Source organism: Streptomyces sp. x-19, from assembly GCF_046549115.1.
Classification (GTDB): Bacteria; Actinomycetota; Actinomycetes; order Streptomycetales; family Streptomycetaceae; genus Streptomyces; species Streptomyces albulus_C.
This window is the reverse complement of the sequence record NZ_JAJPWK010000001.1, coordinates 1-57,671: the sequence shown is the minus strand read 5'-3', so window position 1 is coordinate 57,671 and position 57,671 is coordinate 1. Positions and strand designations below refer to the sequence as shown.

The 57,671-nt window shown below is 71.1% G+C and carries 49 protein-coding genes, 1 tRNA gene and 1 pseudogene (1 of these 51 running past the window's edge); 37 read left to right on the top strand and 14 right to left on the bottom strand.

Annotation, left to right across the window (positions count from 1 at the left end; translation table 11 throughout):
- Positions 1-56: the beginning of a hypothetical protein gene (locus ACLJT4_RS00255; RefSeq protein ID WP_411120443.1), read on the bottom strand. The gene continues 790 nt to the left of window position 1, outside the view; 56 of the gene's 846 nt are visible here — the first part of the coding sequence; its start codon is at positions 54-56; the stop codon falls past the left edge of the window.
- A gap of 624 nt (positions 57-680) precedes the next feature.
- Here ACLJT4_RS00255 and ACLJT4_RS00250 point away from each other — a divergent pair.
- The 5 genes from ACLJT4_RS00250 to ACLJT4_RS00230 all read left to right on the top strand — a co-directional run bounded on the left by ACLJT4_RS00250 (position 681) and on the right by ACLJT4_RS00230 (position 6,587).
- Positions 681-3,737 (top strand): nitrate- and nitrite sensing domain-containing protein, encoded by a 3,057-nt coding sequence (locus tag ACLJT4_RS00250; RefSeq protein ID WP_411120442.1) that lies wholly within the window; start codon positions 681-683, stop codon positions 3,735-3,737.
- Positions 3,734-4,228 carry a roadblock/LC7 domain-containing protein gene (locus tag ACLJT4_RS00245; protein ID WP_016575703.1) on the top strand — a complete coding sequence of 165 codons (495 nt, stop codon included), beginning with the start codon at positions 3,734-3,736 and terminating at the stop codon, positions 4,226-4,228. Before ACLJT4_RS00250 ends, ACLJT4_RS00245 begins: the two co-directional genes overlap by 4 nt.
- Positions 4,225-4,626 carry a DUF742 domain-containing protein gene (locus ACLJT4_RS00240; RefSeq protein ID WP_016575702.1) on the top strand — a complete coding sequence of 134 codons (402 nt, stop codon included), beginning with the start codon at positions 4,225-4,227 and terminating at the stop codon, positions 4,624-4,626. The genes ACLJT4_RS00245 and ACLJT4_RS00240 overlap by 4 nt, the downstream gene beginning before the upstream one ends.
- A gap of 88 nt (positions 4,627-4,714) precedes the next feature.
- Positions 4,715-5,275: a GTP-binding protein gene (locus ACLJT4_RS00235; protein WP_411121048.1), complete on the top strand. Its 561-nt coding sequence runs from the start codon at positions 4,715-4,717 to the stop codon at positions 5,273-5,275.
- Positions 5,276-5,330: 55 nt separating this feature from the next.
- Positions 5,331-6,587, top strand: a complete 1,257-nt coding sequence (locus ACLJT4_RS00230) for a styrene monooxygenase/indole monooxygenase family protein (protein WP_411120441.1) — start codon at positions 5,331-5,333, stop codon at positions 6,585-6,587.
- A gap of 52 nt (positions 6,588-6,639) precedes the next feature.
- Here ACLJT4_RS00230 and tpx read toward each other — a convergent pair whose 3' ends face one another.
- From tpx to ACLJT4_RS00210, 4 genes are all read right to left on the bottom strand, one after another.
- Positions 6,640-7,140, bottom strand: a complete 501-nt coding sequence (tpx, locus tag ACLJT4_RS00225) for a thiol peroxidase (RefSeq protein WP_411120440.1) — start codon at positions 7,138-7,140, stop codon at positions 6,640-6,642.
- A gap of 86 nt (positions 7,141-7,226) precedes the next feature.
- A complete protein-coding gene (locus ACLJT4_RS00220) occupies positions 7,227-7,493 on the bottom strand; it encodes a hypothetical protein (RefSeq protein ID WP_016575698.1) in 267 nt (88 codons plus the stop codon).
- 10 nt (positions 7,494-7,503) lie between these two features.
- Entirely contained in the window at positions 7,504-8,244 is a 741-nt protein-coding gene (locus ACLJT4_RS00215) for a TetR/AcrR family transcriptional regulator (protein WP_411120439.1), read from the bottom strand.
- 73 nt (positions 8,245-8,317) lie between these two features.
- Positions 8,318-9,265, bottom strand: a complete 948-nt coding sequence (locus ACLJT4_RS00210) for an AurF N-oxygenase family protein (protein WP_411120438.1) — start codon at positions 9,263-9,265, stop codon at positions 8,318-8,320.
- 334 nt (positions 9,266-9,599) lie between these two features.
- On the opposite strand from ACLJT4_RS00210, the pseudogene ACLJT4_RS00205 reads away from it, so the two are divergent.
- Positions 9,600-10,022 (top strand): annotated as a pseudogene (locus ACLJT4_RS00205) (aminobenzoate oxygenase); the annotation flags it as partial.
- A 62-nt stretch (positions 10,023-10,084) separates the two neighbouring features.
- Positions 10,085-10,993 carry an ADP-ribosylglycohydrolase family protein gene (locus ACLJT4_RS00200; protein WP_411120437.1) on the top strand — a complete coding sequence of 303 codons (909 nt, stop codon included), beginning with the start codon at positions 10,085-10,087 and terminating at the stop codon, positions 10,991-10,993.
- 30 nt (positions 10,994-11,023) lie between these two features.
- Here the strand turns inward: ACLJT4_RS00200 and ACLJT4_RS00195 are convergent, their stop codons facing one another.
- Positions 11,024-11,887, bottom strand: a complete 864-nt coding sequence (locus ACLJT4_RS00195) for an alpha/beta fold hydrolase (protein ID WP_411120436.1) — start codon at positions 11,885-11,887, stop codon at positions 11,024-11,026.
- 217 nt (positions 11,888-12,104) lie between these two features.
- On the opposite strand from ACLJT4_RS00195, the gene ACLJT4_RS00190 reads away from it, so the two are divergent.
- On the top strand, positions 12,105-12,530 hold the full coding sequence (locus tag ACLJT4_RS00190; protein WP_411121047.1) for a MarR family winged helix-turn-helix transcriptional regulator: 426 nt from the start codon (positions 12,105-12,107) through the stop codon (positions 12,528-12,530).
- 25 nt (positions 12,531-12,555) lie between these two features.
- Here ACLJT4_RS00190 and ACLJT4_RS00185 read toward each other — a convergent pair whose 3' ends face one another.
- From ACLJT4_RS00185 to ACLJT4_RS00170, 4 genes are all read right to left on the bottom strand, one after another.
- Complete coding sequence (locus tag ACLJT4_RS00185; protein WP_411120435.1) at positions 12,556-13,425, bottom strand: ABC transporter ATP-binding protein; 870 nt, start codon at positions 13,423-13,425, stop codon at positions 12,556-12,558.
- 129 nt (positions 13,426-13,554) lie between these two features.
- Positions 13,555-14,037 carry an HD domain-containing protein gene (locus ACLJT4_RS00180; protein WP_411120434.1) on the bottom strand — a complete coding sequence of 161 codons (483 nt, stop codon included), beginning with the start codon at positions 14,035-14,037 and terminating at the stop codon, positions 13,555-13,557.
- Positions 14,038-14,107: 70 nt separating this feature from the next.
- On the bottom strand, positions 14,108-15,562 hold the full coding sequence (locus tag ACLJT4_RS00175; RefSeq protein WP_411120433.1) for a penicillin-binding transpeptidase domain-containing protein: 1,455 nt from the start codon (positions 15,560-15,562) through the stop codon (positions 14,108-14,110).
- A complete protein-coding gene (locus ACLJT4_RS00170) occupies positions 15,559-16,956 on the bottom strand; it encodes an FtsW/RodA/SpoVE family cell cycle protein (protein WP_411121046.1) in 1,398 nt (465 codons plus the stop codon). The genes ACLJT4_RS00175 and ACLJT4_RS00170 overlap by 4 nt, the downstream gene beginning before the upstream one ends.
- 447 nt (positions 16,957-17,403) lie before the next feature.
- Between ACLJT4_RS00170 and ACLJT4_RS00165 the strand changes: the two genes are divergently transcribed.
- The 3 genes from ACLJT4_RS00165 to ACLJT4_RS00155 all read left to right on the top strand — a co-directional run bounded on the left by ACLJT4_RS00165 (position 17,404) and on the right by ACLJT4_RS00155 (position 22,015).
- Positions 17,404-18,702: a cytochrome P450 gene (locus ACLJT4_RS00165; RefSeq protein WP_411120432.1), complete on the top strand. Its 1,299-nt coding sequence runs from the start codon at positions 17,404-17,406 to the stop codon at positions 18,700-18,702.
- A 163-nt stretch (positions 18,703-18,865) separates the two neighbouring features.
- Positions 18,866-19,987: a hypothetical protein gene (locus ACLJT4_RS00160; RefSeq protein WP_411120431.1), complete on the top strand. Its 1,122-nt coding sequence runs from the start codon at positions 18,866-18,868 to the stop codon at positions 19,985-19,987.
- Between the two features lie 138 nt (positions 19,988-20,125).
- A complete protein-coding gene (locus ACLJT4_RS00155; protein ID WP_411120430.1) occupies positions 20,126-22,015 on the top strand; it encodes a DNA/RNA helicase domain-containing protein in 1,890 nt (629 codons plus the stop codon).
- Between the two features lie 77 nt (positions 22,016-22,092).
- On the opposite strand, the gene ACLJT4_RS00150 is transcribed toward ACLJT4_RS00155, so the two are convergent.
- The 3 genes from ACLJT4_RS00150 to ACLJT4_RS00140 all read right to left on the bottom strand — a co-directional run bounded on the left by ACLJT4_RS00150 (position 22,093) and on the right by ACLJT4_RS00140 (position 26,236).
- The gene (locus tag ACLJT4_RS00150; protein ID WP_411120429.1) at positions 22,093-23,979 is read right to left on the bottom strand and encodes a DNA/RNA helicase domain-containing protein; all 1,887 of its coding nucleotides are present in this window, start codon (positions 23,977-23,979) and stop codon (positions 22,093-22,095) included.
- A gap of 770 nt (positions 23,980-24,749) precedes the next feature.
- Complete coding sequence (locus ACLJT4_RS00145) at positions 24,750-25,688, bottom strand: DUF3800 domain-containing protein (RefSeq protein ID WP_411120428.1); 939 nt, start codon at positions 25,686-25,688, stop codon at positions 24,750-24,752.
- Between the two features lie 476 nt (positions 25,689-26,164).
- Positions 26,165-26,236 (bottom strand) — tRNA-Arg (locus tag ACLJT4_RS00140).
- 236 nt (positions 26,237-26,472) lie between these two features.
- Between ACLJT4_RS00140 and ACLJT4_RS00135 the strand changes: the two genes are divergently transcribed.
- The 25 genes from ACLJT4_RS00135 (at position 26,473) to ACLJT4_RS00015 (ending at position 53,311) form a co-directional block, all read left to right on the top strand.
- A complete protein-coding gene (locus ACLJT4_RS00135) occupies positions 26,473-27,054 on the top strand; it encodes a response regulator (protein ID WP_411120427.1) in 582 nt (193 codons plus the stop codon).
- Positions 27,055-27,211: 157 nt separating this feature from the next.
- Complete coding sequence (nrtL, locus tag ACLJT4_RS00130; protein WP_411120426.1) at positions 27,212-28,234, top strand: ArgS-related anticodon-binding protein NrtL; 1,023 nt, start codon at positions 27,212-27,214, stop codon at positions 28,232-28,234.
- A 115-nt stretch (positions 28,235-28,349) separates the two neighbouring features.
- Positions 28,350-29,741, top strand: coding sequence for a diaminopimelate decarboxylase (lysA, locus tag ACLJT4_RS00125; protein WP_411120425.1), 1,392 nt, complete (start codon positions 28,350-28,352; stop codon positions 29,739-29,741).
- Between the two features lie 157 nt (positions 29,742-29,898).
- A complete protein-coding gene (locus ACLJT4_RS00120) occupies positions 29,899-31,191 on the top strand; it encodes a homoserine dehydrogenase (RefSeq protein WP_275462947.1) in 1,293 nt (430 codons plus the stop codon).
- Between the two features lie 8 nt (positions 31,192-31,199).
- On the top strand, positions 31,200-32,285 hold the full coding sequence (thrC, locus tag ACLJT4_RS00115) for a threonine synthase (protein ID WP_411120424.1): 1,086 nt from the start codon (positions 31,200-31,202) through the stop codon (positions 32,283-32,285).
- Between the two features lie 346 nt (positions 32,286-32,631).
- Positions 32,632-33,549, top strand: coding sequence for a homoserine kinase (gene thrB / locus ACLJT4_RS00110; protein ID WP_411120423.1), 918 nt, complete (start codon positions 32,632-32,634; stop codon positions 33,547-33,549).
- Between the two features lie 373 nt (positions 33,550-33,922).
- On the top strand, positions 33,923-35,941 hold the full coding sequence (gene rho, locus ACLJT4_RS00105; protein WP_411120422.1) for a transcription termination factor Rho: 2,019 nt from the start codon (positions 33,923-33,925) through the stop codon (positions 35,939-35,941).
- A 368-nt stretch (positions 35,942-36,309) separates the two neighbouring features.
- Positions 36,310-37,434 (top strand): LCP family protein, encoded by a 1,125-nt coding sequence (locus ACLJT4_RS00100; protein WP_411120421.1) that lies wholly within the window; start codon positions 36,310-36,312, stop codon positions 37,432-37,434.
- A gap of 152 nt (positions 37,435-37,586) precedes the next feature.
- Positions 37,587-37,811, top strand: coding sequence for a 50S ribosomal protein L31 (rpmE, locus tag ACLJT4_RS00095; protein ID WP_275462943.1), 225 nt, complete (start codon positions 37,587-37,589; stop codon positions 37,809-37,811).
- 169 nt (positions 37,812-37,980) lie between these two features.
- Positions 37,981-39,060 (top strand): peptide chain release factor 1, encoded by a 1,080-nt coding sequence (gene prfA, locus ACLJT4_RS00090; protein WP_411120420.1) that lies wholly within the window; start codon positions 37,981-37,983, stop codon positions 39,058-39,060.
- Positions 39,061-39,096: 36 nt separating this feature from the next.
- Positions 39,097-39,942, top strand: coding sequence for a peptide chain release factor N(5)-glutamine methyltransferase (gene prmC, locus ACLJT4_RS00085; protein WP_016570917.1), 846 nt, complete (start codon positions 39,097-39,099; stop codon positions 39,940-39,942).
- 82 nt (positions 39,943-40,024) lie between these two features.
- Positions 40,025-40,672, top strand: coding sequence for an L-threonylcarbamoyladenylate synthase (locus ACLJT4_RS00080; protein WP_016570918.1), 648 nt, complete (start codon positions 40,025-40,027; stop codon positions 40,670-40,672).
- Complete coding sequence (locus tag ACLJT4_RS00075) at positions 40,672-41,355, top strand: protein-tyrosine-phosphatase (protein WP_411120419.1); 684 nt, start codon at positions 40,672-40,674, stop codon at positions 41,353-41,355. The genes ACLJT4_RS00080 and ACLJT4_RS00075 overlap by 1 nt, the downstream gene beginning before the upstream one ends.
- Positions 41,356-41,589: 234 nt before the next feature.
- Positions 41,590-42,978 (top strand): serine hydroxymethyltransferase, encoded by a 1,389-nt coding sequence (gene glyA, locus ACLJT4_RS00070; protein ID WP_411120418.1) that lies wholly within the window; start codon positions 41,590-41,592, stop codon positions 42,976-42,978.
- A 144-nt stretch (positions 42,979-43,122) separates the two neighbouring features.
- On the top strand, positions 43,123-44,475 hold the full coding sequence (locus tag ACLJT4_RS00065) for an MraY family glycosyltransferase (protein ID WP_411120417.1): 1,353 nt from the start codon (positions 43,123-43,125) through the stop codon (positions 44,473-44,475).
- A 288-nt stretch (positions 44,476-44,763) separates the two neighbouring features.
- Entirely contained in the window at positions 44,764-45,201 is a 438-nt protein-coding gene (locus tag ACLJT4_RS00060; RefSeq protein WP_016570922.1) for a hypothetical protein, read from the top strand.
- A gap of 273 nt (positions 45,202-45,474) precedes the next feature.
- Entirely contained in the window at positions 45,475-46,269 is a 795-nt protein-coding gene (gene atpB, locus ACLJT4_RS00055) for a F0F1 ATP synthase subunit A (protein ID WP_411121045.1), read from the top strand.
- 76 nt (positions 46,270-46,345) lie between these two features.
- Complete coding sequence (gene atpE / locus ACLJT4_RS00050) at positions 46,346-46,615, top strand: ATP synthase F0 subunit C (RefSeq protein WP_016570924.1); 270 nt, start codon at positions 46,346-46,348, stop codon at positions 46,613-46,615.
- Positions 46,616-46,658: 43 nt separating this feature from the next.
- Entirely contained in the window at positions 46,659-47,225 is a 567-nt protein-coding gene (locus ACLJT4_RS00045; RefSeq protein WP_411120416.1) for a F0F1 ATP synthase subunit B, read from the top strand.
- Positions 47,222-48,037, top strand: a complete 816-nt coding sequence (locus ACLJT4_RS00040; RefSeq protein WP_411120415.1) for a F0F1 ATP synthase subunit delta — start codon at positions 47,222-47,224, stop codon at positions 48,035-48,037. The genes ACLJT4_RS00045 and ACLJT4_RS00040 overlap by 4 nt, the downstream gene beginning before the upstream one ends.
- Before the next feature lie 210 nt (positions 48,038-48,247).
- Entirely contained in the window at positions 48,248-49,840 is a 1,593-nt protein-coding gene (gene atpA / locus ACLJT4_RS00035) for a F0F1 ATP synthase subunit alpha (protein WP_411120414.1), read from the top strand.
- 20 nt (positions 49,841-49,860) lie between these two features.
- Positions 49,861-50,778 carry a F0F1 ATP synthase subunit gamma gene (locus ACLJT4_RS00030; protein WP_411120413.1) on the top strand — a complete coding sequence of 306 codons (918 nt, stop codon included), beginning with the start codon at positions 49,861-49,863 and terminating at the stop codon, positions 50,776-50,778.
- 5 nt (positions 50,779-50,783) lie between these two features.
- The gene (gene atpD, locus ACLJT4_RS00025; protein ID WP_233656775.1) at positions 50,784-52,226 is read left to right on the top strand and encodes a F0F1 ATP synthase subunit beta; all 1,443 of its coding nucleotides are present in this window, start codon (positions 50,784-50,786) and stop codon (positions 52,224-52,226) included.
- 105 nt (positions 52,227-52,331) lie between these two features.
- Positions 52,332-52,715, top strand: coding sequence for a F0F1 ATP synthase subunit epsilon (locus tag ACLJT4_RS00020; protein ID WP_275462935.1), 384 nt, complete (start codon positions 52,332-52,334; stop codon positions 52,713-52,715).
- Positions 52,716-52,861: 146 nt separating this feature from the next.
- A complete protein-coding gene (locus ACLJT4_RS00015) occupies positions 52,862-53,311 on the top strand; it encodes a DUF2550 domain-containing protein (protein ID WP_016577952.1) in 450 nt (149 codons plus the stop codon).
- A gap of 40 nt (positions 53,312-53,351) precedes the next feature.
- On the opposite strand, the gene ACLJT4_RS00010 is transcribed toward ACLJT4_RS00015, so the two are convergent.
- On the bottom strand, positions 53,352-54,566 hold the full coding sequence (locus tag ACLJT4_RS00010; protein WP_411120412.1) for a cytochrome P450 family protein: 1,215 nt from the start codon (positions 54,564-54,566) through the stop codon (positions 53,352-53,354).
- Between the two features lie 728 nt (positions 54,567-55,294).
- Here ACLJT4_RS00010 and ACLJT4_RS00005 point away from each other — a divergent pair.
- Positions 55,295-57,671, top strand: a 2,377-nt coding sequence (locus tag ACLJT4_RS00005; protein WP_411120411.1) for a type I polyketide synthase, incomplete at its 3' end; no start/stop codon positions are given.

Sequence of the window (57,671 nt, the reverse complement as noted above, 5' to 3'; positions counted from 1 at the left end):
TAGTCCTCGTTGGGGCGTTGGGGGTCACCCGGCTCGGTGGCGAGTTCGATGCGCATGTCGGAAAGTCTGCCGGAGGTGGCTGGAACCAAGCGGTGGCCGACGGCCAGGACGGGCGGTGGGGTGCCGATGGCCCGGACGACCGCGGCGGGCCCGGGCGCCGGCTGCGGGCGGGCATCCTTCCAGGACCGGCACGCATCTCCAAACCCGCCCGGGGGTTGCGCGAGGTTGCGGCCGGAGCGGGCGGCGCACGGAAGTTGATGGTCAAACTCCGATTGTTGTTCACTCGTTCAGGTGGCCGGACATGTGTTGCCGAGCCACTGCGCGGCGCCGGTGGAATGGTCGTTTCCCGGATCAACCGGGGTGGTCAGGACGTTCGTCGCGACGTGCAGAGCCGGGCTGTTCCCCTTCGCGGAATTGTGCGCTGCCGCGGTCTTCGCGCAGATCCGCCCCGCGAGCGGTGAGCGAACCGGGTCCGCGACGCCAACACGGCGTGGGCAGGCGAGACAGGAATGCGAGCAGCGGTGCGGAAGAAGCGGCTTCGGGGCGGCGCAGGCAAGCCGGGCTCACCGGCCGGATCGGTCTCGGTACCGGGCACGGGCCCCGGTGCGGGACCGGGGACGGCGGGCGGAGCCGGGGACGGCACGGGGCGACGGCGTCCCGCGCGGGTCCGCAACCGGCTCATGGGAGCCGTCGCGGTGGTCGCGGTGGCGGTGCTGGGGGCCGGCGCCCCCGCCCTGATGACGGCCGTCCACGACGCGGGCGACAGCCAGCACCTGGTCGACCTGGCAGGGGTGAACGCCCAGGCGGTCACCCTCGCGCACACCCTCGCCGACGAGCGCGACGCGATGACCGCGTACGTCGCCGCCGGCCGCACCGGCCGCAACGTCTCCCCGGCCCCCACCGAGGACCAGCGCGCCCAGGTGGACCGGCAGATCGACGAACTGCGCAGCCAGGCCCAGGGCGTGGCCGGCGACACCGTCGCGTTCGCCGCCGCCGACAAGCTCCTCAAGCAGCTGCCGGAGACCCGCCAGAAGGCGCTCGCCGGACCGTCCACGGCCGAGCAGGTCTACGACGCCTACAGCGAGGCCGTCCAGGCGCTCGGCACGATCAGCGACGACATCGCCCGCGGCCTGCCCGCCCGGGCCGACGCCGGCGCCGCCGACACCCGCGCCCTGCCGGCCCTCGGCCGGGCCGTCGACCAGGCCGCCGCCTCCCGGGCGCTGCTGCTCGCCGGCCTCAAGGCGGGCGGCACCCAGCCCCGGCTGACCGCCGCCGCACAGGTCGCGCACGTCCGCGAGCAGGGCGCCCTCGGCGACTTCAACCAGGCCGCCAGCCCGGACGCCCGGGACCGCTACCAGCGGACCGTCAACGGCACCGACGTCGACACCGCCGAGCGCTACCTCACCAAGCTGACGGACCAGCCCTACCTCGACGCCGGGGACATCGCCCTGAGCCGGCGCCGGGTGGAGGCGGCGCTCACGTCCCGCATCGGCCTCATGCGCGGCGTCGAATCGGCCCTCGCCACCGCCGAGATCCAGCGCCTGGGCCAGCTGCGCGACGACGACGTGACGGACATGGAGATCGTCATCGCCCTGGAGGGACTGTGCCTCCTGGTCGCCGTCGGCACCGGCATCTGGGCCGCCCGCACCCTCACCCAGCCGCTGGCCGCGCTGCGGATCGGCGCCAAGCGACTGGCGGCCGACCCCGGCCACGAGGACCCGATCAGCTACAAGGGCCGCAACGACGAGTTCGCCGCCACCGTCCGGTCGGTCAACGCGCTGCACGCCCAGATCGCCGACACCGCCCGGCGCACCGCCGAGATGGAGGGCGAGCGCAAGCGGCTGGTCGGTGGACGGCAGCGGCTGGTCGCCGAGCGGGAGGTCCTCCAGGAGCAGGCCGAAGCGCTCAAGGACGAGGTCGCCGCGCTCAACGAGCGGCTGGCGGTGCTGCGCACCGGCGTGCACGGCCGGTTCGTCAACCTCTCGCTGCGCACCCTGGGCCTGGTGGAGCGTCAGCTGGCGGTCATCGAGTCGCTGGAGGAGTCCGAGCAGGACCCGGAGCGGCTGGACACCCTCTTCAAGCTGGACCACTTCGGTGCGCGGATGCGCCGCAACAGCGAGAACCTCCTGGTGCTGGCCGGCGCCGAACAGCACGGCAGCAGCCACTCCGGGCCGGTGCCGCTGCTGGACATGCTGCGCGCCGCGGTCAGCGAGATCGAGCGGTACGAGCGGGTCCGCATCACCTCGCTGCCGCCGCACGCCCAGGTCGCCGGGTTCGCCGCCGACGACATCAGCCACCTGGTGGCCGAACTCCTGGAGAACGCCACCGCGTTCTCCCCGCCCGACGCCCACGTCGAGCTCTCCGGCTGGTTGCTGGAGAGCGGCGAGCTGATGCTCTCGGTCGAGGACGAGGGCATCGGCATGACCGCGGACCGGCTGGCGGAGGTCAACGAGCGGCTCGCGGACGCCGAGGCCGCCTCGACCTCCGAGACCGTGGACGAGGCGCTGGGCCTGGGCCTGTACGTGGTGGTGCGGCTGGCCGCCCGGCACGGCGCGCGGGTCCAGCTGCGGGACCGCGCGCAGGGCGGCGTCACCGCCGTCGTCGTGCTGCCCGGCTCGATCCTGCCGAACCGCCCGGGACCGGCGCCCGCCGCCCCGGCGGCGAACCGGCCCGGGGCGGCCGCGCCGACCCTCCCGGGCTCGATCGCGGAGGCCAACTCCAACACCCTGCAGACCCGCACGCACCGGCTCGACCCGGCGGCGCAGCCGGCCGTCGAGACGCCCGCGGCGCCCGCCCCCGCCCCGGTGGCGGACGCCCCGCAGGCCCCGCCCGGCGAGGCCGCGCCGGAACCGGAGCCCGCCGACCGGGCACCGGCCGGCGGACGCGGCCTCGCCGGCGACCCGTTCGTCGCGGCGGCCGAGCGGGCCATCGACGCGGCGGGACTCGGCGCCCAGGCCGCGGCCGAAGCCACGCCGTCCACCCCGGCAGCACTGTCAGCACCGTCAGCACCAGCAGCACCGTCAGCACCAGCCGTACCGGCCCAGTCGCAGGGCCCGGCCGCACCGCCCGCCGCCCACGACGCCACCGCCACCGCCGACGCCGACGCCGAACCGAGCCCGTACGGGCCCCAGTCACCCGGTCCGTACGCGGCCGGGCCCGCCGCCGGCACCACCGGCGAGCACAGCCGCCCCGGGGAGACCACGCCGCAGGCCGAGGGCTCCCCGGCCGAGGGTGCCCCGGCCGTCCCGGCACCCGGCAAGCGGCGGCACGCCGCCCCGGCACCCGCCGACGCCGATCCCTACGCGATAGGCCCCGACCAGCACACCCGCCCGGCACCGGAGGGGACCCCCGACCGGGCCCCGGAGCCGGTCGCCGCCCCGGACCCCACGCTCCCTGACCCGGAGCCCGCCGACCCGGAGCTGCCGGGCCAGGCATCCCCGGCGCAGGCACCCGGTGCGCCCCGGCCCCAGCGCCGGACCACCACCGGGCTGCCCAAGCGCACCCCGAAGAACGTGGCGCAGAAGAAGGCGCCCGCCGCGCCCCGCAAGATGGGTTCCGCCAACGCCGAGGCACTGCGCCGCCGGCTCGGCGGCTTCCAGCAGGGGGCGCGGGACGGCCGCCGCGACGTGGCGGCCGAGATCGCGGAAAGCACCGCGGAGCAGACCATCCCACAGACGGACACCGACGGAGCGGGGGCCCCGGGAGAAAGCCATATCGGCGAGGAGGCACGCGATTGAAGGCGCAAGCGCCCACTGCGTATGGACACGGGCTGAGCACCCAGGCACGTAACCTGCACTGGCTGTTGGGGAATCTGGTCGACGAGGTGCCCGGCATCCACTCGGTCGCGGTGGTCTCCTCCGACGGTCTGATGCTGCTGTCGTCCGACCCCGAGCGGGCGGAGGGCCCCGCGCCGGACGCCGGCACCGACGGCCCCCTGGGTTCCAGTGCCGACCTCGCGACCATCGTGTCCGGGCTCGGCAGCCTGACCAACGGCGCGGCGAAGCTGATGGACGGCGGAGCCGTCAAGCAGACGATGGTCGCGATGGACGAGGGCAGCCTGTTCGTCATGGCGATCAGCGACGGCTCGCTGCTCGGCGTGCACGCCACCCCCGACTGCGACATGAGCGTCATCGCCTACCACATGGCGCTCTTCGTCGGCCGGGCCGGTCACGTCCTCACCCCCGAACTCCGCACCGAACTGCGCAAGTCGATGGAGAACGTCCAGTGAGTAGTACCTCCAAACTCCCCGTGCGCGGCGGGGACCGCAAACCCGCGCGGGTCCGGCCGTATTCGCTGACCGGCGGCCGGACCCGGTTCGGCCACGTGCTCCTCGTCGAGACCTTCGTGGCCGCGCTGGAGGCCCCCGAGGAGCGGCCCGAACTCACCTCGGGCGGTTGGGGGGACCGCGTGATGCCGGAGATGCGCGCGATCGTCGAGCTGTGTCGCCGGATGCGCTCGGTCGCGGAGATCTCCGCGCTGCTCAAGATGCCGCTGGGCGTGGTCCGCGTCCTGCTCAGCGATCTCGCCGACCAGGGAAAGATTCGCGTCTACGGCACCGGGCACGGCACCGGCCGGCCCGACCGCGCGCTGCTCGAAAGGGTGCTGAGTGGACTTCACAGGCTCTGACACGATAGCGACCGGGACGGGGCCGGTCGCCGGCCCCGCGGCACCGGCCGGCCCGGACACCGCCGACGCGGGGTTGCAGAGCTGGCAGATGGACCGGGCGCAGGCGCCGGTCGCCACGAAGATCGTGGTGGCCGGTGGCTTCGGCGTCGGCAAGACCACCTTCGTCGGATCGGTCTCGGAGATCACCCCGCTCCAGACCGAGGCGGTGATGACCGAGGCCAGCGAGGCGACCGACGACCTGACGGCGACGCCGGAGAAGACCACGACCACGGTCGCCATGGACTTCGGCCGGATCACCCTCGACCAGGAACTGGTGCTGTACCTGTTCGGCACGCCCGGTCAGCAGCGCTTCTGGTTCATGTGGGACGACCTGGTGCGCGGCGCGATCGGTGCGATCGTGATGGCCGACACCCGCCGGCTGGAGGACTGCTTCCCGGCGCTGGACTACTTCGAGAGCTGCGGCCTGCCCTACGTCGTCGCGGTCAACCACTTCGAGGGCACCGAGCGGTACGACGTGGAGGACGTCCGGGACGCGCTGACCGTGCCGGAGCAGGTGCCGGTCGTGGTGATGGACGCACGGCGCCGGCCCACGGTCATCCAGGCGCTGCTCGCGCTGGTCGGACACGCACTGGACGTCACGCCCGAATAGCCTCCTGACGCCACCCCTCAGCACCCCGAACAGCAGGAACAGAGAAGAGCCCGCCATGCGGAAGATACTCATCGTCGGAGCCGGCCAGTCCGGTCTCCAACTCGCCCTCGGCCTCCAGTCCCAGGGTTACGAGGTCACCTTGATGTCCAACCGCACCGCCGACGAGATCCGCTCCGGCCGGGTCATGTCGACGCAGTGCATGTTCCACACCGCCCTCCAGCATGAGCGCGACCTGGCGCTGAACTTCTGGGAGAGCCAGGCGCCGCGCATCGAGGGCCTGGGCGTCTCGGTCGCCGCCCCCGGCAGCCACGCCGAGCCCGGCGGCACCCAGCGGGCCATCGACTGGGTGGGCAAGCTCGACGGCTACGCCCAGTCCGTCGACCAGCGCGTGAAGATGGCCGGCTGGATGGAGACCTTCGCCCAGCGCGGCGGGCAGCTCGTCATCCACGGTGCGGCAGTCTCCGACCTGGACTTCTTCGCGCAGCGCTACGACCTGACGCTGGTCTCGGCCGGCAAGGGCGAGTTGGTGTCGATGTTCGGCCGGGACGCCGCGCGCTCGCCGTACGACGCCCCGCAGCGCGCGCTGGCCGTCGCCTACGTGCACGGCATGGGCCCACGCCCGGAGCACCCGGAGTTCGAGGCGGTGCGCTGCAACATCGTCCCCGGCGTCGGCGAACTGTTCGTGATGCCGACCCTGACCGTCTCCGGCCGCGCCGACATCCTCTTCTGGGAGGGCATCCCCGGCGGCCCGGTGGACGCCTTCCAGGGCGTGCGGGACCCCCGCGAGCACCTGGCGCTCACGCTGGACCTGATGAAGACGTTCCTGCCGTGGGAGTACGAGCGCAGCGCGGGCGTCGAACTCACCGACGCCAACGGCACGCTGGCCGGCCGCTACGCCCCCACCGTCCGCAACCCGATCGGCACGCTGCCCTCCGGCGGCCTGGTCCTGGGCGTCGCGGACGTGGTGGTCGCCAACGACCCGATCACCGGCCAGGGCTCCAACTCGGCGTCCAAGTGCGCCGCGGCCTACCTCTCGGCCATCGTCGAGCACGGCGACCGGCCGTTCGACGCGGACTGGATGCGGGCCGCCTTCGACCGCTACTGGGACACCGCCCGGCACGTCACCAAGTGGACCAACGCGATGCTGGCGCCGCCGCCGGAGCACGTGCTGAACCTGCTCGGCGCCGCCGGCCAGCTCCAGCCGGCCGCCGACCGGTTCGCCAACGGCTTCAACGACCCGTCCGACTTCGAGAACTTCTTCTTCGAGCCGGAGAAGACGGGCGCCTACCTGGCGTCGTTGACCGGGGCCTGACCGACCGGGACCGGGCGCCCGCCCCGCCGGGCGGGGCGGGCGCCACCGGGAACTACTTCAGGACGGCGAGGGCCGCGTCGTAGTCGGGCTCCTCGCTGATCTCCGGCACGAGCTGCGCGTGCAGGACCGTGTCGTTCTCGTCCAGCACGACGACCGCACGGGCGGCGAGCCCGGCGAGCGGCCCGTCCGCGATCGCCACGCCGTAGTCGGCGCGGAACTCCGGGCTGCGGAAGAGGGAGAGGCTCTTCACGTTCTCCAGCCCCTCGGCGCCGCAGAACCGGGCCTGGGCGAAGGGGAGGTCGGCGGAGATGCACAGCACCACGGTGTTGGCGAGGTCGCCGGCCTTCTCGTTGAACGTGCGCACGGAGGACGCGCAGGTCGGGGTGTCGACGCTGGGGAAGATGTTGAGGACCTTGCGCTTGCCGGCGAAGTCCTTCAGCGACGCGTCCGCCAGCCCGTCGGCGACGAGGCTGAAAGCCGGCGCCTGGCTGCCGGTGCCGGGCAGCTCGCCGTTGACCTGAACCGGGTTGCCCTTCAGCGTGACCTGAGCCATGGGGCTCCTCCTTCGGTAGACATGTGGAAACCCCGTTGATCGTACTGTGGGCGGGGGTGCGGCGACGGAGAGCGGGGCCCCGCCCGTCAACGCCGCTTTCGCCAGGGCCACTTGGGCCCCGCGCTGCCGGACCGGCCCGCCGGGTCGTACGCGTAGCGCCAGCCGCGGGGCAGCCCCAGGCGCCCGGCGGGGCCGGGGACCCGGCGGTAGACGTGCAGCTCGGGCGGCCGGCCGTCGTCGCGGGGCACCGGGATCTCGTAGGTCTTCGGGGGCAGGCCGGTGGGGCCGACCAGGACGGGGAGGACCCGGCCGTCCAGGGGACCGCCGACGAAGGGGGTGTTCTCGCTGCGCACCGCCCCAGTCTCACAGCAGGTGAGCGGCCTCGCTGACCACGGGGAGGATCCGGCGCGCCAGCTCCCCGGCGGGCCCGTCCGGGGCCTCGCCCTTGAGTGCCGCCCGCATCACCCGCGCGGTCTGTGCGTCCCGGGCCGCGGTGGCGGTCAGCAGCGCGACGAAGTGGTCCACCAGCCAGACCCGCAGTTCGTCGAGGGCGTGCTGCCTGTCCTCGTCGAGCCAGATCAGCGAGGCCGCCTCGACCGCGGTGATCCACATCCGGACCGTGGTCCGCAGCCGCGGACCCGGGGCCGGTTCGCCGAGGTGGTGCAGGATCTGTTCGGCGGCGGCCCGGCGCACCTCGTCCACGATCGCGCTGGTCCGGGACGTCTCCACCACACTGCCGCCCTGGAGCAGGGCGCTGAATCCGGCGGCGTGCTGGTCGACGAAGGCCAGGTAGCGGTCCAGGGCGTGGCCCAGCCGCTGGGTGAGCGGCCCGGACTCCGGCTCCGCGAAGCACTGCTCCAGCTCGTCGGCGGCGCTGCGCAGCACCGCCTCGTACAACTGCTGCTTGCCGCCGGGGAAGTAGCGGTAGACGAGCGGCCGCGAGACCTCGGCGGCGGTCGCGACGTCGTCCAGCGAGACGTCCTCCGGCGCGCGCTGGGCGAACAGCCCCAGCGCGGCGGCGAGCAGCTGGCTGCGGCGCTGCTCCACGCTCAGCCTGCGGTAGGCGGGTCTGGGTACTGCTGGGGCGGTGCCGCTGCCGTTCATGAACAGCAGCGTAACCGCCGGGGTTTCCGCCTCGTACAGGTGCTCGGGGCCCGCGTCGGTGTGGGCGGGGCGTTCAGGCCAGCAGGCCCGAGCTGCGCCACAGTCGCCGGCCCACCCCGCGCAACACCCCGATCTCGTCCAGGAAGTCGGTCAGCCGCTTGGCCCCGGTCTGCATGACCTCGCGCCGGTGGCCGCTGGTCTTCACCTGTGCCATGGCCGCCCGCTTGTCCAGGCCGACATTGGTGTAGACCTCGGGGTTGACGAAGGCGATGGCGAAGACCCGGGCGAACTCGCCGGAGGTGACCCGGGTGAACTCCTGCGACCACTTCGGCGCCGTCACCATCTGCCGCCGCAGTTCCTCGCGGGCGTAGCGCACGTGCCGGGCCTCCTCCACCACGTGGATCCGGGTCACGCCCCGGACCAGCGGTTGCACCCGCTCGTCGGGGAAGGTCAGCCGCTGCATCCAGTCGAGGACCTCCTCACCGAGCAGGGTCGCGGTGAACGAGCCCGGGGTGGTGGAGATCGTCTTGAACAGTCGGCCGAGGTTCAGGTGGACCGGGCTGACCGGGTACCAGGGGGTGTCCCCGCGCGAGATCAGCCGGGCGAACATCTTGGAGTGCCGGCACTCGTCCTCGATCTCGGTGAGGGCGTACCGGACATGCGCGCTGGTGGCCGGCTTGTCGTAGATGTGCCGGACGAGCAGCTGCATCAGGATGATCTCGAACCAGATGCCGAGCGAGGCCAGCGCGGCGGCCTCGTGCTGGGAGAGCAGGATGCGCTGTTCCTCGCTCATCCGCCGCCACATCGGGGTGTCGTAGAGCGACACCAGCTCCGGCGGCCAGAACCACTTGCCCTCCTCGAAGGGTGCGTCCCAGTCGAGTTCGGCGTCGGGGTCGAAGGAGTGCTTGGCGGAGGAGGCGAGCAGTCGCTCGGCGACCTGCTCCCGGTCCTTGAGCAGCCCGAGGGCGTCCCGCAGGACATCGATGTCCGCCTCGGTCATTGCGGTGGGCGCGCTCGTCATGGCTCTGGCTACACCTCACGGTCGAAGTTACCCGCGGTCACATGCGGCTGCCTCTTATGAGACTGCTTGTCAGCAAGGACGTCAATCCCTCGCGCACGACTTATTGACCCGCCGGTAAGAAGCGTGTGAATCTGCCAACCACCCGCCCGCCACAGGGCGTTCGGCGGGCGGTGGAGGTGCGGCGCGGTGTCGACCCGAGAGCGGTACGTGCAGGACCCCGGCGACCCCCGGTGGACCGTGCCCGCCACCGGCGCGGCCCGTTTCACCTGGGAGGCCATGTATCCGGGGGAGAAGAACGACTCCGGGCGCGACCGCCTGCTGGCCCTCTACCAACATGCAGGACGAGGCCCGGCACGTCGCCTTCGGCCGGATGGCGCTGCGCGACTGCTACCGGCAGCTCACCGACGTCGAACTCCGCGAGCGGGAGGAGTTCGTCATTGAGGGCTGCTACCTGATGTGCGACCGGCTGCGCGGCACGGAAGTGCTGGAGAACTTCGGCATCCGGCCCGCGGAGGCCGCCGAGTTCACCGAACGCTCGGAGTTCCTCCGGCTCTTCCGGAAGCTGCTGTTCAGCCGGATCGTCCCGTGCGTGAAGGACATCGGCCTGTGGGGCCCGCGCCTCCAGCGCGCCTACCTGGACCTCGGCGTCTTCGACCTGGGCGACGCCAACCTGGACCTGCTGATGGCCCAGGACGAGGAACCCGCCGAGCAGTTGGACGCCGAACGGTTCGCCGCCGAGGAGTCGGCCCGCACGGCCGTCAGTCCCCGCCCGCGCCGCGCGCACCGCCGTGGCCGCACCGGCAGTGGCAGGATCCGCCCATGGACACCGACGACCGACGGCGCGCCGCGGTGCGCGGCAGCATCGAGGCACTGGCGCACGGCGACGCCTTCGGCGAACGCTTCTTCGGCCTCTTCCGGCCGGCGGAGGAGGCCCGGACGCTGATCGCCGCCCGCCGCCTGCCGCCCGAGCCGCACTGGCACTGGACCGACGACACCGCCATGGCGCTCGACCTGCTCGCCGTCCTGGTCGAGCACGGCGAGGTCCGGCAACCGGCCCTGGTGGCGCGGTTCGCCGCCACCCACGGCGCGGACCCGGGCCGCGGCTACGGCTCCGGCATGCACGCGCTGCTGCCCCGGGCCGCCGCCAAGCCCGCGCAGTGGCAGGAGTTGGCGCACGCCCTCTTCGGCGGCGAGGGCAGCCTCGGCAACGGCGCCGCCATGCGCGTCGCCCCGCTCGGCGCCTGGTTCCACCACGACCTCGACCGCGCCGCCGCCCAGGCCGCCCGCTCCGCGGAGGTCACCCACGCCCACCCCCAGGGCGTCGCCGGCGCGGTGGCGGTGGCCGTCGCCGCCGCACTCGCCGCCCGCGGCGCGCCGCCGGCGCTCGCCGAGATCGCCGCCCGCACCCCCGACGGGCCGGTCCGCCAGGGCCTGTTGCGCGCCGCCGACCTCCCGTTCGGCACCGGCCCCGAGGAGGCCGCCGCGGCCCTCGGCAGCGGCCGCCGGATCCGCGCCGACGACACCGTCCCGTTCGCCCTGTGGTGCGCCGCCCGGCACCCGGACGACCTCCCGGCCGCCCTGTGGACCGCCGCGGCCGGCCTCGGCGACGTGGACACCACCTGCGCCATCACCGGCGGGGTGGTGGGCGCCCGCACCGGGACCGCGGCACTGGGGCAGGAGTGGACCCGGCGGCGGGAGCCCCTGCCGGACTGGGCCGACGCCCTGTGAACGGGCGGGCCGGTGCGCGCCGGCCCGCCCTCACCCCGCCAGGAACCCCGTCAACTCCCGTTCCAACTCGGCCGACCGCAGCTCCGGCAACGCGTGGTGCCCGACCCCCGGCAGCGTCACGATCCGCGCCCCCGGCAGCGCCCGCCCGGCCCCCGCCGCCACCCGCCGCACGTCGTGCGCCCGGCTCCGCCCGGCCAGCAGCACCAGCGCGGGCGGCGCGGCGGAGCCCAGCCGGTCCGCCGCCGGCCGCGGCCCGGTCACCGGCCGCCCCCGGAACTCCCGGCCGCCCATGCCCATCAGCCGGACCATCTCCGGCGCCACCCCCGGCCCGCCGCGGCTCTCCCACGCCAGGAACCGCCGGGTCGCGTCCGGGCCGGGCCGCACGAACACCGGGGCCGCGCGCGCCAGGTACGCCGCCCGGAACCCCGCGAAGCACTGCGTCGGGTCGAGCAGCGCCAGCCGCGCCACCCGGTCCGGGGCGTGCACCGCGTACCCCAGCGCCAGCCAGCCCCCGTACGAGTGCCCCAACAGCGCGGCCCGTTCGGCCCCGACCGCGTCCAGCACCCCGTCCAACCAGGCCATCAGGTCGGCCGGCCGGCGCAGCGGACGGCCGCCGGGCACGCTCAGCCCGGGCGTGCCCGGCACCTCCACGGCATACGCCCGGTGCGTGCGCGCGAGGCCGGCGGCCCGGGCGTACCAGCCGGCGGAGGTGGTGCCGCCACCGCCCAGCAGTACCAGCGGCGGTCCGTCGACCGGTCCGCAGGCGGTGATCCGGGTGGTGCCGAACTCCCCGTCCAGAGCGAGCGGTTCGACCGGCACCGGCCAGAGCGCCAGGGCCTGCCGGTAGGCCGCCCGGAACGCGGCGGTGGCGGGCGGCGTGCGCTTGACGTTCACGGTGCGCCTCCGTGACGGGGAAGGGCGGCGGGTGGACGGTCCACGGCAGCGGGACGGACGACAGACATCTCGTCGAGCAAGTATCTTGCTCAGCGAGGTAATTGGGGATCGTACGCCGTCCGACCGGCGGGGGCGACGGTTCGGGGCGCGCCGTTCGGCGCGGGAGGGACGGAACACAGTGGCGGTGGCGCGGGAACCGGAACCGCAACCGGACGGCATGGACCTGGTCCACCTGCTGCGCGAGGTGACGGTCCGACTCGACCTGGCAGGCGCGCGGTTCGCGGCCCGCAACGGCCTGCACCCCACCGACCTGCGGGCACTGATCGCCCTGCTGGACGCGGCCCGGGCCGGCGAGGAGCTCACCGCCGGGCGGCTCGGCGCCCGCCTCGGCCTGAACTCCGCGGGCACCACGGCCCTGGTCGACCGCCTGGAGCGGCTCGGGCACCTGCGCCGGGTCCGCGACACCCGCGACCGGCGGCGCGTCCTGCTGGTCGTCGACGCGCAGGCGATCGCCCTGGGGCAGTCGTTCTTCGGCCCGCCGATCGAGCGCGTCCTCGGCCTGCTCGACGCCTTCGACGAGGGCGAACGGGCCGCGGTCCGACGCTTCTTGACGGGCGTGCGGGACGCCGCGGACGGAACGTGACGCCGACGGCGCCCGCCCGCCTCCGCTACCGCACCGACGGCCGCCCGGACCGGGCCAGCCAGCGCCCCTCGTGCCGGGACACCTCGATCGGCCGCCCGAAACAGGCCGTCATCCGCTCGCTGGTCAACACCTCGGCCACCGGACCGAGCGCCTGCACCCGCCCGTCCCGCAGCAGGACGGCCCGCCCGATGGCCGGGGACAGCTCCTCCAGGTGGTGCGTGACGGTCACCGTCGCCAGCTCCGGCCGTCCCGCGGCCAGCCGGTGCAGGGCGTCGATCAGGTCCTCGCGCGAGGGCAGGTCCAACGCGTTGAACGGCTCGTCGAGCAGCAGCAGCGAGGGATCGGCCATCAGCGCCCGGGCGATCAGGATCCGGGCCCGCTGACCGCCCGAGCACACGCCGTACGGGCGGTCCGTCAACTCCTTGAGCTCCAACTCGGCCAGCAGCTCGTGCGCCCGCTCCCGCGTCGCCCCGTCGTACGCGCGCCACAGCGGCTGCACGGTGCCGGTCGCACCGGTCAGCACCACCGTGTGCGCGGTCGCGTCCTGCGGCACCTTCTGCGCGCTGGACACCAGGCCGATGGCGGCGCGCAGTTCCCGCACGTCCACCCGGCCGAGCCGGTGGCCGAGCACCTCGACGGTGCCGACGGTGGGGAACATCAGCGCGCCGATCAACCGCAGGACGGTGGTCTTGCCGGCCCCGTTCGCGCCCAGCAGCGCCCAGTGCTCACCGGAGCGCACGGTCCAGTCGATGCCGTCGAGGATGACCTGGTCGGTGGTGTAGCGGCGGACGCCGACGCCGGTCAGCTCGGCGATCACCCGCCCCGCCGCCGGGCCGTGCAGGGCGTCGGGCCCGGGGGCCGGGGGCTGCGGTTCCGAAGGCTGCGTGGGAGTCATCGCGGCAGATTAGCTGTGTACGACACCTTTCGGCGCGGGCGTCCGATGCGTGGAACCGGGGCGGCCTGATCCGGTCACCCCGGCCGCCGGTGCGCCCGGGCCCTCCGGACGCCCGGCCCGCGCGGCGCGTCAGCCCAGCCCCAGCAGGGCCCGCACCCGGGCGTACTTGGCCGTCAGCCGCCGCCGCGTCGGGGCGTCCAGGACCGCGAGCCGGGCCGGATCGGCGTTGTGCGCCAGGTCCGCCTCCTTGACCAGCAGCGCACCGGGCACGGCCAGGATGCGCGCGGCGTACTCCTCGACCGGCTCCCTGGGCCGCTTGGTGACCGCCAGGACCATCGCCTTGGTCGCCCCGTCCAGCGCCGCCCCGTCCAGCCACGCGGCGCTCACCGCCCCGTCCTCGACCGCGTCGTGCAACCACGCCGCGGCGATCTGCGCCGCGCTGCCGCCGCGCGCCCGCACCCTCGCCGCGACCGCCGCCAGGTGCTCGGCGTACGGCCGGCCCGCCTTGTCGGTCTGCCCCTCGTGCACGCGCCGGGCCAGCGCCTCCACCTCGGCGAGCGAGAGCCGCGCCCGCACCGCGGGGTCCGGGGAGTGTTCCGCATCACGCACCATGGTGCCATTGTGCCGGCGGCATGGTGCCGGCGTCATCGTGCCGGTGGCTTAGCCGCCGCGGCGACCGGACCTACCGCAACCCCGCCGCCAGCACCGCCCGCGCGATCGGCCCGGCGCTGCCGCCCCCGCTGACGTCCTCCCGCTCGGCCTCCGCGTCCTCCACGACCACCGCCACCGCCGCCACCGGCTCATGGCTCTGCCGGTCCCGCACCCACGCGATGAACCAGGCGTACGGCGTCCCCTCGTTGCGCACCCCGTGCTGTGCCGTCCCCGTCTTGCCGCCCACCAGGAACCCGTCGATCGCCGCGGTCCGCCCGCTGCCGTGCTCGACGACCTCGGTCATCAGCTCCTGGAGCTGCTCGGCGGTGGCCGGACTCATCACCTGCCGGGTCGGCTCCCGCGCCCCGGGCGCGACCAGCACGCCGTGCGCGTCGGTCACCCGGTCGACCAGGTACGGCGGCGTCAGCTGGCCGTCGTTGGCCACCGCCGCCGCCACCATCGCCATCTGCAGGGGAGTGGCGGCGGTGTCGTACTGCCCGATCGCGGAGAGCGCCAGTTGCGCCGGTTCCATCCGGGTGTCGAAGGTGCTCGGCGCGACGGGGGAGGGCAGCCGCAGCCCCCGGTCGTTGAAGCCGAACCGCTCCGCCGCCCCCGCCAGCCGGCGCACCCCGACCGCCACCCCCAGGCGCGCGAAGACCGTGTTGCAGGAGAGCCGGAAGGCTTCCCGCAGCCCCACGTGCGCGCAGCCCTCCGCGGGATTGCCCAACTGGGTGCGGGTGTCCGGCAGGGTGTACGGGTCGGGCACGTCCAGCGGGGCGTCGAGGTCCTTGACCACCCCGCCGTCCAGCGCCGCCGCCGCGGTCACCACCTTGAAGGTGGAACCCGGCGGATAGGTCTGCCGCAGCGCCCGATTGAGCATCGGCCGGTCCGCCGCCGCGTTGAGCCGCCGCCAGGCGGCGGTCACCGACCGCCCGTTCCCGGAGAGCACGCCGGGGTCGTACGACGGCGAGCTGACCAGCGCCAGCACCCGCCCGCTGCGCGGCTCCACCGCCGCCACCGCGCCCTTGCGGCCGGCCAGCCCCCGGAACGCGGCGCGCTGCATGGCGGCGTCGACGGTGGTCTCCACCCGCCCGCCGGGCGGTCGGCGGCGGATCAACCGGTCCCACCACGGAAACGTCACCAACCGGTCGTCGGTCCCCGCCAGGATGCCGTCCTCGGCGCCCTCCAACAGCGAGGCCCCGTATGTCTGCGAGGCGAAGCCGGTGACCGGCGCGTACAGCGGTCCGTCGGTGTAGGTCCGCTCGTAACGCAGCCGGCCGCCGCTGTCCCGCGCGCCGGTCACCGGGCGGCCGCCCACCAGGAGCGCGCCGCGCGGCTGGGCGTACCGGGCGATGGCGGCCCGCCGGTTGGCCGGGTTGCGGGTGTAGTCGTCCGCCTCGAAGACCTGCACCCGGACCGCGTTCACCAACAGCGCGGCCAGCAGCAGCGAGGAGAGCGCGGCGGTGTGCCGGACGCCGCGGATCACCGCGGTGCCCCGACGGCGTCCGGGGCGGCGCGCAACGGCCGGGCGTCCTCGTCGCCCTGCGGCCCGCGCGCCCGGTCACTGATCCGCACCAGCAGCGCGACGATGATCCAGTTGGTCACCACCGACGAACCGCCCTGCGCCAGGAACGGCATCGCCATCCCGGTCAGCGGGATCAGCCCCATCACCCCGCCCGCGATCACGAACACCTGGAGCGCGGGCAGCGCGGCCAGCCCCACCGCCAGCAGACTGCCGAACGGGTCGCGCAGCCCGAGCGCCGCCCGGTAGCCGCACGCCGCGAGCAGCGCGTACAGCACGAACAGCGCGCTCAGCCCGGCCAGCCCCAGCTCCTCACCCACCGTCGCCAGGATGAAGTCCGACTTCCTCGCGAACCCGATCAGGGACGAGTGCCCCTGCCCCAGCCCGGTCCCGAACGTCCCGCCCGCGGCGAACGCGAACAGCGACTGCGCCAACTGGCCCGGCCCCCGGCCCGCCGCGATCCCGGCGAACGGCGCCAACCAGTCCTGCACCCGCCCGTGCACGTGCGGCTCCAGCGTTCCCACCGCCGCCGCCCCGGCCGCCGCCAGCAGCACCCCCACCGCGATCCACCCGGTCCGCCCGGTGGCCACGTACAGCACCACCACGAACACCCCGAAGAAGAGCAGCGACGTCCCCAGGTCCCGCTCCAGGACCAGCACCCCCACGCTCACCAGCCAGATGGCGACGACCGGCCCGAGCACCCGGCCCGCCGGCAGCCGCAACCGCCACACCTCCTTCCCGGTGTGCGCCAGTGCCTCCCGATTGGCCGCCAGGTACGCCGCGAAGAACACCGTGATCAGCACCTTGGCGAACTCGCCCGGCTGGAGCGAGAACCCGGCCGCCCGGATCCAGATCCGCGCGCCGTTGACCGCCGGGAAGAGGATCGGCACCACCATCAGGGCCAGCGCCGACCCCGCGCACCCGTAGGCGTACCGCGCCAGCACCCGGTGGTCGCGCAGCACCGCCACCACCGCGATGAACAACGTCACGCCCACCGCGGACCACACCAGCTGGGCGGGCGCGGCCTGGTCGTCCCGGGTCTCCAGGTCGAGCCGGAAGATCAGCACCAGCCCGAGCCCGTTGAGCAGCACCGCGGTCGGCAGCAGCAGCGGATCCGCGTGCGGGGCACCGAACCGCACCACGAGGTGCGCCAGCAACGCCAGCCCGCCCAGCCCCGCCGCGTACCGCAGCGCCCCGGCCGGCACCGCCTGCGACCTGGCCAGCCCCACCACCAGATAGCCGCAGACGCTGATGAGCACGGCACCCACGAGGAGGGCCAGTTCGACGCCCCGCCGCTTGGCCGGCGGTCGCACCGCCGTCCGGCCCGGGACCGTGCCCGCCCCGGGCCCGCCGCCCACCGCCCTCGCCCCGTTCGCCCGGTCCACCACATCCACACGGGCAACGTAGCAAGCAAAACCGTTCAATTCGCCCATATCGCCCGCGAGTGATGCCACTCACCCCCAGGCCCCGCCGTCCCCCTCTTCGCGCCCCGCCCCACCCGGCACGGCGGGCCCGCTTCCCCTAGGGGGAGAATCAGGGGCCTCATAGGGGTGGGGCGCGGGCCGTTCCGTGACCGAGGTCAACGGCAGTTTGTAAACTCGGTCAGAACGAAAAGCAGAAGGCCGAGCTCGTCACGCTGACGCGGACGACCGATCGCACCGGTCGACGCCATGGACACACGCCATGGCGCCGCTCGCGAGGGGCTATGGCGTACGACACCGAGGACGCCGAGTGAAGGTCCCGCGCCGTTTCGGCCCACGGGGGCGGCCGAGCGCGGGTGACCGTCCCCCGCGACGAAAGGCAGTATGAGCGCCATGACGACCCTCCGTTCCCGGATCTTCGCCTGGGCCGGCCGCCTCTACCTGGCGAGAACGCGGAAGAAGGGCTTCGACCTCTCCCGCATGTCCTTCCTGCCGGACTCCGTCCTGATGCCGCTGCGCCGCGACGGCCTCGACCCGGTGCCCGACCTCGCCGCCGCCCGGGAACGCGAGCCCATCAGCAAGCTCCCGGTGCCGATAGCCTCCAACGTCTGGCTGGTCACCGGCTACGACGAGGTCAAGGCGGTGCTCGGCAAGGCCGACGCCTTCAGCTCCGACTTCACCAACCTCATCGGCAAGGCCGGCGCCGGCGCCGAGCAGAACCCCGGCGGCCTGGGCTTCGCCGACCCGCCGGTGCACACCCGCCTGCGCCGGCTGCTCACCCCCGAATTCACCATGCGCCGCCTCGGCCGGCTCACCCCCCGCATCCACGACATCGTCGAGGAACGCCTCGACGCCATGGAGCGCGCCGGCCGCAACGGCGACCCGGTCGACCTCGTCGCCCACTTCGCCCTCCCCATCCCCTCCCTCGTCATCTGCGAACTCCTCGGCGTCCCCTACGAGGACCGGGCCGACTTCGAGCGCCTCAGTGCCGCCCGGTTCGACCTCTTCAGCGGCGCCAACGCCTCCTTCGGCGCCATATCGGAATCGCTCTCCTACTTCCGCGACGTCGTCAAGAAGCAGCGCGAGAACCCGGGCGACGGCCTGCTCGGCATGATCGTCCGCGAACACGGCGACTCGGTCTCCGACGAGGAACTGGCCGGCCTCGCCGACGGCGTCCTGACCGGCGGCTTCGAGACCACCGCCAGCATGCTCGCGCTCGGCGCCCTGGTCCTCCTCCAGGACCCCCAGCACTTCGCCGCCCTCAAGGACGGCGACGACGTCGTCGACCGCTACGTCGAGGAACTCCTGCGCTACCTCACCGTCGTCCAGGTCGCCTTCCCCCGCTTCGCCCGCGAGGAACTGGAGATCGGCGGCGTGCAGATCGCCGCCGGCGACGTCGTCCTGTGCTCCCTCAGCGGCGCCGACCGCGACGGCGAACTCGGCCCCGAGATGGAGCAGTTCGACCCCCACCGCGCCAAGGTCCCCTCCCACCTCGCCTTCGGCTACGGCATCCACCGCTGCGTCGGCGCCGAACTCGCCCGCATGGAACTCCGCGCCGCCTACCCCGCCCTGGTCCGCCGCTTCCCCACCATGCGCCTCGCCACCCGCCCCGAAGACCTCGCCTTCCGCAAACTCTCCATCGTCTACGGCCTGGACTCGTTGCCGGTGCGCTTGGACGGGTAACCAGTGCGGCGCAGGACCACGGCCGACGGGGCGCGGGTGGCCGGGGAGGCACGCTCGAGGCGCTCGCCCGCCCCGCCGTACCCTTGTTGCCCATGAGCCGCCCGGCCGGGGGAGGACGATGTACCTGATGCGACTGTCCGCCGATGAACTGCACGCACTGCAGTTGCGCGACGGCCTGGTGCCCGCACTCGAGGCAGCGGAGGTCGAGCACGGCCGGGCCGGCGAGACGAGCGCCGGGGAGAAACAGGCGTGGCGCCACAGCCTGCCTGTCATGGCCCGGGACCTCCGCGATGCTGGCCTCGGGGCGGTGGACATGATGATCGAGTACAAGCTGCCGGAGTGCCAGGGGCCGGCAGACGTCATCCTCGCCGGAGTGCACCCCGCGTCGCGGGCACCCTCGTATGTCGTCGTCGAACTCAAGCAGTGGCGGCGTGCCACCGCGGCCGAGGGCACGGGGCGCTTCGTGATCGCGAACCAGACGGGGAAGTCCAAACGACATCCGGCCGAGCAGACAGCGGCCTTCTGTCGTGCCCTGCTCAACTCCCACGGGTCCCTCGCCGGACACGAAGAGAGCCTGGCCGGCCTGACCTATCTGCACAACGCAGCGGATCACGACGTAGCTGACCTGCTCCGGTACCCACGTACGCGCCTGTCGCACGTGTTCACGCGTGACTCACGGGGCGCGTTGATCAGATTCCTCCGGGATCGGTTGGCCGCGGCCCCGGGGCGGCCTGCGGCCGAACTGTTCGCCGCGGGGCCTCTGCGGGTCCGGCTTGCGGGATTGGACGCGCGGGGCCGGCTCGACTGGCACACCGGCGGTTTCCGGCTGGCCTCGGACCCTGTAGCCGTCCAGCGCTTCGTGCTGGACACGGTGCGAGCCGCACACGCCGCGCAGGACAAGAGCGCCCTCGTGGTGACTGGGGCCGCCGCGAACCAAGGGGGCGAACTGGTCAGCACCGCGGCGAATGCACTCGACCGTGCCGGCTACCGCACCCGAGTGCTCTCCGGGCCGCGTGTCCCCGCCTTCCAGGTGTGCGACGTGCTGTTCTGCGAGGAGTCATGGCTGAGGTGCACGGCACCCCTTTCGGCGGCTGCCGACCTTCCGGACTCCGTGCGCCCGCTGCTGGCGGCAATGATCAGGTCTGCACGGGTACCGGTCTTCGTGCTCGCCGGCGGGCACGTGGCGCCCGGAGAAGCCGAGGGATTCGGCGGTGTCATCCGGCAGGTCTGCTCCGCCCTTCGGGTGCCGGACAGGCACCTCCGCCTCGACCGGGAGTTCTGCTGACGTCAGTGGGACGGGCGCCGCGGTTGCCGCCGGACCCGCCTGGATAGAGTTGCCCTGAAGTGATGCGGTCCGACGGGCTTCCGCGCGAGGAAACGCCCCCATCCGCACGAGACCACTCGTGTGCCCTGGGGGATCTCCGTGACCTTGCTGCGTACGTCAGCCCGTTCGGTGGCCGACGATGCGGAGCCGAACCGCCGCCAGTACGTCGAGGACCTGAAGTCCGCCTACTTCTTCGTCTACCGGCAGCGGCCGCCCGAAGCCGAGGTCAGGTCCTGGCACGCAAGCCTGCACGCCTTCGCCGGGTTGCTCGTCGGAGCGGGGCTCGCGGACGTGGAGATGCTGGTCGAGTACCCGCTGCCGATGTGCAGTTTGCGCGCTGACGTTGTCCTCGCGGGAGTCCACCCGGTGTCAGGCGAACCGGCGTACGTCGTCGTCGAACTCAAGCAGTGGAGCGCCGCCGGGGCCATCGGCGGCTCCGACGACCTGTGCGACGTCCCTCAGATCGTGCCCCGCAGAGCGCAACTCCATCCCGTCGCGCAGGTACGCCGCTACTGCGAGTACCTTGCCGATCTGACCCTGGTGCTCGACGGGCACGCGGATCGTGTGAGCGGCGCCGCGTTCCTGCACAACGCCGAGGACGGCGACGTGCAGAGCCTGGTGTCCGCGCCTGTCGCCGGTGGCCGCCTCTTCACCAACACGAGCAGAGATGCCTTCGTCTCCTTCCTTCGTGAACGTCTCGTCCCCGATCCGGACCGCCTGGCGGCGGATGCCCTGCTCACCAGCCGGCACGCTCCGACGACCACCCTGCTGGAGGTGGCCGCGGACGAGGTGCTCAGCCGACGTCACTTCACGCTGCTCGGCCAGCAGCAGAAAGCATTCTCCCTGGTGCTGCGGACCTTGGCGGAGGCGGACAGGGAGGAAAACGGGCGCAAGGAGATCGTTCTCATCAACGGTGGGCCGGGCTCGGGGAAGAGCGTCATCGCGCTGTCGCTCCTGGGCGAGCTGTCACGCCGGGGCCGCTCGGTGGCGCACGCCACGGGATCCAAGTCCTTCACCACCACGCTGCAGCGGAAGATCACCGAGCAGCGATCCGGAACCGGGAAGCTCTTCACCTACTTCAACAGCTTCGAGAGGGCGAGGGGAAACGATCTCGACGTCCTTGTCCTCGATGAGGCGCACCGGCTTCGCGAGACGTCGAACGGAGCCCCGCCGGGTAGTAAGTGGGCCAACAAACGCCAGATTGACGAACTGATCGAGGCGGCCCGGGTGCCGGTGTTCCTACTGGACGAGCACCAAGTCGTGCGCCCGGGAGAGATGGGAACGACCGAGGCCATCGAGAAGGCGGCCGCGGAGCAGGGCATCATCGTGCGTCACGTCGACCTCGACGCCCAGTTCCGCTGCGGTGGCAGTCGCGCGTACGAGGCTTGGGTGCTGCGACTCCTGGGGCTGGAGCCCGGTGGTCCGCACGCCTGGCATGGAGATGACAACTTCGAGGTCCGGGTGGCCGACAGCCCCGCGGCTCTTGAGAACTTCCTCGTCGCCAGGCGGGACGAGGGCCACACCGCACGCATCACGGCAGGATTCTGCTGGCCGTGGAGCCGCCCCAACGAGGACGGAACACTGGTGCACGACGTCGCCATAGGGCGCTGGCGCCGCCCGTGGAACATCAGCGGCCCCCACGGGGTGGGCGGCTTGCCCCCTTCGGACCTCTGGGCGACCGACCCGGCTGGGTTCGGGCAGGTCGGATGCATCTACACGGCGCAGGGTTTCGAGTACGCATGGAACGGAGTCATCCTCGGCCCGGACCTCGTCTGGCGAGGCGGAAGCTGGCGGTCCGTCAGGTCCGAGAGTTGGGACACCGCACTGAAAGGCGCGTCCGACGCTGACTTCGCCCGGCTTGTCAAGAACACCTACAAGGTCCTGCTCACTCGGGGGATGGCCGGTACGGTCCTCTACTCCACGGACCCGGAAACCCGCGCGAAACTCGGCGAACTCGTCCTCGGTGGCACTGGCGGCCGACCCGTGTGACGCGCGCTCGGTGCGCGACCGGGACCCGGGGCCACCGGGAGGGCGGATCGGTGGCCCTGGCGAACGCCCGGGTCGGCTCAGCCGACGGCGTTTGCCGACATCTCCCGGTGCCCCGTCAACGTGCGCAGCATCGTGCGGGTCTCCGGGTCGGTCGAGTAGACGATCGTGCCGACCATGCCGCGCGTCAGCAGGACCTTGTACGTGTTCCGGATCAGCCGGTTCACATCCTCGTCCGGCGTGGCGCGCTTGAAGACCGGGTCCTTGGAGGCTGTCCGGTCGACCACCCAGCGATCGGTCCGCCAGACCAGGTCCGGTCCCAGGATCACCCCGCTCCAGTCGTACTCGAAGCCCTGTGCCGTATAGACGCAGCCGACCTGCCCGAATCCCGCCGGGTCGGTTGCCCACAGTGCGGAGGGCGGAGCGCCCATCACCGAGCGGTCGCCCTTGAGGTTCCAGGGGCGCGCCCAGTCGCCGATCACCACGTCCGCGGGCAGCGGCTCTCCGGGCTTGGCGTCCGACCAGCGCCAGCAGTAGCCGGCCGACATCCGCGCTTCGTACCCGTGCGAGCGGCGGTCCGCCAAGAACGCCTCCAACTCTGCCGGGGAGTCGGCGACCGCCAACTCCATCTTGCCGTCAGGCTCCCATCGCGCCGGGCCGTCACCCTCGAGTCCCAGCAGCCGCACCACCCATTGCAGGTAGGCGTCACTTCCGCCGCACCGGAACTGGTTGTCCAGTGAGACCTCTCGGCACTGCAGTCCTCTCTGGGCCGCGGCCGCCTTGATCTCCTCGACCCTGCCGATCTCGCCGGGTCGTACGACTTGGTGCTGGTCGAGCAGGAACACCGGCACCCGGGCCACGTCGATCAACTCGTCGATCTGTGGCTTGCCCGTACGGTGTTCAGCCCGGGTATAGCGGTTTGCCGAGGTCTCGCGAATGCGGTGCGCCTCGTCACACAAGAGCACGTCCAGGCTGTTCCGCTGGGCGGTCATGAAACTGTTGAAGTATTTGAAGAGGTCCTGGACCTGGCGCTTGCGGGCACCGGCGACCTTGCGCATCGTCCTGGTGAACGACTGGGACCCGGTGGCGTGCAGAGCCGGGATCCCCCGTCGGTACAACTCGCCCAGCAATGACAGGGCAACGACGCTCTTCCCCGTACCCGGGCCGCCCGTCACGATGACCACTTCCTTGTGGTCCGACCCGTGTGCCTTCTCGACGGCCCGCAGCACCATCTCGTACGCCACCCGCTGCTCGTCCAGCAGAACGAACTGCTCCCGCTCCCGGACCTCGTCCGCAGCCACTGCCATCAGCTGCCTGGACGGCTGGGTCTTGCCCGCGAGCAGAGCGTCAGCCGCCAACGCGCCCGACGCCGGAGCCAACCTGGACTGCAGGTAGCTGATGAACTCGCCCCGTCGATCCTCTGTGAACATCCGCCCGTACTCGTCCTGTTCCGTGTCGAACAGTCCACTTACTCCGAATTTCGTAGCATTGTGCAGGTATGCCACGCCGGCGATCTGCTCCGGATTTCCCGCAAGCGCCCCGTTGAACGAGGTCATGTAGGCGCAGTACCCGCGGACCTGCTCTATCGGGTGCAGCACCGGTCGCGCGTATGCGTCGACCCGGCACAGCGTCGGCTCGTCGTCCTCATCCGGGTATGCCTGGCTCCACTGCTTCAATTCCACGACGACGTACGAGGGCTCCTGGGTGTCCGGATGGACGCCGGCGAGCACCACGTCCGCTCGTTTGCTGGTGAGCGGGAGCCCGTACTCGATCAGCATCTCGACCTGGTCGAGCCCGGCGTCGAGCAGTGCACCGGTCAGTGCCGGAATGCTCCGCTGCCAGGAGCGGACCTCGGAATCTCCGGGACGATAGCCGTGCGTGTGCACGAACTTCTCGACCAACTGGTCTTTCAGCATTCCTTCCACGCTGCGGTGAGCTACGCGTTCGACGGATTCACGGAAAAGCAAGAAAGCCCCCCAGGCAGCACGAGATTGCTGGCGCGGGTGGGGGCGTGTCCTTCGAGCACCAGGACGGTATGTCTCCGTCCGGAGCGGAAGCCCGGCGGGCCGCACGAATGATGGGTATCAATTTTAGCTCTGTGGTTCTTGACGTTTCGGGCCGGTAGTTGGGGGTGCGCAGATGCACGCACCCCCAACCCGACGACTACCGACGGCGTCGCCAAGGCGTCAGGAGGTAGCGGAATACCTCGGCGAGCGAGCGGAGGATCTGCGAACGGTCGCTGGAGCGACTGTCGCGCAGCGCATCACCGGCGATTCGGCCGGCGACGATAAGTGCGCAACATGCGACGACTGCAATGGACGAGCATGCCGCGAGGGCGGCGGGATCGGACAGCACGGCGGTTCCCTTCGGGAGCCTGCGCGGTCGCACCAGGACGTCGTGCGGGGCAGGAACGTTTCCTCGTGCGGCCGGGCAGGCCGTGGGCGAGACGGGTGGGCTCAGGGGACGCGAGGGAAGCCGCTCGCCCGAGGCGTGCGGGCCCGGTTGCCTGGCTGCTGTCCGAACGCCAGGAACTCGCGTGCCGGCGGCGTGGGCTGGTCGTCGCGTGGAGGGAAAGCCACGTGCGTACTCCGTATGTAGGCGGAAGACCTGTCCGAGGAAGCCCCGGAAGTCTGTTGTTGCCGAAATTTCGTTCGATACGGTACGCATTGCTCAACGAACTGACAAGATAGTTCCGTCAGAATTCCTGATTCTGACCGTTGAGTCTTTTTCCTGTCCGCTACGGAGCAGGGGAAGGCGCCGCATAAGCCGTTGCCGCGTTATGCGGCGATGGCTGTCCGGGAACGCCAATGTGGGTCCGTTCGTCGTTCCGCGCCGCCACCGTCGGGGCGAACAGCTTGGCTGCCGACTCGTGGCCTCGCGCATCCGAAACGACCACGCCCCCTGCCCACTTGCCGGTCACCGCGGGGTACCGGTGCTGCAGCTTGCCGATGCGTGGGCAGTGCCGTTCGCGGACCTTGTGGTACCCCGGGTGGCAGTGGACATTGACCGCGTCGAGATCCGCCGCATAAGTCACGGCGGCTGCCGGAGCCAGTATCGCGGAGACCAGTAGATCGGCGATCTGCAACCCGATGTGCGTGTTGCTGTGTCCGAACACGGGTGACTCGGGAAGGTGAGGCAAGCCGTCCTCGCCCATGCTGAACCTCCGGGTGGTCACGCAGTGCACGTTCCCCTTGTTGTCATGAGGATTCCGGCTGTCGAGAACGGCGATACCGCTGCTCGAGCGCTCGGCGAGGTAGTGCTCGAACGTCGAGCACAGTGTGGTGACCGCCGCGGCGTACATGGCGGGTTCGTCGTTCCGGACCCCGTCCTGCTTGACCCAGATCCGTGCCATGACCGTGCTGTCGCGCCGTTCGAGGATGCCGATCAGGTTGTCGAGGAAGCCGTGGGCCATGCGCCGTTGGTTGCGCCCGTCGCGACGGAAGCTCTTGCGGAGCGCTTCTCCTTTGATTTCGTGGTGCACCACCTGCGTCAGCGTGGGGAGTTTGCGGAGTTCGGGACGGAACCGCTTCTTCAACTCCAGGAAGTCCCACGCCAAGCCCTGCACCTGGGACTCCGGAACCGTGAACCCGCCGATGACCATGACCGGTACGGAGTCGCTCACCGCAGGGTTCAGAGTCTGGCCTGTCCCGGACTCGTCGAGGTAACACAGGTACAAGAGAATCCCCCAGGTACAGAAAACAGCTATGGCCGGCCCCAGATCCCCGGGAGACGGCCATAGGAGGTGCCACGCCGAGACATCTCGGTCGCAGCGGCAGTGTTCGTACTGCTGAGCAGGGTAGGGGAGAGTCCGGTGCCCGGCAACGAGCCTGGCTGAAAAGCGATGTGGCTGGCGGCACGGCAAAGGCATGCTGTTGCCGACGGCCAGACGAGGGGGCCATCACCGTAGGTGTCGGCTCACGGAGCGCCCTCTGGGTAGGGCGGCGTTCGTCGAGACGGTCGGCCGAGCACCCTGGGTGGACGTGGCATGACGGCTCATCCCGTGGGCTGCCGCTACGCCGTCGGAAACGGGACGGCGGGCCCCAGATCACGCAGGACCGCCCCGCTACTCGCACAGACCAACACAAAAGCCCGCCCCCACGAAGGGAACGGGCTTTGCTGGCACTCGGACCCGTACTAAGCAGATCCGTGAAGTGCCCCCGGCAGGATTCGAACCTGCGCACACGGCTCCGGAGGCCGTTGCTCTATCCCCTGAGCTACGGGGGCTTTGTCGTTGCTTGTTGCGGCGACGGGTAGAACACTACCAGCTCCGATGGGGTGGTCATGAACGTTTTGGTGGCCGGTCGGCGGGAGGTCGGGCGGGGGGTGGGCGGGGGTCAAGGAAGGTCGCCCTTACCGCATGTCGGGGGCGGGTCGGAGGCGGTCGTTGAAAGGTCCCTCGCACGGGGGCGGAAGTGGGGAAAACCGGGACGCAGGTGCAGGGGCAGACCTAGTCTCAAGGTGTGCCTGGCTTGTCCGGTCGGATCCTTGTGGTCGATGACAACAAGGTGATCCGGCAGTTGATCAGGGTCAACCTTGAGCTGGAGGGCTTCGAGGTCGTGACCGCGGCTGATGGTGCCGAGTGTCTGGACGTCGTGCACCGGGTGAGACCCGACGTGGTGACCCTGGACGTCATGATGCCGAGGCTGGGCGGTCTGCACACCGCGGCGCGGCTGCGTTCCGACCCGCGGACGTGGGACATCCCGATCGCCATCGTCAGCGCCTGCACGCAGGGCGAGGTGGACAACGGGCAGTCGGTGGGGATCGACGCCTTCCTGGCCAAGCCGTTCGAGCCGACGGAGTTGGTGCGCACGGTGGGGATGCTGGTGCGGGAGGGGCGGCAGCAGCGGGAGTGCTCGGGGCGCGAGGCGTGCGGGGGCGCGTCCGAGGGTGCCGGTGTCGGTGGCGCGGAGAACGGCGCCGTCGGTGCCGGATCGCGAGATGACGTGTCCACGGCGGGTGGTGGGGTGTCGGCGGACGGCGTTTCCGGGGACGGCGCGGAGCGCGGCGAGCCGGGCAGCGGGGGCGGTCGGGCCGCGAGCTGAGGTCGATTGCGGGCGCCGGGCGAGGGGGATCGCGCCGGGTCCGTCCCGGCGGTTCGCGGGCTCGGTGGCGGGCCGCGTGCGCCGCAGCACGCCGTCGGGTGTCCACCACGCGAAACCCGTTCGCGTGGCTCCCCCCTTCCTCCCATACGCTTGTCCTGTGACCCCGGCCGAGCTCTCCCGTACCGTCCTGCGCTCCGTGCGCGGTGCCGTTGCGGAGCGGGAGCTCTCCGTGCCCGTGCCGGCGCGGATCGTGGTGCAGGCACCGCCGCGCCCCGGGTGCGGGGACTACGCCTCCAACGTGGCGCTGCAGCTCGCGCAGCAGGCCGGTCGGCCCGCGCGCGAGGTGGCCGAGATCCTGCGACGGCGGCTGGCGGGTAGTGCGGGGATCGCCAGGGTCGAGATCGCCGGGCCGGGCTTCTTGAACTTCACGTTGGGCGACGGCGCGTCGGCCGGGCTCGTGGCGGACGTGCTGGCCCGCGGAGAGCGGTACGGCCAGGCCCCGGAGACCGGGGCGGCGACGGGCGCGGGACCCGGGCGGATCGTCCAGGCACCGGCGTCCCCCGCGGGGGACTGGGCCCGGGCCCGGGCGAGCGTGGTGGGCGAGGTGCTCGACCGGCTCGGTCGGGCCACCGCGAAGCCGCAGCGGCCGGCGGACGCCCAGGAGGACGAACTGGCCCGGCTGGTGGCGCGGCTCGGCACGGACGAAGCGCGGTGGGTGCTGCTCAGGCCCGCGGCGCACGACCCGGTGCGGGCGCCGCAGCGGCCGGTGCAGCATGAGGACAACCCGCGGTTCCGGGTGCAGTACGCCCATGCCCGGGCCCGCGCGATGGTGCGCAACGCCGGCGAGCTGGGGTTCGTCGGCGAGCCGGGGGACGTGACGACGGCCGACGCCGGCCACGGGGACGTACAGGTCCTCCAGACGCTGGAGGGCCGTCTCGCCGCGTATCCGACGGTCATCGCGACCGCCGCGCGGCGGTGCGCGCCGGACCGGGTGGTGCGCCATCTGGAGGTCACCGCGGACGCCTATCTGCGCTGGCAGGAGGAGTTCTGGCCGCTGCCTGTCGGCGAGCAGAAACCCTTGGCCGTGCACCGTGCCCGGGTGGCCCTCGCCGAAGCCACGGGGACGGTGTTGGGGAACGGCCTGCGCCTGCTCGGCATCTCTGCTCCTGAACACGTCTGAACCACATCCACCTGAGTCTGGAAATGTCCGATGCACGCGTCCGAACACCCTCGGGGCGCGCCGACGACTGCCCCGATCAGCACCTCTGAACAATCTTGAGGGGACCGTTTCCGTTATGAGCCGTTCCGCGCATCCCGCAGGGCCCCGGCATGGCGACGTACTGCCCGACGGGCACTACGCCGGGCCGCCCGCCGATCTCAACTCCCTCGACCCGCAGATCTGGTCCCGTACCGTCCGGCGCAACGCCGACGGTGCGGTGACGGTCGGCGGGCTGGCCGTGACCGCGCTCGCCGAGGAGTTCGGCACGCCGGCGTACTTCCTGGACGAGGAGGACTTCCGGGCCCGCTGCCGGTCCTGGAAGGACGCGTTCGGGCCGGACGCCGACGTCTTCTACGCGGGCAAGGCGTTCCTGTCCCGGGCCATCGTGCGCTGGCTGGCCGAGGAGGGGCTCCACCTCGACGTCTGCTCCGGCGGCGAGCTGGCCACCGCGCTGGACGCCGGGATGCCCGCCGAGCGGATCGCGCTGCACGGCAACAACAAGAGCACCGAGGAGATCACCCGGGCCGTCGAGGCCGGGGTGGGGCGGATCGTGCTCGACTCCTTCCAGGAGATCGCACGGGTCGCGCACATCGCCGAGCGGCTGGGCAAGCGGCAGCGGGTGCAGATCCGGGTCACGGTCGGCGTCGAGGCGCACACCCACGAGTTCATCGCCACCGCGCACGAGGACCAGAAGTTCGGCATCGCGCTGGCCGGCGGACAGGCCGCCGAGGCGGTGCGGCGCGCACTGAAGCTCGACGGGCTCGAACTCATCGGGATCCACAGCCACATCGGTTCGCAGATCTTCGACATGGCCGGCTTCGAGGTCTCCGCGCGGCGGGTGGTGCAGCTGCTCGCCGAGGTGCGGGACGAGCACGGCGTGGAGCTGCCGGAGATCGACCTCGGTGGCGGCCTGGGCATCGCGTACACCTCCGACGACGACCCCCGCGCACCGCACGAGATCGCCAAGGCGCTGCGCGAGATCGTGGGTCGCGAGTGCGAGGCGGCCGGGCTGCGGGCGCCGCGGATCTCGGTCGAGCCGGGCCGGGCGATCGTCGGCCCGACCGCCTTCACGCTCTACGAGGTCGGCACGGTCAAGGAACTGGAGGGGCTGCGGACGTACGTCTCCGTCGACGGCGGCATGTCGGACAACATCCGCACGGCGCTGTACGACGCGGAGTACAGCGTGTCGCTGGCCTCCCGCACCTCGGACGCCGAGCCGATGCTCTCGCGGGTCGTCGGCAAGCACTGCGAGAGCGGGGACATCGTCGTCCGGGACGCCTTCCTGCCGTCCGACGTGGCGCCGGGCGACCTGCTGGCGGTGCCGGCGACCGGCGCGTACTGCCGGTCGATGGCGAGCAACTACAACCACGCGCTGCGGCCGCCGGTCGTCGCGGTCAAGGACGGTGCGGCCCGGGTCATCGTCCGCCGGGAGACGGAGGAAGATCTCCTGCGGTTGGATGTCGGGTAGGGGCGGATCGCCGGGTCCGGGCCCCGGATGAAATAAATGTCTCGGCATCCGGACGAACGGCAGAAACCGCCGTCCGGTGCGTGAGACTGGTGCATGACCAGGAAACTGGTGCGTGACCGAGCATGGAACCGCTGGATCGAAGAAAAGACGAGGTCGAATGATGCGTACGCGTCCGCTGAAGGTGGCGCTGCTGGGCTGTGGTGTGGTCGGCTCAGAGGTGGCGCGCATCATGACGACGCACGCCGACGACCTCGCGGCCCGCATCGGTGCGCCCGTGGAGCTCGCCGGGATCGCCGTCCGCCGCCCGGAGCGGGTGCGGGACGGGATCCCGGCCGAGCTGATCACCACCGATGCGACCGCGCTCGTCAAACGCGGCGACATCGACGTCGTCATCGAGGTGATCGGTGGCATCGAGCCCGCCCGCGCGCTGATCACCACCGCCTTCGAGCACGGCGCGAGCGTGGTGTCGGCCAACAAGGCGCTGGTGGCGGCGGACGGTGCCGCACTGCACGCGGCGGCCGAGAAGCACAACGCCGACCTCTACTACGAGGCGGCGGTCGCCGGAGCGATCCCGCTGGTCCGGCCGCTGCGCGAGTCACTGGCCGGCGACAAGGTCAACCGCGTCCTCGGCATCGTCAACGGCACCACGAACTTCATCCTCGACAAGATGGACTCGACCGGCGCCGGCTACAGCGAGGCGCTGGACGAGGCCACGGCGCTGGGCTACGCCGAGGCCGACCCGACCGCCGACGTCGAGGGCTTCGACGCCGCCGCCAAGGCCGCGATCCTGGCCGGCATCGCCTTCCACACCCGCGTCACCATCGACGACGTGCACCGCGAGGGGCTGACCGAGGTCACCGCCGCGGACATCGCCTCCGCCAAGCGGATGGGCTGCACCGTCAAGCTGCTCGCCATCTGCGAGCGGGCCGCGGACGGCGCGTCGGTGACCGCGCGGGTCCACCCGGCGATGATCCCGCTGACGCACCCGCTGGCCTCCGTGCGCGAGGCGTACAACGCGGTCTTCGTGGAGGCCGACGCGGCCGGTCAGCTGATGTTCTACGGTCCGGGCGCGGGCGGTTCGCCGACCGCCTCCGCGGTCCTCGGCGACCTCGTGGCGGTCTGCCGAAACAAGCTCGCCGGTGCCACCGGGCCGGGGGAGTCGGCGTACACGGCGCTGCCCGTCAGCCCGATGGGTGAGGTCGTCACCCGCTACCACATCAGTCTCGACGTGGCCGACAAGCCGGGCGTTCTGGCTCAGGTCGCGACGATCTTCGCCGAACACGGCGTATCGATCGATACGGTCCGTCAGCAGGGGAAGGACGGCGAGGCGGACCTCGTCGTCGTCACCCACCGAGCGACCGACGCCGCCCTGTCGTCGACGGTCGGGGCACTGCGCGAGCTGGACACCGTCCGCGGTGTCGTCAGCATCATGCGGGTCGAAGGGGAGTAAAGGAACCCATGTCTGCCAATTCCACCGTCACCACTGCGAACGGTCAGTGGCGCGGAATCATCGAGGAGTACCGCGACCGGCTGCCGGTCAGCGACACGACCGAGGTCGTCACCCTGCGCGAGGGCGGCACGCCCCTCGTGCCGGCCCAGGTGCTGTCCGAGCGCACCGGCTGCGAGGTGCACCTCAAGGTCGAGGGTGCCAACCCCACCGGCTCCTTCAAGGACCGCGGGATGACGATGGCCATCACCCGCGCCAAGGAGGAGGGCGCCAAGGCGGTCATCTGCGCCTCCACCGGCAACACCTCCGCCTCCGCCGCCGCGTACGCGGTCCGGGCCGGGATGGTCTGCGCGGTGTTGGTCCCGCAGGGCAAGATCGCGCTGGGCAAGATGGGCCAGGCGCTGGTGCACGGCGCCAAGATCCTCCAGGTCGACGGAAATTTCGACGACTGCCTGGCGCTGGCCCGGGGCCTCTCCGAGAAGTACCCGGTCGCACTTGTGAACTCCGTCAACCCGGTGCGCATCGAGGGCCAGAAGACCGCCGCCTTCGAGATCGTCGACATGCTCGGTGACGCCCCCGACATCCACGTGCTGCCGGTCGGCAACGCCGGGAACATCACCGCCTACTGGAAGGGCTACCGCGAGTACGCGGCCGACGGCATCGCCGCCCGCACCCCGCGGATGTGGGGCTTCCAGGCGTCCGGCAGCGCCCCGATCGTGCGCGGCGAGGTCGTCAAGGACCCGCACACCATCGCCACCGCGATCCGGATCGGCAACCCCGCCTCGTGGGAGTTCGCCGAGCGCGCCCGGGACGAGTCCGGCGGCCTCATCGACGACGTGACGGACCGTCAAATCCTTGCTGCCTACCGCCTGTTGGCCGCGAAGGAGGGCGTCTTCGTGGAGCCCGCCTCGGCCGCCTCGGTCGCCGGTCTGCTCAAGGCCGCCGAAGAGGGCAAGGTCGACCCCGGCCAGCGGATCGTCTGTACGGTCACCGGCAACGGCCTCAAGGACCCGGACTGGGCGGTGGCCGGTGCGCCGCAGCCCGTCACGGTCCCGATCGACGCCGACGCCGCCGCCGAGCGCCTCGGCCTCGGCTGACCGTCCCGGCCCCCTCCGGGGCCTGCGCAGCAGCGCGGGGACGACGGACCCGCCAGCCGTCCGTCGTCTCCCGTGCCGCACCGGGCGCAAAGTCCGGGCAAACACTGCAAAGGCGACGTCGGGGCATGGGGTGGCGCGCGACACGCATCGTGCGCCTCCTGTGCGCCCTATGTCGCGACAGAACCTTCCTTCGATAGGCTGGCACCCAACTCCCCTCCCCACGGCATAACGCAGTGGTGCGCAGGGCAGGTCAGAACAGTCCCCACGAGCCGGCCGGGCGCCTCGGCGCCACAGCGCTGTGCTCGGGGGCAGTACCGCAGCATCAATCAAGGAGAGTCATCGAGCGATGGCCGGTCCCGCGTTCCGCGCCGCCGCCGTCCGGGTGCGCACCCCCGCTACCAGCGCCAATCTCGGCCCCGGCTTCGATGCCCTGGGACTTTCCCTGGGGCTGTACGACGACGTCGTGGTGCGCGTCGCCGACTCCGGTCTGCACGTCGACATCGCCGGCGAGGGGGCCGACACGCTCCCGCGCGACGAGAGCCACCTGCTCGTACGCGCCATGCGCACCGCCTTCGACCTGCTCGGCGGGCAGCCGCGCGGGTTGGAGATCGTCTGCGCCAACCGCATTCCGCACGGCCGTGGTCTGGGCTCCTCCTCGGCCGCCATCTGCGCCGGGATCGTCGCGGCCCGCGCCGTGACGATAGGCGGCGAGCAGAAGCTCGACGACGCCGCCTTGCTGGAACTCGCCACCGAGATCGAGGGCCACCCCGACAACGTCGCCGCCTGCCTGCTCGGGGGCTTCACCCTCGCCTGGATGGACACCGGCTCCGCCCGGGCGATCCGGATGGATCCGGCCGATTCCATCGTTCCGGTGGTCTTCGTGCCCGGAAAACCGGTACTGACCGAGACCGCCCGCGGACTGCTGCCGCGCACCGTCCCGCATGTGGACGCCGCCGCCAACGCCGGTCGCGCCGCACTGCTCGTCGAGGCCCTGACCAGGCGCCCCGAGCTGCTGCTCGCCGCGACCGAGGACCGACTTCACCAGGAATACCGCGCCCCCGCGATGCCGGAGAGCACGGGCCTGGTGAACCGACTGCGCGCGGACGGCGTCCCCGCAGTCATCTCCGGTGCGGGCCCGACGGTGCTCGCGCTGGTCGAAGAAGCGGCGGCCGACAAGGTCGCGACACTGGCGGGAGAGGGGTGGGCGGCCAATCGGCTGACCCTCGACGCGGCCGGCACGTGCGTGCTGCCGCTCGCCGGGTGATCACACCGAGTGATCGACGATTGCCGGTCTAGAGAGGGGGAATGTTTGTTGGATCCGGTAGTGTTAACCTCAAGTCAGTACTCGACGCCAGTGTGGCGCGGTGCTTCGTGTCCCCCGTCGGGACCACTTTCTTCCGGGAGCCTCCCAAACTGCTTGGAGCTTTTGTCCTGAGCAGAAGTGAGCACGCTCCGGAATCGGCGTGTCGACAACAGTCAGACCCCAGATCTTCACGCCGGAGCCATGAATTGATCTTTCCGCCGTATCCGGCGGGACCACCGCCCCGGCCCGGTCCGTTAGACCAAGGACCCAGCCGGACAGCACAACCGGTCGCCGAGCCAGACAGGCCGACGCCCGCTCCAGGGAAGGACCCTTCGTGAGCGACACCACCGATCTGATGGGCGCGCGCACCGATGGCAGTGCCACCACGCCCGCCACGGACGCTCCCGCCGCGCCTGCCACCACGCGACGCCGCCGTTCCGGCACCGGCCTTGAGGGCATGGTCCTGGCCGAGCTGCAGCAGGTTGCCTCCGGCCTCGGTATCAAGGGCACCGCGCGGATGCGCAAGAGCCAGCTGATCGAGGTCATCAAGGAGCGCCAGGCCGCCGGCTCCGGGACCGCCGCCAAGGCCGACGCGCCCACCGACGCCGAGACCAAGCCCAAGCGCCGCACGACCTCCAAGGCCCGCACCGGCGAGGACGGTGCCGAGTCGGGCGCCAAGTCCGAGAAGGCCAAGTCCGCCAAGGCCACGGAGAAGGCGGGCGCCCAGCAGCAGATCGACATCCCGGGCCAGCCGGTCAGCGACGAGGCGCCGGCCGGTGAGCGTCGTCGCCGTCGGGCCACCGCCCCCGCGGGCAGCCCGGACGCCGACGTCCGCACCGACGCCAAGGCCGAGGCCGCCACCGCGGTCAAGACCGAGGCCCGTACCGACACCGCGACCGCTCCGCAGGAGAGCGGCGAGGGCCGGACCGCCAGGGGCGGCGACCGCCAGGAGCGCGGGGACCGTCAGGACCGCGGCCAGAAGGGCGAACGCGGTCGGCGCGACCGGGACCGCGACCGCGACCGCGGTGACCGTCGCAAGGGCGACGCGGGCGACGGCGGCGGCCAGGGCGGCAACCGCCAGCGGGACCGCCGGGAGGCCGACGAGGAGGACTTCGACGGCGGTCGGCGCGGTCGGCGCGGTCGTTACCGCGACCGTCGCGGGCGCCGTGGCCGCGAGGAGTTCGCCAACGAGCCGCAGGTGGCCGACGACGACGTACTGATCCCCGTCGCGGGCATCCTCGACATCCTCGACAACTACGCGTTCATCCGGACCTCCGGCTACCTGCCCGGTCCGAACGACGTGTACGTCTCGCTCGCCCAGGTCCGCAAGAACGGTCTGCGCAAGGGTGACCACGTCACCGGTGCGGTCCGTCAGCCCAAGGACGGCGAGCGGCGCGAGAAGTTCAACGCGCTGGTGCGCCTGGACAGCGTCAACAGCATGGCGCCCGAACAGGGCCGCCAGCGTGCGGAGTTCGGGAAGCTGACGCCCCTTTACCCGCAGGAGCGACTGCGCCTGGAGGGCGAGTCGGGCGGCCTGACGACCCGGATCATCGACCTGGTGACGCCGATCGGCAAGGGCCAGCGCGGTCTGATCGTGGCCCCGCCGAAGACCGGCAAGACCATGATCATGCAGGCGATCGCCAACTCGATCACCCGCAACAACCCCGAGTGCCACCTGATGGTCGTCCTCGTCGACGAGCGTCCGGAAGAGGTCACCGACATGCAGCGGTCGGTCAAGGGCGAGGTCATCTCCTCGACCTTCGACCGCCCGGCCGAGGACCACACCACCGTCGCCGAACTCGCCATCGAGCGCGCCAAGCGCCTGGTCGAGCTGGGCCACGACGTGGTCGTCCTGCTGGACTCCATCACCCGCCTGGGCCGCGCGTACAACCTCGCGGCGCCCGCCTCCGGCCGCATCCTGTCCGGTGGTGTCGACTCGACCGCGCTCTACCCGCCGAAGCGCTTCTTCGGTGCCGCGCGCAACATCGAGGACGGCGGTTCGCTGACCATCCTGGCCACCGCGCTGGTCGAGACCGGCTCGCGGATGGACGAGGTGATCTTCGAGGAGTTCAAGGGCACCGGCAACCTGGAGCTCAAGCTCGACCGCAAGCTCTCCGACAAGCGCATCTTCCCCGCGGTGGACGTCGACGCGTCCAGCACCCGCAAGGAGGAGATCCTGATGGGCAGCGACGAGCTGGCCATCGTCTGGAAGCTGCGCCGGGTGCTGCACGCCCTGGACCAGCAGCAGGCCATCGAGCTGCTGCTGGACAAGATGAAGCAGACGAAGTCCAACGCGGAGTTCCTGCTCCAGATCCAGAAGACGACGCCGACCACGGGCAACGGCAACGACTGACGCCCGCGGCCGCGCCGCACGCACGATCGGGCCCCCTCACCCCCCGGGTGAGGGGGCCCGGTGCGTTCCGCGCCGCCGCCGGGCGCCCGGGTGTGACCCGCGCCGCGCCGCGAGGTGCCCCGCTTGAGACCTTTCGCACAGATCCGTACCGCGTACGCAGTTTCCTCCGGACCGTCCACCGGGACGAAAGTCCTGGTGAGAGCCGCCCAGGTGGCCACCCGCAGCGGCCGGGCGGGGCGACTTTCTAAGAAGACGCTCATGACCCGCTGTGCAACCCTTCCGGACAGCCTCCCGTCTGACAGAGCACTCAACTGCGTGCGGCAGGGGGACGGCCACGAGCAGTCGACCGACGAAGGACTGAGGAACAGATGGCGCAGAGCGACGGGACCGAGCAGCAGGCCGGCGGCCGAGGCCGCTCCCTGCGTGCCACCGGCCAGCGGCGCAAGGCACCGAGCCGGCGCCACCGCGTCCTGACCCGCACGCTGTGCGCGCTGGTCGGTGTCGTCCTGCTCGGCGGCGCCGGGCTCGGGTACCTCTACTTCAAGTTCAACGGCAACCTCACGGGCGTCGACATCAACGCCGCCCTCGGCGCGAACCGTCCGAAGAACCCCGACAACGGCTCGATGGACATCCTCGTCATGGGGTCCGACTCCCGGGCCGGCAAGAACGCCTCCTACGGCAAGGACGAGGGCGGGGCGCGCTCCGACACCGCGATGGTGGTGCACGTCTACAAGGGCCACCAGAAGGCCAGCGTCGTCAGCATCCCGCGGGACACCCTGGTCACCCGGCCCGACTGCACCCAGGGCGGGCGGAACGTCCCCGGGCAGCAGCGGGCGATGTTCAACACGGCCTTCGAGGTCGGCGGCCCGGCCTGCGCCGTCAAGACCGTCGAGTCGATGAGCGGCATCCGCATGGACCACTTCGTCGAGGTCGACTTCACCGGCTTCAAGAAGCTCATCGACGCGCTGGGCGGGGTGGACATCACCACCACCAAGGCGATCGACGACAAGTACAGCCACCTCCACCTCCAGCCCGGCAAGCACACGCTCAACGGTGAGGACGCCCTCGGTCTGGTCCGCACCCGGCACGGCGTCCCCGGCGGCGACGGCAGCGACCTCGGTCGGATCCAGCTCCAGCAGACCTTCATCAAGGCGCTGATGAAGCAGGTCCGCAGCGTCGGGGTGCTCTCCAACCCGGCCAAGCTCTACGACATCGCCGACACCGCCACCAAGGCCGTCACCACCGACACCGACCTCAACTCGATCACCGCGCTGACCGGCCTGGCCAAGGAACTCGGCGGGATCTCGGCCGACCACATCGACATGGTGACGCTCCCGGTGACCTACGACCCGGTCAACCCCGACCGGGTGCTGCCGCTCACCACCCAGGGCCGCAAGGTCTGGGACGCGCTCCGCCACGACCAGGACATACCCAAGGCCGCCATCAAGGGCTCCGCGGGTGACAAGGGCGGCACGTCCAACTACGTGAAGTAGCCGTCGGCGCCCACGAGCCGCCCGGGAATAGCGGTGGCCGTACCCCGGTTTTGGGAGATACGGCCTGTCCTGGCAGACTGGACCGTCGGCCCCGGTTCACGTGACGCAATCCGCGCCACGACCCGGTGCACTCCCGAACCTAGGAGAATCCCTTGAAGCGCGACATCCACCCGGAGTACGTCGAGACCCAGGTCAGCTGCACCTGTGGCGCGTCGTTCACCACCCGTAGCACCGTTGCCGGCGGCGCCATCCGCGCCGACATCTGCTCCGAGTGCCACCCGTTCTACACGGGCAAGCAGAAGATCATGGACACGGGCGGCCGCGTGGCCCGCTTCGAGGCCCGCTTCGGCAAGTCCGCCCAGGCCGCCAAGAAGTAGCGACCCGCAAGGCGCCGGCCTCCGGTCGCCCCTGGACAAGGGGGACCGGACCGGCGTCTTTGTCGTCCGTACCCTCTGCCCTCCGGCCGAGGGGCCGGCCCGCCGCACCGCGGCAACGGGGCACAGTCACCCCGCGAAGCCACACCAGCAGTCAGCAGAGGAACACACGATGTTCGAGGCGGTCGAAGAACTTGTCGGCGAGCACGCCGACCTCGAAAAGCGGCTGGCCGACCCCGCGGTCCACGCGGACCAGCGCGAGGCCATGCGGCTCAACAAGCGCTACGCGGAGCTGACCCCGATCATCACCACGTACCGGGTCTGGAAGCAGACCGGCGAGGACATCGAGACCGCCCGCGAGCTCAGCCAGGACGACCCGGACTTCGCAGCCGAGGTCAAGGAGCTGGACGCCCACCGCGAGGAGCTCACCGAGAAGTTGCGGCTGCTGCTCGTCCCGCGCGACCCCAGCGACGACAAGGACGTCATCCTGGAGGTCAAGGCGGGGGAGGGCGGCGAGGAGTCGGCGCTGTTCGCCGGCGACCTGCTGCGGATGTACCTGCGGTACGCGGAGCGGGCCGGCTGGAAGACCGAGATCCTCGACGCCAACGAGTCCGACCTCGGCGGCTACAAGGACGTCCAGGTCGCGGTGAAGACCAAGGGCGGCGGCGGTGCCACCGAGCCGGGACAGGGCGTCTGGGCGCGGCTGAAGTACGAGGGCGGGGTGCACCGCGTCCAGCGGGTGCCCGCCACCGAGTCGCAGGGCCGGATCCACACCTCCGCGGCCGGCGTGCTGGTCACGCCGGAGGCCGAGGAGGTCGAGGTCGAGATCGTCGCCAACGACCTGCGGATCGACGTCTACCGCTCCTCGGGGCCGGGCGGCCAGTCGGTCAACACCACCGACTCCGCGGTCCGCATCACGCACCTGCCCACCGGCATCGTGGTCTCCTGCCAGAACGAGAAGAGCCAGCTCCAGAACAAGGAGCAGGCGATGCGCATCCTCCGCTCGCGGCTGCTGGCCGCGGCCCAGGAGGAGGCGGAGCGGGAAGCCTCGGACGCCCGGCGCAGCCAGGTGCGCACCGTCGACCGCTCGGAGCGCATCCGCACGTACAACTTCCCGGAGAACCGCATCTCGGACCACCGGGTGGGCTTCAAGGCGTACAACTTGGACCAGGTGCTCGACGGCGAGCTGGACCCGGTCATCCAGGCGTGCGTCGACGCCGACGCGGCGGCGAAGCTCGCCGCCGCACAGTAAGACTGCAAGACCCAGGACGGATCGGCTGGAGGACCAGTGAACCTGCTGCTCGCGGAGGTGGCCCAGGCCACCCAGCGGCTGGCCGACGCCGGCGTGCCCTCACCGCGCTTCGACGCGGAGGAGTTGGCCGCGCACGTGCACGGCGTCAAGCGCAGCCAGCTGCACACGGTCCCCGACGCGGACTTCGACGCCCGCTACTGGGAGGCCATCGCCCGCCGCGAGGCGCGCGAACCCCTCCAGCACATCACCGGCCGGGCGTTCTTCCGCTACCTCGAACTCGCCGTCGGGCCGGGGGTGTTCGTGCCCCGTCCGGAGACCGAATCGGTGGTCGGCTGGGCCATAGACGCGGTGCGCGCCATGGACGTCGTCGAACCCCTGATCGTCGACCTCTGCACCGGCTCCGGGGCGATCGCACTCGCCCTGGCGCAGGAGGTCCCGCGCTCGCGCGTGCACGCCGTGGAGCTCTCCGAGGAGGCGCTGGGGTACGCCCGCAAGAACGTCGAGGGGTCCCGCGTCGTTCTCCACCACGGCGACGCGCTCACCGCGCTTCCCGAACTGGACGGGCAGGTGGACCTGGTGATCTCCAACCCGCCGTACATCCCGCTCACCGAGTGGGAGTACGTCGCCCCCGAGGCGCGGGACCACGACCCGGAGCTGGCGCTGTTCTCCGGCGAGGACGGCCTGGACACCATCCGGGGCATCGAGCGGACCGCACACCGTCTGCTGCGGCCGGGCGGCGTGGTCGTCGTCGAGCACGCCGACACCCAGGGCGGTCAGGTGCCGTGGATCTTCAACGAGGAACTGGGCTGGGCGGACGCGGCCGACCACCCCGACCTCAACAAGCGGCCCCGCTTCGCCACTGCGCGTCGGGCGACGCCATGAACCGCTCCGCTCCGGCGCCGATGCACCCGATGCATCCGCAGTTTTCGTTCCGCGTAACCGTTCCGCACGAGGAGGACCGCTAATGGCACGGCGATACGACTGCAGCGACGCGACCGACCGCGCGACCGGCCTGCGTGAGGCCGCCTCGGCCGTCCGCCGCGGCGAGCTGGTCGTGCTGCCGACCGACACCGTCTACGGCATCGGCGCGGACGCCTTCAGCCCGGAGGCCGTCGGCGACCTGCTGGAGGCCAAGGGCCGCGGCCGGGGAATGCCCTCCCCGGTGCTGGTCGGGTCCCCCAACACCCTGCACGGCCTGGTCACCGAGTTCTCCGAACAGGCATGGGAGCTCGTCGACGCGTTCTGGCCGGGGGCGCTGACCCTCGTCGCCAAGCACCAGCCGTCGCTGACCTGGGACCTGGGCGAGACCCGCGGCACGGTCGCCGTGCGGATGCCGCTGCACCCGGTCGCGATCGAGCTGCTCAACGAGTTCGGTCCGATGGCGGTCTCCAGCGCCAACCTCACCGGTCACCCGTCACCGCAGGACTGCGACGCCGCCCAGGAGATGCTCGGCGACTCGGTCTCCGTCTACCTGGACGCCGGCCCGACGCCCGCCGCCGTGCCGTCGTCCATCGTGGACGTCACCGGCAAGGTGCCGGTGCTGCTGCGCGCGGGCGCGCTGAGCGCCGAGGAGCTGCGCAAGGTCGTCCCCGAGCTTGAGGTGGCGAATTGATGCCGCCCCCGGGGCGTGGCATAGCGGGACCAGGCGACGACTTCGGGTCCGTCCCGGCGGACCCCACGGCCTGTTTCCGCATCCTCCACGTCAGCACCGGCAACGTCTGCCGCTCGCCGATCACCGAACGGCTGCACCGGCACGCCCTGGAGGAGCGGCTCGGCGACATCCGCGGCTGCGGCCTCCTGGTGGAGAGCGCGGGCACCTGGGGCCACGAGGGCGCCCCCATGGAGACGCACGCCGCCACCGTGCTCGCCGACTACGGCGCGGACCCGGTCGGCTTCATCGGCCGCGAACTGCTCGACGAGCACGTCATCCGGGCCGACCTGGTGCTCACCGCCACCCGCGACCATCGGGCCCAGGTCATCTCGATGGGGCACTCCGCCGGGCTGCGGACCTTCACGCTGAAGGAGTTCAACCGCCTGGTTCGCGCCATAGATCCGGCCACCTTGCCGGCGCCCGACCCGGACCTGCCCGACGGCGGGCTGGTCGAGCGCGCCCGGGCCCTGGTCGGCGCGGCCGCCGCACTGCGCGGCTGGCTGCTCGCCCCCAACCCGGAGTCCGACGAGGTCTACGACCCCTACGGCGCCCCGATCACGTTCTTCCGCTCCATCGGTGACGAGATCAACCGCGCGCTCGATCCGGTGGTCACGGCGCTGACCGGCGTCCCGGCGCCGGCGTAACGCCCCGCGGAGCGCCGGGGACGGCCCCGCGCACCGCAACCCCAGGGAACGGCCCTGACGGCCCCTCTGCGGCCCGTGGGCCGGCTCCGGGACCCCGATGCCCCGCCCGCCGCGCCCGATCCCCCTGCCGCGCCTACATTGGGATTGGGCCCTGCCCGGGCGATGAGGGTTCGGACGGGCCCTGGGGGCACGAGACGACGTGCCCCTGGTCCCGTACGAGGCCCGGAGCCAGCGATGCCCGCCACCACCGCGTCATCCCGCCGTACGTCCTCCGCCGACCGCACCGCAGCCGCCGAGCCCCGCATGGCCGCGGCGGCCGAAACCGCACAGCAGCAGGCGACCACCGCCGCCCGCGACGACGTCACCCGACCGCCCGGCTCCCCGGACTTCGCGGCGCTGCTGCGGCAGGATCCGGAGATCGCCGGCGTGCTGCTCGCGGAGAGCGCCCGGCAGAGCGACGGGCTCCAGCTCATCGCCGCCGAGAACTTCGCCTCCCCCGCGGTCCTGGCCGCCCTCGGGTCGCCGTTGAGCAACAAGTACGCCGAGGGCTATCCCGGCGCCCGGCACCACGGCGGCTGCGAGATCGTCGACCTCGCCGAGCGGATCGCGGTGGAACGCGCGAAGGCCCTCTTCGGCGCCGAACACGCCAACGTCCAGCCGCACTCGGGATCGTCCGCGGTGCTGGCCGCCTACGCCGCCCTGCTGCGCCCCGGGGACACCGTCCTGGCGATGTCCCTGCCGCACGGCGGGCACCTCACGCACGGTTCGCCGGCCAACTTCTCCGGCCGGTGGTTCGACTTCGTGGGCTACGGCGTCGACGCGGCCACCGGGCTGCTGGACTACGACGCGATCCGCGCCCTGGCCCGCGAACGGCGGCCCAAGGCCCTGGTCTGCGGCTCGATCTCCTATCCGCGGCACATCGACTACGCGGAGTTCCGCGACATCGCCGACGAGACCGGCGCCTACCTGATCGCCGACGTGGCGCACCCGATGGGGCTGATCGCCGGACGGACGGCGCCCAGCCCGGTGCCGTACGCCGACGTGGTGTGCGCGACCACGCACAAGGTGCTGCGCGGGCCGCGCGGCGGGATGATCCTCTGCCGGGGGCGGTTGGCGGAGCGCATCGACCGTGCGGTGTTCCCGTTCACCCAGGGGGGCGCCCAGATGAACGCGGTCGCGGCGAAGGCGGTGGCGTTCGCGGAGGCCGCCCGGCCGGCCTTCCGGGCCTACGCCCATCAGGTCATCGCCAACGCCCGGGCGCTGGCGCAGGCACTGGCCGAACAGGGCCTGGTCCTCACCACGGGCGGCACCGACACCCACCTGATCACCGCGGACACCGGTCCGCTCGGCGTGGACGCGCGCACCGCCCGCGGCCGGCTGGCCGCCGCCGGCATCGTGCTGGACACCTGCGCGCTGCCGCGTGCCGGGGCGCCCGCGGCGGCCGGCCCCTGCCCGACCGGCATCCGACTGGGCACCGCCGCGGTGACGACGCAGGGGATGACCGAGGCCGAGATGCGCCGGATCGCCGAGCTGATCGGGGCGGCGCTGCGGGAGGACGGCGCGGTGCGGGCCGCGGTCGCCGGTCTGGTCGGTCGGTTCCCGCCGTATCCGGCGCAGGACTGAACGGCAGTCGTCCGGGTCCGGACGGGTTCGGGCGGGTTCCGGAACCGTTCGCGGGCAGGTCGGCGTCCTTGCTGGTGTTCCCCGTATTCACGGCCTGGGGTCGGACGCGCATAAGGTGTGGGGCTGTGATGGCCAGCTATCTCGATGGGGCAGCCCGTGCGTGAATACCTGCTGACGCTGTGCGTCACTGCCGCGGTGACCTACCTGCTGACCGGCCCGGTGCGGAAGTTCGCGATCGCGGCCGGAGCGGTGCCGGAGATCCGCGCCCGTGACGTGCACCGCGAGCCGACTCCACGGCTTGGCGGGATCGCGATGTTCGGCGGGTTGTGCGCGGGACTCCTGGTGGCCGCGCACCTGACCAACCTCAAGAGCGTCTTCGAGACCAACGAGCCGCGGGCGCTGCTGTCCGGCGCCGCGCTGATCTGGATCCTCGGCGTCCTGGACGACAAGTGGGGCGTGGACGCGCTGGTCAAGCTGGGCGGCCAGATGATCGCCGCCGGCGTGATGGTCCTCCAGGGCCTGACGATCCTCTACCTCCCGGTCCCCGGCATCGGCACCGTCGCGCTGACGCCGATGCAGGGCACGCTGCTGACCGTCGCGCTGGTCGTCATCACCATCAACGCGGTGAACTTCGTGGACGGCCTGGACGGTCTGGCGTCCGGCATGGTCTGCATCGCCGCGGCCGCGTTCTTCATGTACACGTACCGGCTCTGGTTCGGTTACGGCATCGAGGCGGCCGCGCCCGCCACGCTGTTCTCGGTCGTCCTGATGGGCATGTGCCTGGGCTTCCTGCCGCACAACATGCACCCCGCGCGGATCTTCATGGGCGACTCCGGCTCCATGCTGATCGGCCTGGTGATGGCGGCCGGTGCGGTCTCGCTGACCGGCCAGGTCGACCCGGACCTGCTCAACCAGAAGGCGGGCGGTCTGCGTGAGGCGACCCACGCGATGGTGCCGGTCTACATCCCGCTGCTGCTGCCGCTGACGATCATCGCGGTGCCGGTCGCGGACCTGATTCTGGCCATTGTGCGACGGACCTGGAAGGGCCAGTCGCCGTTCGCCGCGGACCGCGGGCACCTGCACCACCGACTGCTGGAGATCGGCCATTCCCACAGTCGTGCGGTGCTGATCATGTACTTCTGGTCGGCGCTGATCGCGTTCGGTGCGGTGGCGTACTCGGCGAACGACGCGAGCATGTGGATCGTCCTGGGGATCGTGCTGCTCAGCGCGGTCGGCCTGGTGCTGCTCCTGCTGCCGCGCTTCACCCCGCGGGCCCCGCTGTGGGCCCAGCGGCTGGTCCCGCCGCGCTACCGCAGGGTCGTCCGCGAGCCGCTGTCGGCGACCGCGGCGGCGGGGGAGGAGCCCGCTGACGGTGCGGTCGACGAGGCGGCCGGAGCGGAGCGTCGGACGCCGATTCCGGCCGGGATCCACGGGGCCACGGCCATCGGCGACCGTTCACGCTTCGTGGACCGCCGGAGGGCGGGGAGTCACCGTTGAGGCACCTCGTCGTCGCTCGAACGTGCCGTAAGAATCGGGATGGTTGACCCCATACCAGACAATCGACGGCCCGTCAGTGCACCTATGGGCGGCGTCACTCTCACGTGTGACAGGATCCACACGAACCAGGTAAAGACCTCATCAAATAGTTTGTGATACCGTTCACGAAACCCGGCGATAGAGCCGAAGGACCGTAGTGCGACGGTCCATTGGCCTCAGGTTCTTCCTCAGGCCGGGTCTACGCTCGTCCCTGACGACACCACCCCCACCCATTGCCGGAGCGCCACCATGCAGTCGAATGACGCCCGACTACTCCTCCACGCCGCTGTGCCCACCGTTGCCGCCGGCGCCATCGCCGTTGCCGTGAGCGGGGCGATCGCGGGTGCGACGGGAGCGATCGGCGCCGTCGTCGGCACCGTGCTGGTGGTGCTGGTGATGGGCGCAGGACTCATCGTCCTGCAGCAGACCGCGAAAAAGCTTCCGCAGTTGTTCCAGATGATGGGGCTGCTGCTGTACACCGTGCAGATCCTGTTCGTGGCGGTGTTCCTCATCGCCTTCAAGGACACAAACCTCTTCGACACCAAGGCATTTGCGCTCACTCTGCTCGCTGCCACCCTCGTGTGGATCGCCGCTCAGACGCGCGGTCACATGAAGGCGAAGATTCTGTACGTGGACCCCGACTCCGCGGAGGGCAAGAAGGCGGAGACGGCGGGGTCGCCGACGTGACACGTAGGGCCGAGATAAATGGCCTCAGGCGGGCCTGCTATCGTCCGGTGCCAACTGCGGCGCTGATGGCGCAGGCGGCTGAGCTCCCGGAGTCCACGCGTAGGAACGGGAAGTTCTCGCGGCCGATGCCCAGGTCCGGCCTTGTGTCGACCAGCCGCCCCCTAATCCGTAACACCAGTCCAGTGCCGCTCCGTGGTTCAACGCCGCGCCGACACAACGAGGTTGCCGTACCCATGCGCCACGCTGAAGGAGCTCGCGGTGAGTGCTGAAACGATGCTCGCCTTCGAGACCGATTGCCACATCTTTTCCGGGTGCGGCTTTGATGCCCCCGGGCTTCATAACTTCGTCTTCGAGCCGCTCTTCACCATCGGCGGCTTCGAGTTCAACAAGCCGATGCTGCTGGCTCTGCTCAGCACGGTCGTTGTTGTGTGGTTCTTCTGGGCTGCATTCGGCCGGGCGAAGGTCGTGCCCGGAAAGCTCCAGTTGATCGGCGAGGCGGGTTATGACTTCGTGCGCCGAGGTCTCGTCTACGACGCGCTGGGCAAGAAGGAGGGGGAGAAGTACGTCCCCTTCATGGTCTCGCTGTTCTTCTTCGTCTGGATCATGAACATCTGGTCGATCATCCCCGTCGCCGCCTTCCCGGTGACATCGGTGATCGCCTTCCCGGCGGGTCTCGCGGGGATCGTCTACATCCTGTGGGTCTTCCTCACCTTCAAGAAGCACGGCTTCGTCGGCGCCCTCAAGAACTTCACCGGCTACGACAAGTCGCTCGGCTGGGTCCTGCCGCTGCTCATGATCATCGAGCTCTTCTCGAACCTGATCATCCGGCCGTTCACCCACGCGGTGCGTCTCTTCGCGAACATGTTCGCGGGCCACCTGCTGATCCTGATGTTCACCATCGCCAGCTGGTACCTGCTGAACGGGGTCGGCTTCGTCTACGCCGGTGCCTCGTTCATCATGACCCTCCTGATGACGGTCTTCGAGCTGTTCATCCAGGCCGTCCAGGCGTACGTCTTCGTCCTTCTGGCCTGCAACTACGTCCAGGGCGCGCTCGCCGAGCACCACTGAGCACCCCGCCTCCCACCCCAATAGCTGTCCGGTGGCCAACCCCCACCGGTACGTGAAACGAGAAGGAAGTAACGGCATGTCCGCTGCTCTCGAGATGGTCAACCACCTCGCCGCCGCCGGCGACTCCGCGAAGACCACGGTCGTCGGCAACGTCGCCGCCATCGGTTACGGCCTCGCGGCCATCGGCCCCGGCGTCGGCGTCGGCATCATCTTCGGTAACGGCACCCAGGCCCTGGCCCGCCAGCCCGAGGCCGCCGGCCTGATCCGCACCAACCAGATCATGGGCTTCGCCTTCTGTGAGGCGCTCGCCCTGATCGGCATCGTCATGGGCTTCGTCTACAAGTAAACCGAAGCCGCATCGACTACCCATCCAGACGGAAGGCACTGATGTGAACGCCCTGGTCAACTTGGCGGTGGAGGTTCCTGAGAACCCCCTCGTCCCGCCGATTCCAGAGCTGGTCATCGGCCTGATCGCTTTCTTCATCGTCTTCGGCTTCCTCGCCAAGAAGCTCCTCCCGAACATCAACAAGGTTCTGGACGAGCGTCGGGCGCAGATCGAAGGCCGGATCGAGGATGCCGAGGCGACTCAGGCCGAGGCCCAGCAGGTTCTCGCGGACTACCGGGCCCAGCTCGCCGACGCTCGTCACGAGGCCGCGCGCCTGCGCCAGGAGGCGCAGGAGCAGGGCGCGACGCTCATCGCCGAGATGCGCGCCGAGGGCCAGCGGCAGCGTGAGGAGATCATCGCCGCCGGTCACGCCCAGATCGAGGCGGACCGCAAGGCGGCTGCGCAGTCGCTGCGCCAGGACGTGGGCACCCTCGCCACCGAACTGGCCGGCAAGCTCGTCGGCGAGTCCCTTGAGGACCACGCCCGGCAGAGCCGGACCATCGACCGCTTCCTCGACGAGCTCGAGGCGAAGGCGGCGTCGGACGCGACGAAGGCTGAGGCCGGCCGATGAATGGAGCGAGCCGCGAGGCACTCTCCTCCGCACGCGAGCAGTTCAACGCGCTGACGGACCACGCGTCCGTCGACGCGGCGAAGCTCGCCGAGGAGCTGGCTGCCGTCACCGCTCTGCTCGACCGTGAGGTGTCGTTGCGCCGGGTCCTCACCGACCCGGCGCAGCCCGGCGAGGCGCGGGCCGAGCTGGCCCGCCGGCTGCTCGGCGGACAGGTCGGCGAGGCCACCCTCGACCTGTTCACCGGCATGGTCCGGGACCGCTGGTCGCGTTCGCGCAACCTGTCGGACGCGGTCGAGGAGCTGGCCCACAGCGCCGACCTCGTCGCGGCCCAGCGGGCCGACCGACTGGACGACGTCGAGGACGAGCTGTTCCGGTTCGGCCGGATCATCGCGTCCAACGGTGAGCTCCGCCGTGCGCTGACCGACCAGAAGGCGACGGCGTCCGCCAAGACGGAACTGCTGCACTCGCTGCTGGGCGGCCGGGCCAATCCGGTCACCGAGCGGCTGGTCATCCGTCTTGTCGCGCAGCCGCGGGGCCGTAGCCTGGAGGCGGGGCTCGACGCCCTCTCCAAGCTGGCGGCGGCCCGCCGCGACCGGATGGTCGCGGTGGTCACCTCCGCGGTGCCGCTCAGCGACGGACAGCGGCAGCGCCTCGGCGCCGCACTGGCCCAGCTGTACGGCCGGCAGATCCACCTGAACGTCGACGTGGACCCCGAGGTCCTCGGTGGTGTGCAGGTCCGGATCGGCGACGAGGTCATCAACGGGACCATCGTGGAGCGCCTCGACGAGGTGTCTCGGCGGATGGCCGGCTGACCCAGCCACCAACTCAAGAGCTGCACACCCGGCGGCCGCACCCCGGACCCGCCGGACCGACAGGTCCGGCCGTGGTCCGGACGACGCTCCGGGAGAACAGCACAAGCACGACGGCGGCCCGAGTTGGGCCGTAAGCGGAAGACGCCGGGGGACGAGCCCCCGGACAGCCGCAAGTAACTTCGGGCCCAACAAGGAGAGCAGGGAACCCAGATGGCGGAGCTCACGATCCGGCCGGAGGAGATCCGGGACGCGCTGGAGAACTTCGTCCAGGCGTACAAGCCGGACGCGGCCTCGCGCGAAGAGGTCGGCACGGTCAGCGATGCCGGTGACGGCATCGCGCACGTCGAGGGCCTGCCCTCGGCGATGGCGAACGAACTGCTGAAGTTCGAGGACGGCACGCTCGGTCTTGCGCTGAACCTGGAAGAGCGCGAGATCGGTGCGGTCATCCTCGGTGAGTTCAGCGGCATCGAGCAGGGCCAGCCGGTGCAGCGCACCGGTGAGGTGCTCTCGGTCGCCGTGGGCGAGGGCTACCTCGGCCGCGTCGTCGACCCGCTGGGCAACCCGATCGACGGCCTCGGCGAGATCGAGACCGAGGGCCGTCGTGCCCTGGAACTGCAGGCCCCCACGGTCATGCAGCGCAAGTCCGTCCACGAGCCGATGGCCACCGGCTACAAGGGCGTCGACGCCATGACGCCGATCGGCCGCGGCCAGCGTCAGCTGATCATCGGTGACCGCCAGACCGGCAAGACCGCCCTGGCCGTCGACACGATCATCAACCAGCGCGACAACTGGCGCTCCGGCGACCCGAAGAAGCAGGTCCGCTGCATCTACGTCGCCATCGGCCAGAAGGGCTCCACCATCGCGTCGGTCCGCCGCGCGCTGGAGGAGAACGGTGCGCTGGAGTACACCACCATCGTCGCCGCCCCGGCGTCCGACCCGGCGGGCTTCAAGTACCTGGCCCCGTACACCGGCTCGGCCATCGGTCAGCACTGGATGTACCAGGGCAAGCACGTCCTGATCGTCTTCGACGACCTCTCGAAGCAGGCCGACGCCTACCGCGCCGTGTCCCTGCTGCTGCGCCGCCCGCCGGGCCGTGAGGCCTACCCGGGTGACGTCTTCTACCTGCACTCGCGTCTGCTGGAGCGCTGCGCCAAGCTCTCCGACGAGATGGGCGCCGGCTCGATGACCGGTCTGCCGATCGTCGAGACCAAGGCGAACGACGTGTCGGCGTTCATTCCGACCAACGTCATCTCCATCACCGACGGCCAGTGCTTCCTGGAGTCGGACCTCTTCAACGCGAACCAGCGTCCGGCGCTCAACGTCGGTATCTCGGTCTCCCGCGTCGGTGGTTCCGCGCAGCACAAGGCCATGCGCCAGGTCTCCGGCCGGCTCCGCGTGGACCTCGCCCAGTACCGCGAGCTGGAGGCGTTCGCCGCCTTCGGTTCCGACCTGGACGCGGCCTCCAAGGCGCAGCTGGAGCGCGGCAAGCGCATGACCGAGCTGCTCAAGCAGGCCCAGTACGCCCCGTACTCGGTCGAGGACCAGGTCGTCTCCATCTGGGCCGGCACCAACGGCAAGATGGACGACGTCCCGGTCGAGGACATCCGCCGCTTCGAGCGGGAGCTCCTCGACTACCTCCACCGGGAGAAGAAGGACCTCCTGACCAGCATCCGCGAGGGCGCGAAGATGTCGGACGACACCATCGGTGCGGTGTCCGAGACCATCGACGGCTTCAAGCGGCAGTTCGAGACCTCGGACGGCAAGCTGCTCGGCGAGGACACCCCGGCCGGCACCGGCAAGTGACGACGGAAGGGACCTGATCCATGGGAGCCAAGCTCCGGGTCTACAAGCGTCGCATCCGTTCCGTCACCGCGACCAAGAAGATCACCAAGGCGATGGAGATGATCGCCGCCTCGCGCGTCGTCAAGGCGCAGCGCCAGGTGGCGGCATCGACGCCGTACGCGAGTGAACTGACCCGCGCGGTGACGGCGGTTGCCACGGGCTCGAACACCCAGCACCCGCTGACGACCGAGGCGAACAAGCCGGCCCGCGCCGCGCTGTTGCTCATCACGAGCGACCGCGGCCTGGCCGGTGGCTACTCCTCCAACGTCATCAAGGCCGCGGACCTGCTCACCGAGCGGCTCAAGGCCGAGGGCAAGGAGGTCGACGTCTACATCGTCGGCCGCAAGGGCGTGTCGTACTACAACTTCCGCGAGCGCAAGGTCGTGGAGGCGTGGACCGGCTTCACCGACAGCCCGACGTATGCGGACGCGAAGACGGTCGCGGCACCGCTCATCACGGCCGTCCAGCAGGACACCGCCGAGGGCGGCGTGGACGAACTCCACATCGTCTACACCGAGTTCGTCTCGATGATGACGCAGACGGCGATCGACAACCGTCTGCTGCCGCTCAGCCTCGACAAGACGGCGGAGTCGGAGGACGCGCCCAAGGGCGAGGTCCTCCCGCTGTTCGACTTCGAGCCGTCGGCCGAGGACGTCCTGGACGCCCTGCTGCCGCGGTACGTCGAGTCGCGGATCTACAACGCGCTCCTGCAGGCCGCCGCCTCCAAGCACGCCGCCACGCGGCGCGCGATGAAGTCGGCGACCGACAACGCAGAAGAGATCATCAAGTCGCTCTCGCGGCTTGCCAACGCGGCCCGCCAGGCCGAAATCACCCAGGAAATCAGCGAGATCGTCGGCGGCAGTGCCGCACTGGCCGACGCGACCGCGGGGAGTGACTGACAACTATGACCACCACTGTTGAGACGGCCGCTGCCACGGGCCGCGTCGCCCGGGTCATCGGCCCGGTCGTCGACGTGGAGTTCCCCGTCGACGCGATGCCGGAGATCTACAACGCGCTGCACGTCCAGGTCGACGACCCGGCCAACCCGGGCGAGAAGCGGACGCTGACCCTGGAGGTCGCGCAGCACCTCGGCGAGGGCCAGGTCCGTGCGATCTCCATGCAGCCCACCGACGGTCTGGTCCGCCAGGCCCCGGTGGTCGACACCGGTGCGGGCATCACCGTCCCGGTCGGCGACATCACCCAGGGCAAGGTGTTCAACACCCTCGGCGAGATCCTGAACGACCCGGAGGCCGCTTCGCAGGTCACCGAGCGTTGGGCGATCCACCGCAAGGCCCCGGCGTTCGACCAGCTCGAGTCGAAGACCGAGATGTTCGAGACCGGCCTGAAGGTCGTCGACCTGCTGACCCCGTACGTCAAGGGCGGCAAGATCGGTCTGTTCGGTGGTGCCGGTGTCGGCAAGACCGTTCTGATCCAGGAAATGATCATGCGTGTGGCGAAGCTGCACGAGGGCGTCTCCGTGTTCGCCGGTGTCGGCGAGCGCACCCGTGAGGGCAACGACCTCATGGACGAGATGGAGGAGGCCGGCGTTCTCGACAAGACCGCGCTGGTCTTCGGTCAGATGGACGAGCCCCCGGGCACCCGTCTGCGCGTGGCCCTGGCCGGTCTGACCATGGCGGAGTACTTCCGCGATGTGAAGAAGCAGGACGTGTTGTTCTTCATCGACAACATCTTCCGCTTCACCCAGGCCGGTTCCGAGGTCTCGACCCTGCTGGGTCGCATGCCCTCGGCCGTGGGTTACCAGCCGAACCTGGCCGACGAGATGGGCATCCTGCAGGAGCGCATCACCTCGACCCGTGGTCACTCGATCACCTCGATGCAGGCGATCTACGTCCCCGCGGACGACCTGACCGACCCCGCGCCGGCCACCACCTTCGCGCACCTGGACGCCACCACCGTTCTGTCGCGTCCGATCTCGGAGAAGGGCATCTACCCGGCGGTCGACCCGCTGGACTCGACGTCCCGCATCCTGGACCCGCGGTACATCGCGCAGGAGCACTACGACACCGCCTCGCGCGTGAAGTCGATCCTGCAGAAGTACAAGGACCTCCAGGACATCATCGCGATCCTCGGCATCGACGAACTCGGCGAGGAGGACAAGCTCATCGTCCACCGCGCCCGTCGCATCGAGCGCTTCCTGTCGCAGAACACCCACGCTGCCAAGCAGTTCACGGGTGTCGACGGCTCGGACGTCTCGCTCGACGAGTCGATCACCGCGTTCAACGCGATCGCCGACGGTGAGTACGACCACTTCCCCGAGCAGGCCTTCTTCATGTGCGGCGGCATCGACGACCTGAAGAAGAACGCCAAGGAGCTGGGCGTCTCCTGACCCCACCGGTCCCGGAGGCGGCCCTGGCCGCCTCCGGCCCGTACGACCACTAGTATTTGACCCAACACCTGCCACACCAGGCAGGTGGAGACCCGAGGAGCCATCGTGGCTGAGCTGCACGTCGAGTTGGTCGCCGCGGACCGTCAGGTCTGGTCCGGCGAGGCCAGCCTGGTCGTCGCGCGCACCCCGTCGGGCGACATCGGCGTCATGCCCGGACACCAGCCGCTGCTCGGCGTGCTGCAGTCGGGCCCGGTGACGATTCGTACGACCGGTGAGAGCGGGGACGGCACCGTCGTCGCCGCAGTGCACGGCGGCTTCATCTCGTTCGCCGACAACAAGCTGTCCCTGCTCGCAGAGGTGGCCGAGCTGTCGGACGAGATCGATGTCCAGCGCGCGGAGCGGGCTCTGGAGCGAGCGAAGTCGGCGGCCGACGCGGCCGCCGAGCGTCGCGCCGACGTCCGGCTGCGTGCGGTGACGGGCGTTCACTGAGCCCCGTCACCGACGAGATCGATCCTCAGCCGCGGGCTGCCCGGAGTTCCGGAGCGGTCCGCGGCTGAGGCAATGCAGGTGCGTTTCCCTACCCCCGGACTCCACCCGGGGGTTACCCCCACAGCGAAGCGAGGAGGTCGGTCGAGATGGTCCTCGCTCTGCTTGTGAGCGGCATCGTCGTGGTACTGGTGCTGCTGGGCCTGTTCGTCTTCGGATTGCGGCGCAGGCTCATCCAGAAGTCCGGGGGGACGTTCGACTGCAGCCTCCGGTGGAACGTGCCGGAGGAGAGCGGCGACCCCAGCGGCAAGGGCTGGATCTACGGGGTCGCCCGCTACAACGGTGACCGGGTGGAGTGGTTCCGGGTCTTCTCGTACGCGCCGCGCCCGCGGCGACTGCTGGAGCGGGCCTCCATCGAGGTGGTCCAGCGGCGCACCCCGCAGGGCGAGGAGGAACTCGCGCTGCTCTCCGACGCCATCGTGCTCACCTGCCGGCACCGCGGGACGCGGCTGGAGCTGGCGATGAGCGAGGACGCGCTGACCGGTTTCCTGGCGTGGCTGGAGGCGGCGCCGCCCGGGCAACGGGTGAACGTGGCCTGAGCGGCGCCGACGCGCCGGCCGGTGCCGGCGGGCGGACGCACTACACGATGACCGGCAGCTTCTCCAGGCCGTGGATGATGGTGCTGAAGCGGTAGGTCAGCTCGTCGAGGGCGAGCGCCGGCTTGATGTCCGGGAACCGCGCCAGGAGACGCCCGAGGGCGATCTCCCCCTCCATCCGGGCCAGGGGAGCGCCGAGGCAGAAGTGCGCGCCGTGGCCGAAGCCGAGGTGACCGCCCGCGGGACGGGTGACGTCCAGGCGGTCGGGGTCCGCGAAGCGGCCGGCGTCGCGGTTGGCGGCCAGCAGGGAGACCACGACCAGTTCGCCGGCGGGGATGGTCACGCCGCTGAAGGTGACGGGTTCCGCGGTGGAGCGGAACGTGGCCGTGTTGATCGGCCCGTCGTAGCGCAGGAACTCCTCGATCGCACCGGGCAGTAGTGCAGGGTCGGCCCGCAGGGCGGCGAGCTGGTCGGGGTGGCGCAGCAGCGCGAGGACGGAGTTCCCGATGAGGTTGACGGTGGACTCGTTGCCGGCGACCAGCAGCAGCAACGCCATCGAGATCAGCTCTTCCTCGCTGAGCCGGTCCTCTTCGTCCCGGACCTGCACGAGGCCCGAGAGCAGGTCGTCGGCCGGGCGGGCGCGCTTCTCGGCGAGGAGCGCGCCGAGGAAGGCGAACATCTTCTGGCCGGCCTGGGCGGTCTCGGCGGCGTCCGCCGAGGAGAGCAGTGCGTTGGACCAGTCGGTGAAGACGCCGCGGTCCTCGGGCGGCACGCCCAGCAGGTCGCAGATGACGATGATGGGGAGCGGGAGCGCGAAGGAGGCGAGGAGGTCCACCTCGATGCCCCGCGGCAGGGCGTCGAGCAGCTCGTCGGTGACCTCTTCGATGCGGGACCGCATCGCGGCGACCGTGCGCCGGGTGAAGGCGCGGTTGACGAGCCGGCGGAGCCGGGTGTGGTCCGGCGGGTCGGTGTTCAGGAGGTTGCCGGACAGCTCGTCGACCCAGCTCTCCCGGGCCTCCTGGCTCACCAGGTGATTGCGCAGGACGCCGTCCACGTCGGACTTGTCGGAGCGCAGCCGTGGGTCCGAGAGCGCGGCGCGGACGTCGTCGTAGCGGGTGAGCAGCCAGACCGCTAATCCCTGGGGCAGAACCACCTTCTGCACCGGCGCCTCGTCGCGCATCTTCGCGTACAGGGCGTGCGGATCGCGCAGGCTCTCGGCCGTGAAGGCGTCGGCGTGGGGCAGGGAGCTGTTGCTCATGATGCCTCCGTGAAGAGTCGGACGGCCCGGAGGGCCGGAACGCAGGCCGTCAGCCCGGCGGTCGTGCACCGTCGGAGGGATGCACACCGCATCGTGGCAGCGCGCGTGCGGTGGGGTGACGGGACCTGGGAACGGGCTCCCCGGCGGTGCAGCCCGGTCGGAACATACGGCGGCGGTGTGCTGTGCAATGGCTGGGTATTGCAAACGCAATGGAGTGAGGGCGTCGGGCCTGCTCACCGTACGGCTATGGATCATAGGGCATGGATTCGGCCGCGGAAAGAGGTCGATCAACTTCCTTTACTTGCGGGAGAGTTGGGTCGGTCGGCGAGGTTCGGCCGGGGTGTGGTGAGGCGGTCGGGATCGTCTCGGCGGGGGACTGAGGGGGTAACTGGCCTGGGGTTTTCGTCAGGCCGCGGATGCCCCGGGCGAGGGGGCGGCGCCGGCTGAACGGGTCGGTGGGCCCCCGGGGTTCGGCCGTTCGGCCCTTGTGCGAAACGCCCTCGCGTGGTCAGGATCGCGCCGCATCCGGCGGGGGCCGGCACGGTCGGCGTGGCGTGGTGACGTCAGAGCGTTCATGTGATCGGAAAGTCCTGGCGCAACGGCGGAATCGATGTATAGGCTGCCCGAGCCGGGGTGTTGACCATCCTCCGTGCCTTCGTAGTGCACCACATCGCCAAAGACTTTCAGCTTGAACGAGCTCGTGTGCCAGCGAAAATGGGGGATAGCAGGTGGCTGTGTCGTTCGTGCCAGAAGAAGAGTCCGAGCAGACCCCGGACGTCGCAATCGTCGGTATGGTGGGTAGCTTCCCCGGAGCCACCAGCGTCGGGGAACTCTGGGACCTTCTGCGCACCGGGCGTGAGGGATTAACCCACTTCACCGAAGAGGAACTCCTGGCGCACGGGCGGAAATCCGACCTGGTCGCCGATCCGCGCTATGTGCGCTCCCACGGCGTCATACCAGACGTCGACCTCTTCGACACGGCCTTCTTCGAGTTCACCCCCGCCGAGGCCGAGATCATCGACCCTCAGCAGCGGCTTTTCCTGCAACATTGCCATGCCGCACTAGAGGACGCGGGGTACGACCCGTCCCGTTTCCCAGGACTCATCAGCGTGTATGCCGGCGCGGCCATCAACACGTACCTCCAGAACAACGTCCTGCCGAACGTGGACCAGACCACGACGTCCAACCACTTCGCCGTCATGGTCGGCAACGACAAGGACTACCTGGCGACCCGGGTCGCGTACAAACTGGACCTCAAGGGCGCCGGTTACACCGTGCAGACCGCCTGCTCCACCTCGCTGGTGGCCATCCACCTCGCCTGCCAGGGACTGGTCAACGGCGAGTGCGACATGGCGCTGGCCGGCGGGGTGACCGTCAAGCTTCCGCAGGAGAAGGGGTACCTGTACGAAGAGGGCGCCATCCTGTCCAAGGACGGCCACGTACGGGTCTTCGACGCCGGCGCCAGCGGGACGGTGCTGGGCAACGGGGTGGGCGTCGTGGTGCTCAAGCTGCTGCGCGACGCGCTCGCCGACGGCGACACCGTGCATGCGGTGATCAAGGGCACGGCGACCAACAACGACGGCTCGCTGAAGGTCAGTTACGCCGCGCCGGGCAAGGACGGGCAGGCCGCGGTCATCGCCGAGGCGCACGCCGTCTCCGGAATCGACCCCGAGACGATCGGTTACGTCGAGGCGCACGGCACCGGGACCCGCTTGGGCGACCCGGTCGAGGTTTCCGCACTCAGTCAGGCATTCCGTGCGGCCACCGACCGAAAGGGCTTCTGCGGCATCGGCTCGGTAAAGTCCAATCTTGGACATCTTGATGCCGCCGCGGGCGTCACCGGAGTCATCAAGACCGCGCTCATGCTGCGCCACAAGGCGCTGGCCCCCACCATCAACTTCGATCGTCCCAACCCGGAAATCGACTTCGCGAACAGCCCGTTCCGGGTGGTCGACGAGTTCCGTCCCTGGGAAAGCGACGGCATTCCGCGCCGGGCCGGGGTCAGTTCGTTCGGCATCGGTGGCACGAATGCCCACGCGATCCTCGAAGAGGCACCGGAAGGCGTTTCCGCCGACCCGGGAGCGCCGGAGCAGATACTCGTCCTGTCGGCGAAGACCGCCACCGCCCTCGACGCGATGACCAGGAATGTGGCGGGCCACCTGCGGGCCCATCCGGACCTTTCCGCGGCCGATGTGGCCTTTACGTTGGCGGTCGGTCGGCAGCAGTATCCGCACCGCCGCGCGGTGCTCTCCCACGGCGATGCAGGAGCTGCCGCGGAAGCCCTGGAAGCGGCTTTGCAGAAGGATTCCGGGGCGGCCGGGAATTCCGCGCCGAAGCCGGTGCGCACGGCAATTCCGCTGCATTTCGTCTTCCGGGGCGAGCTGGCCGATGCGGAGGCCCTCGCCGCCGAAATTTGCGCAAGTGAAGAATCGTTCAAGAGGTACTACCAGGCCGCTCGGCGGGCCGGGGCGGGCAAGCGGGGCGCGGCCGGTACGGGCTTCGCGGTGCAGTACGCCCTCGGCCGGGTGTGGCTGGAGCGGGGCCTGGTGCCCGCCGTCGCGTACGGGCAGGGGCCGGGTGGGTTGGCCGCGGCGTGCGTGGCGGGTTCGCTCACGCTCAAGGACGCGATGGCACTGCTGGACCAGGGCCCGGGCGCCGTGGACGCGTTCGTGCAGGGGCCCCCGGAGGGACGCCCCGAGGGTCGGCGCAGGCCGCGGTTCGCGGTGAAGTCGCTTGCTGTGGAAGGGCGTTCGGCGGACGACGGTGCCGCGGTGGTGCTGGAGGCGAGCGCGGAGGCGCCGCTGGAGACCGTGCGTCGGGTGTGGCTGGCCGGCGGCACCGTCGACTGGTCCGGGCACTTCGCCGACCAGCGACGCCGGCGGATCTCCCTGCCCACCTACCCCTTCGAGGGCCGGCGCGTCTGGATGGACGAGCCCGTGCGCGCGGCCGAGTCGGCCGAGGGGGCAAGTGCGCCTGCTGTCGGTGCTGTTGCGGGTGGGTTGCATCCGTTGGTGGATGCGAATGTGTCGTCGTTGTTTGAGCAGCGGTATGTGGCCAGGCGGGATGGGGGTGAGTTTTATCTGGCTGATCATGTGGTGTTTGGGC

Excerpts from the sequence above, each read along its gene's own strand:
- ACLJT4_RS00250 (WP_411120442.1), top strand. The coding sequence starts at position 681 with ATGGGAGCCGTCGCGGTGGTCGCGGTGGCGGTGCTGGGGGCCGGCGCC.
- ACLJT4_RS00235 (WP_411121048.1), top strand. The coding sequence starts at position 4,715 with ATGGACCGGGCGCAGGCGCCGGTCGCCACGAAGATCGTGGTGGCCGGT.
- ACLJT4_RS00230 (WP_411120441.1), top strand. The coding sequence starts at position 5,331 with ATGCGGAAGATACTCATCGTCGGAGCCGGCCAGTCCGGTCTCCAACTC.
- tpx (WP_411120440.1), bottom strand. The coding sequence starts at position 7,140 with ATGGCTCAGGTCACGCTGAAGGGCAACCCGGTTCAGGTCAACGGCGAG.
- ACLJT4_RS00215 (WP_411120439.1), bottom strand. The coding sequence starts at position 8,244 with ATGAACGGCAGCGGCACCGCCCCAGCAGTACCCAGACCCGCCTACCGC.
- ACLJT4_RS00210 (WP_411120438.1), bottom strand. The coding sequence starts at position 9,265 with ATGACGAGCGCGCCCACCGCAATGACCGAGGCGGACATCGATGTCCTG.
- ACLJT4_RS00200 (WP_411120437.1), top strand. The coding sequence starts at position 10,085 with ATGGACACCGACGACCGACGGCGCGCCGCGGTGCGCGGCAGCATCGAG.
- ACLJT4_RS00190 (WP_411121047.1), top strand. The coding sequence starts at position 12,105 with ATGGACCTGGTCCACCTGCTGCGCGAGGTGACGGTCCGACTCGACCTG.
- ACLJT4_RS00185 (WP_411120435.1), bottom strand. The coding sequence starts at position 13,425 with ATGACTCCCACGCAGCCTTCGGAACCGCAGCCCCCGGCCCCCGGGCCC.
- ACLJT4_RS00180 (WP_411120434.1), bottom strand. The coding sequence starts at position 14,037 with ATGGTGCGTGATGCGGAACACTCCCCGGACCCCGCGGTGCGGGCGCGG.
- ACLJT4_RS00165 (WP_411120432.1), top strand. The coding sequence starts at position 17,404 with ATGAGCGCCATGACGACCCTCCGTTCCCGGATCTTCGCCTGGGCCGGC.
- lysA (WP_411120425.1), top strand. The coding sequence starts at position 28,350 with ATGAGCCGTTCCGCGCATCCCGCAGGGCCCCGGCATGGCGACGTACTG.
- ACLJT4_RS00120 (WP_275462947.1), top strand. The coding sequence starts at position 29,899 with ATGATGCGTACGCGTCCGCTGAAGGTGGCGCTGCTGGGCTGTGGTGTG.
- thrC (WP_411120424.1), top strand. The coding sequence starts at position 31,200 with ATGTCTGCCAATTCCACCGTCACCACTGCGAACGGTCAGTGGCGCGGA.
- thrB (WP_411120423.1), top strand. The coding sequence starts at position 32,632 with ATGGCCGGTCCCGCGTTCCGCGCCGCCGCCGTCCGGGTGCGCACCCCC.
- ACLJT4_RS00100 (WP_411120421.1), top strand. The coding sequence starts at position 36,310 with ATGGCGCAGAGCGACGGGACCGAGCAGCAGGCCGGCGGCCGAGGCCGC.
- prfA (WP_411120420.1), top strand. The coding sequence starts at position 37,981 with ATGTTCGAGGCGGTCGAAGAACTTGTCGGCGAGCACGCCGACCTCGAA.
- ACLJT4_RS00080 (WP_016570918.1), top strand. The coding sequence starts at position 40,025 with ATGGCACGGCGATACGACTGCAGCGACGCGACCGACCGCGCGACCGGC.
- ACLJT4_RS00075 (WP_411120419.1), top strand. The coding sequence starts at position 40,672 with ATGCCGCCCCCGGGGCGTGGCATAGCGGGACCAGGCGACGACTTCGGG.
- glyA (WP_411120418.1), top strand. The coding sequence starts at position 41,590 with ATGCCCGCCACCACCGCGTCATCCCGCCGTACGTCCTCCGCCGACCGC.
- ACLJT4_RS00065 (WP_411120417.1), top strand. The coding sequence starts at position 43,123 with ATGGGGCAGCCCGTGCGTGAATACCTGCTGACGCTGTGCGTCACTGCC.
- ACLJT4_RS00060 (WP_016570922.1), top strand. The coding sequence starts at position 44,764 with ATGCAGTCGAATGACGCCCGACTACTCCTCCACGCCGCTGTGCCCACC.
- atpB (WP_411121045.1), top strand. The coding sequence starts at position 45,475 with ATGCTCGCCTTCGAGACCGATTGCCACATCTTTTCCGGGTGCGGCTTT.
- atpE (WP_016570924.1), top strand. The coding sequence starts at position 46,346 with ATGTCCGCTGCTCTCGAGATGGTCAACCACCTCGCCGCCGCCGGCGAC.
- ACLJT4_RS00040 (WP_411120415.1), top strand. The coding sequence starts at position 47,222 with ATGAATGGAGCGAGCCGCGAGGCACTCTCCTCCGCACGCGAGCAGTTC.
- atpA (WP_411120414.1), top strand. The coding sequence starts at position 48,248 with ATGGCGGAGCTCACGATCCGGCCGGAGGAGATCCGGGACGCGCTGGAG.
- ACLJT4_RS00030 (WP_411120413.1), top strand. The coding sequence starts at position 49,861 with ATGGGAGCCAAGCTCCGGGTCTACAAGCGTCGCATCCGTTCCGTCACC.
- atpD (WP_233656775.1), top strand. The coding sequence starts at position 50,784 with ATGACCACCACTGTTGAGACGGCCGCTGCCACGGGCCGCGTCGCCCGG.
- ACLJT4_RS00015 (WP_016577952.1), top strand. The coding sequence starts at position 52,862 with ATGGTCCTCGCTCTGCTTGTGAGCGGCATCGTCGTGGTACTGGTGCTG.
- ACLJT4_RS00010 (WP_411120412.1), bottom strand. The coding sequence starts at position 54,566 with ATGAGCAACAGCTCCCTGCCCCACGCCGACGCCTTCACGGCCGAGAGC.